This window comes from Butyrivibrio sp. FCS006, from assembly GCF_000424525.1.
In the GTDB taxonomy this organism is placed as follows: Bacteria; Bacillota; Clostridia; order Lachnospirales; family Lachnospiraceae; genus Butyrivibrio.
In genome coordinates this window covers 492,822-535,241 of sequence record NZ_KE384205.1, presented here as the reverse complement: position 1 = coordinate 535,241, position 42,420 = coordinate 492,822, and the positions used below count along the sequence as shown (strand labels likewise).

Annotated in this window: 34 protein-coding genes (1 of these 34 cut by a window edge); 26 read left to right on the top strand and 8 right to left on the bottom strand. The window is 44.6% G+C overall.

Annotated features, from left to right (window positions below; translation table 11 throughout):
- Positions 1 to 860 precede the first annotated feature (860 nt).
- The 14 genes from G633_RS0116825 (at position 861) to G633_RS0116755 (ending at position 16,705) form a co-directional block, all read left to right on the top strand.
- Positions 861 to 2,222, top strand: a complete 1,362-nt coding sequence (locus G633_RS0116825) for an ABC transporter substrate-binding protein (protein WP_026520618.1) — start codon at positions 861 to 863, stop codon at positions 2,220 to 2,222.
- 110 nt (positions 2,223 to 2,332) lie between these two features.
- Positions 2,333 to 3,244: a carbohydrate ABC transporter permease gene (locus tag G633_RS0116820; protein WP_026520617.1), complete on the top strand. Its 912-nt coding sequence runs from the start codon at positions 2,333 to 2,335 to the stop codon at positions 3,242 to 3,244.
- Positions 3,237 to 4,082 (top strand): carbohydrate ABC transporter permease, encoded by an 846-nt coding sequence (locus G633_RS0116815; protein ID WP_035771703.1) that lies wholly within the window; start codon positions 3,237 to 3,239, stop codon positions 4,080 to 4,082. The genes G633_RS0116820 and G633_RS0116815 overlap by 8 nt, the downstream gene beginning before the upstream one ends.
- A 76-nt stretch (positions 4,083 to 4,158) precedes the next feature.
- Complete coding sequence (locus G633_RS0116810; protein WP_026520615.1) at positions 4,159 to 6,045, top strand: cache domain-containing sensor histidine kinase; 1,887 nt, start codon at positions 4,159 to 4,161, stop codon at positions 6,043 to 6,045.
- Entirely contained in the window at positions 6,020 to 7,600 is a 1,581-nt protein-coding gene (locus G633_RS0116805; protein WP_051200336.1) for a response regulator, read from the top strand. Before G633_RS0116810 ends, G633_RS0116805 begins: the two co-directional genes overlap by 26 nt.
- Positions 7,601 to 7,712: 112 nt before the next feature.
- On the top strand, positions 7,713 to 8,780 hold the full coding sequence (locus G633_RS0116800) for a substrate-binding domain-containing protein (RefSeq protein ID WP_026520613.1): 1,068 nt from the start codon (positions 7,713 to 7,715) through the stop codon (positions 8,778 to 8,780).
- Entirely contained in the window at positions 8,777 to 10,276 is a 1,500-nt protein-coding gene (locus tag G633_RS19615; RefSeq protein ID WP_026520612.1) for a sensor domain-containing diguanylate cyclase, read from the top strand. The genes G633_RS0116800 and G633_RS19615 overlap by 4 nt, the downstream gene beginning before the upstream one ends.
- An 86-nt stretch (positions 10,277 to 10,362) precedes the next feature.
- Positions 10,363 to 10,935, top strand: a complete 573-nt coding sequence (locus G633_RS0116790) for a chromate transporter (RefSeq protein ID WP_026520611.1) — start codon at positions 10,363 to 10,365, stop codon at positions 10,933 to 10,935.
- Positions 10,932 to 11,492, top strand: a complete 561-nt coding sequence (locus G633_RS0116785; protein ID WP_026520610.1) for a chromate transporter — start codon at positions 10,932 to 10,934, stop codon at positions 11,490 to 11,492. Before G633_RS0116790 ends, G633_RS0116785 begins: the two co-directional genes overlap by 4 nt.
- Before the next feature lie 24 nt (positions 11,493 to 11,516).
- Positions 11,517 to 12,062: a GNAT family N-acetyltransferase gene (locus G633_RS0116780; protein ID WP_026520609.1), complete on the top strand. Its 546-nt coding sequence runs from the start codon at positions 11,517 to 11,519 to the stop codon at positions 12,060 to 12,062.
- Positions 12,063 to 12,483: 421 nt separating this feature from the next.
- On the top strand, positions 12,484 to 13,131 hold the full coding sequence (locus G633_RS0116770; RefSeq protein ID WP_035771701.1) for an HD domain-containing protein: 648 nt from the start codon (positions 12,484 to 12,486) through the stop codon (positions 13,129 to 13,131).
- A 67-nt stretch (positions 13,132 to 13,198) separates the two neighbouring features.
- Positions 13,199 to 14,980, top strand: coding sequence for an NUDIX domain-containing protein (locus G633_RS19840; protein WP_081664844.1), 1,782 nt, complete (start codon positions 13,199 to 13,201; stop codon positions 14,978 to 14,980).
- A gap of 7 nt (positions 14,981 to 14,987) precedes the next feature.
- Positions 14,988 to 15,506, top strand: coding sequence for a DNA-deoxyinosine glycosylase (locus tag G633_RS0116760; RefSeq protein ID WP_334290996.1), 519 nt, complete (start codon positions 14,988 to 14,990; stop codon positions 15,504 to 15,506).
- Between the two features lie 473 nt (positions 15,507 to 15,979).
- Positions 15,980 to 16,705, top strand: coding sequence for a DUF554 domain-containing protein (locus tag G633_RS0116755; protein ID WP_026520605.1), 726 nt, complete (start codon positions 15,980 to 15,982; stop codon positions 16,703 to 16,705).
- A gap of 33 nt (positions 16,706 to 16,738) precedes the next feature.
- Here the strand turns inward: G633_RS0116755 and G633_RS18905 are convergent, their stop codons facing one another.
- On the bottom strand, positions 16,739 to 18,499 hold the full coding sequence (locus G633_RS18905) for a glycosyl hydrolase family 28-related protein (protein ID WP_051200332.1): 1,761 nt from the start codon (positions 18,497 to 18,499) through the stop codon (positions 16,739 to 16,741).
- A gap of 81 nt (positions 18,500 to 18,580) precedes the next feature.
- Positions 18,581 to 20,302 carry a methyl-accepting chemotaxis protein gene (locus G633_RS0116745; RefSeq protein ID WP_022770618.1) on the bottom strand — a complete coding sequence of 574 codons (1,722 nt, stop codon included), beginning with the start codon at positions 20,300 to 20,302 and terminating at the stop codon, positions 18,581 to 18,583.
- A 228-nt stretch (positions 20,303 to 20,530) separates the two neighbouring features.
- Here G633_RS0116745 and pbp4b point away from each other — a divergent pair, with 228 nt between their 5' ends.
- Positions 20,531 to 22,615 carry a penicillin binding protein PBP4B gene (gene pbp4b / locus G633_RS18900; RefSeq protein ID WP_022770619.1) on the top strand — a complete coding sequence of 695 codons (2,085 nt, stop codon included), beginning with the start codon at positions 20,531 to 20,533 and terminating at the stop codon, positions 22,613 to 22,615.
- A gap of 20 nt (positions 22,616 to 22,635) precedes the next feature.
- On the opposite strand, the gene G633_RS0116735 is transcribed toward pbp4b, so the two are convergent.
- The 4 genes from G633_RS0116735 to G633_RS0116720 are packed head-to-tail and all read right to left on the bottom strand — an operon-like array spanning position 22,636 to position 26,272.
- A complete protein-coding gene (locus G633_RS0116735) occupies positions 22,636 to 24,000 on the bottom strand; it encodes an MATE family efflux transporter (RefSeq protein ID WP_022770621.1) in 1,365 nt (454 codons plus the stop codon).
- 27 nt (positions 24,001 to 24,027) lie between these two features.
- The gene (locus tag G633_RS0116730; protein WP_022770622.1) at positions 24,028 to 24,783 is read right to left on the bottom strand and encodes an amino acid ABC transporter ATP-binding protein; all 756 of its coding nucleotides are present in this window, start codon (positions 24,781 to 24,783) and stop codon (positions 24,028 to 24,030) included.
- Positions 24,784 to 24,812: 29 nt separating this feature from the next.
- Entirely contained in the window at positions 24,813 to 25,469 is a 657-nt protein-coding gene (locus tag G633_RS0116725) for an amino acid ABC transporter permease (protein ID WP_022770624.1), read from the bottom strand.
- A 20-nt stretch (positions 25,470 to 25,489) separates the two neighbouring features.
- The gene (locus G633_RS0116720) at positions 25,490 to 26,272 is read right to left on the bottom strand and encodes a transporter substrate-binding domain-containing protein (protein ID WP_022770625.1); all 783 of its coding nucleotides are present in this window, start codon (positions 26,270 to 26,272) and stop codon (positions 25,490 to 25,492) included.
- Between the two features lie 145 nt (positions 26,273 to 26,417).
- Between G633_RS0116720 and G633_RS18895 the strand changes: the two genes are divergently transcribed.
- The 5 genes from G633_RS18895 (at position 26,418) to buk (ending at position 30,708) form a co-directional block, all read left to right on the top strand.
- Positions 26,418 to 27,089 (top strand): flavin reductase family protein, encoded by a 672-nt coding sequence (locus tag G633_RS18895; protein ID WP_242838890.1) that lies wholly within the window; start codon positions 26,418 to 26,420, stop codon positions 27,087 to 27,089.
- Positions 27,046 to 28,074 (top strand): glycosyltransferase, encoded by a 1,029-nt coding sequence (locus G633_RS19610; RefSeq protein ID WP_051200331.1) that lies wholly within the window; start codon positions 27,046 to 27,048, stop codon positions 28,072 to 28,074. The genes G633_RS18895 and G633_RS19610 overlap by 44 nt, the downstream gene beginning before the upstream one ends.
- Positions 28,075 to 28,117: 43 nt before the next feature.
- Positions 28,118 to 28,624, top strand: coding sequence for an acyl-CoA thioesterase (locus G633_RS0116705; RefSeq protein ID WP_022770629.1), 507 nt, complete (start codon positions 28,118 to 28,120; stop codon positions 28,622 to 28,624).
- 93 nt (positions 28,625 to 28,717) lie between these two features.
- Positions 28,718 to 29,644: a phosphate butyryltransferase gene (gene ptb, locus G633_RS0116700; RefSeq protein WP_022770631.1), complete on the top strand. Its 927-nt coding sequence runs from the start codon at positions 28,718 to 28,720 to the stop codon at positions 29,642 to 29,644.
- Positions 29,644 to 30,708: a butyrate kinase gene (gene buk, locus G633_RS0116695; RefSeq protein ID WP_022770632.1), complete on the top strand. Its 1,065-nt coding sequence runs from the start codon at positions 29,644 to 29,646 to the stop codon at positions 30,706 to 30,708. The genes ptb and buk overlap by 1 nt, the downstream gene beginning before the upstream one ends.
- 82 nt (positions 30,709 to 30,790) lie before the next feature.
- On the opposite strand, the gene G633_RS0116690 is transcribed toward buk, so the two are convergent.
- Complete coding sequence (locus G633_RS0116690) at positions 30,791 to 32,461, bottom strand: LIC_10190 family membrane protein (RefSeq protein ID WP_026520604.1); 1,671 nt, start codon at positions 32,459 to 32,461, stop codon at positions 30,791 to 30,793.
- Between the two features lie 133 nt (positions 32,462 to 32,594).
- Between G633_RS0116690 and secA the strand changes: the two genes are divergently transcribed.
- The 3 genes from secA to G633_RS19605 all read left to right on the top strand — a co-directional run bounded on the left by secA (position 32,595) and on the right by G633_RS19605 (position 37,563).
- Positions 32,595 to 35,159 (top strand): preprotein translocase subunit SecA, encoded by a 2,565-nt coding sequence (gene secA, locus G633_RS0116685; protein WP_022770635.1) that lies wholly within the window; start codon positions 32,595 to 32,597, stop codon positions 35,157 to 35,159.
- 65 nt (positions 35,160 to 35,224) lie between these two features.
- Complete coding sequence (prfB, locus tag G633_RS0116680; RefSeq protein ID WP_022766830.1) at positions 35,225 to 36,367, top strand: peptide chain release factor 2; 1,143 nt, start codon at positions 35,225 to 35,227, stop codon at positions 36,365 to 36,367.
- A gap of 104 nt (positions 36,368 to 36,471) precedes the next feature.
- Positions 36,472 to 37,563 (top strand): GGDEF domain-containing protein, encoded by a 1,092-nt coding sequence (locus G633_RS19605; protein WP_051200329.1) that lies wholly within the window; start codon positions 36,472 to 36,474, stop codon positions 37,561 to 37,563.
- A 10-nt stretch (positions 37,564 to 37,573) separates the two neighbouring features.
- Here G633_RS19605 and G633_RS0116670 read toward each other — a convergent pair whose 3' ends face one another.
- Positions 37,574 to 38,653 (bottom strand): hypothetical protein, encoded by a 1,080-nt coding sequence (locus G633_RS0116670; RefSeq protein ID WP_026520603.1) that lies wholly within the window; start codon positions 38,651 to 38,653, stop codon positions 37,574 to 37,576.
- Between the two features lie 98 nt (positions 38,654 to 38,751).
- Here G633_RS0116670 and G633_RS0116665 point away from each other — a divergent pair, with 98 nt between their 5' ends.
- The 3 genes in view from G633_RS0116665 to G633_RS0116655 are tightly spaced (at most 47 nt apart) and all read left to right on the top strand, a layout consistent with a single transcriptional unit that may run on beyond the window.
- The gene (locus G633_RS0116665; RefSeq protein WP_026520602.1) at positions 38,752 to 39,777 is read left to right on the top strand and encodes a tetratricopeptide repeat-containing glycosyltransferase family 2 protein; all 1,026 of its coding nucleotides are present in this window, start codon (positions 38,752 to 38,754) and stop codon (positions 39,775 to 39,777) included.
- A gap of 47 nt (positions 39,778 to 39,824) precedes the next feature.
- Positions 39,825 to 41,186, top strand: a complete 1,362-nt coding sequence (trkA, locus tag G633_RS0116660; RefSeq protein ID WP_026520601.1) for a Trk system potassium transporter TrkA — start codon at positions 39,825 to 39,827, stop codon at positions 41,184 to 41,186.
- A gap of 1 nt (position 41,187) precedes the next feature.
- A protein-coding gene (locus G633_RS0116655; RefSeq protein WP_026520600.1) for a TrkH family potassium uptake protein crosses the window boundary here: on the top strand, positions 41,188 to 42,420 show its 5' portion. Its footprint extends 213 nt past the window's final position; only the first 1,233 of its 1,446 coding nucleotides appear in the window; it begins with the start codon at positions 41,188 to 41,190; its stop codon lies beyond the right edge, outside the window.

Genomic DNA, 42,420 nt, shown 5'->3' with positions numbered 1-42,420 from the left:
CCGACTTTAACAGGACTGAAAAAAGTCTCCCCAGACGAAGCCCTGCTAAAACCGGCACTCATTGAATACCGTGATAAATAATCACGTAGACTAATAAATCAGCAGACAGATAACCACCCGAAGATCATAAAATCTCTTTTGATGGGTGGAATTTAAATTTTCTCAATCTGCTCCAGCCATCTGTTTGCTATGCAAACAAACAGAATTGGTAAACCGATTTTAGCATGTTTTTGGGGCATGTCAAAGTACCGTTTTTATAAAAAAACTCCTAAAAAAGCCTCACATGCATTTTTTGCAACTATAAACCGGAATTCAGTTTTTCATTTGACCGGTCAGGAAAATCGTTGAAGCAGGAGCTGCTACAAGTGTCCATTATAACGTTGGAAGAGAAGTAAGGTCTGCTATTGAGAAAATAGGTGGTACGATGCCAGAAGACTTACCAACTCCAGAGAAAAGTATTCAGCAGATTGAGCAGGAACAGATGGCAAGGCTCAAGGCAAAAGCAAAAAAGGGGAATATAATGCTGGATGAATGATTTTCAAATAATTATAATTACACCTGCAAGGGCAATTATGAGGATTGATATGCACTTATGATGTATATCCATAACTGGGTTCAAAAGTGGGTTCAGAAATTAAAGTGAAACCGCCAGCCTCCTTTCTATCTATATTTGAAAGGCGCAGGAAAGTTCTATCCCGGTCGCCGGAATTATAATGGTGAGGAATTCGAAATTTACAAAAACAATTTTGAATTCCTCATTTTTTTGCCTTCATAAGATTTCTATAATGAGTACTGTAAATAACAAACGGGTTTCGCCGATGATTTTGAAACCTGATCAAGAGAAGGGAAGGATATATATTATGAAAAAGAGAATACTCAGTACTCTTATGTGTGCTACTGTTGCAGTAACATCTCTTATCGGATGCGGCAGCACAGAGACACAGACAACAACTGATGCACCTGCAGCCACAGAGGCACCTGCAGCTGCAGAAACAAAGACAGAAGAGAAGGCTGCCGAGACAACAGCTGATGCTTCAGGGGATAAGGTTACACTTTCAATCTATACACAGTATGCAGATGATGACACAAAGGTTCCTTATGATTACGCAGTAGAGCAGCTTAAAGAGGCTTATCCAAACGTTGAGCTCAACCTTATCGTACAGGCACAGGATGACGGACAGACACTCAAGACTCTTGCTGCTACAGGTCAGCTTCCTGATATTTATCAGGCAAGTACAGATCTTATCAACACATTCCGTGAGTCAAACCAGATCATGGTACTCAACGATGTTGCAAAGTCAACAGGATTCCTTGATAAGCTCTATGATGCAAATAAGGATCTTGCTTATGCAGAGGATGGCAACATTTATGCATTCCCATTCTCAGGTCAGGAATATGTTCTTTGGTACTACAACAAGGCTCTTTTCGAGGAGAACGGATTATCAGTTCCTGAGACATACGATGATCTTTTAAACTGCATCGAAGTATTCAAGTCAAAGGGAATCACACCTCTTGCACTTTTTGGACAGGAAGGCTGGAACACAGCAGCAGCTTATGACGTAGTTGCTACAAGATATGCTGCAGGCGGAATAAAGGCTCTTGATGAAGGAACTGCAAAGGTTACTGACGAAGGCTATGTAAATGCAGCAAAGAAGCTTGAGGAGCTCGTTGCAGCAGGTCTTTTCCAGGAAGATGCTACAACAACAAACTATGACCAGGCTTCTGAGAAGTTCCTTTCAGGTGAGGCTGCTATGTTCATCAACGGACAGTGGTACATCGAGGATGCAACTAAGGCACTTGGTGAAAATGTTGACTGGATGTTCTATCCTGCAGAGGATGCTGCTTCATACGAAGCCGGTAAGGCTGCATTCTCAGGCGGTGGTTCTGCTTCAGGTTTTGCTGTAAATCCTGATTCAGCCAATGCTGAACTCGCTGCAGAAGTTGCTGAGTTCATCACAGAGAAGTACTGCGAAGCTAAGGTTATGTACAGACACAATCCTCTTGTAGCACTTAATACAGGTAAAGAGCCTGATTCAGAGTATCCTGCAATGATGAAGAAGCTTTCTGATACACTTCCTTCAGTAACATCAACTACAAAGTTCACATGGGGACTTACAAATTCTACATTCAACGATGGCATTCAGTCTGAGTCACAGGGACTTGTTTCCGGACAGTTCACAGCTGACGAATTCATTGAGGATATGAACGACATTATGGAGTGATAAAAAACATAGTCTCTATATGTTAAGCATATAGATTACAGAATGACTGAAAATACGTGGGGCGGGAAAAAGTCCGCCCCATGTTTATGAGAAAAAATGGGAGATACCCAATGAAAAAATACATGGGAAATAAGCTGGCTATCCTTCTTTTTATTTTGCCGGCTCTTGCAATATTTATTACATTCGATTTTATTCCGATCATTCAGGTATTTGCATACAGTTTTACAGACTGGAATGGTCTTACGATGCCGAATTTTACAGGTCTAAAAAACTACTTAGAACTGTTCACAGATAGAGTATTTTACACGTCAAATAGGAACCAGCTGATCTTTGCCATTGTGATCACTGTTTATCAGATGTTTTTTGCTACAGTATTTGCTATTACAATTTCTGATAAAAAGATGAAGGGCAGAAAGTTTCTGAGAGTTGCATATTTCATCCCGGTTATATTGTCTGTTACAGTAGTCTGCCAGCTCTGGAGTGCAATCCTTAGCGGAGAGGGACTTCTTAATAAGCTCTTTGAAGCTGCAGGCTCCGGTTTTTCACAGAACTGGCTTGGAGACAGATATAAAGCCATATATGTAATTGCTTTTGTTAATGCATGGCAATGGATGGGTTATCAGTTTGCGCTTATTGTTGCAGGTATCAAGTCAATCCCTGCTGACTACTATGAGGCTGCAAGAATTGATGGATGTTCAAATGTTCTTGCACACCTTAAGATCACAATTCCGCTTCTTGCAGAAACCTACAAGTTCTGCCTTATCATTTCACTTACAGGAGGTATCAAGGCCTTCACTGAGATGAATATCCTGACAGGCGGCGGCCCGAACAAGTCAACTTTCACACTCACATATATGATGTACAATGCAGCATTTAAGAAATCAGATTATGGATACGGCCTTGCAGCTGCTTCCGTAATGGTAATTGAGTGTATGCTTGTAATGCTGGTGATCAACTTCATTTTCAGAGAAAAGAACCAGAAGAAAGAAGAAGAGAAATCAAGGAGGAGACGAAATGCGTAAAGAAGGCAAAAAATCAGCTTTGCATTATATATTCGTGGTATTCTGCTGGATTTATGCAGCGTTTTCACTTTACCCACTGATATGGATGCTTTTTTATTCATTCAAGACCAATCAGGAAATATTTGTCACTAATCCCTTTGGATTTCCATGGCCTCTTCATTATGAGAACTATATAACAGCATGGACCAAGTATGATGTGCCGCTTTATTTTCTGAACAGCTTGCTTGTTTCAATTGGAACAGTTGCAATAACTATTGTATGTGCGCTTCTTTTCTCATATGCCACAAGCCGTATGGTATGGAAAATGAAGACTTTTACAAGACTTTTCCTGGGACTTGGAATGTTTATTCCGGTTCAGGCCATTATGATCCCTGTTGTTAAGGTTGTACAGAAGTTTAACCTGATGGGAACAAGATGGTCACTGGTCTTCCCTTATATAGCGATCAATCTGGCATTTGCATGTATGGTTTATTACGGATTCTTTAAAGGAATTCCGATTGAGCTTGAAGAAGCTGCATGTATGGACGGAGCAACAATCTACCAGACTTTCTTTAGGATTATCGAGCCGCTTGTTCGTCCTGCAACTGTTACACTTGTAATCTACATATTCCTCAATGCATGGAATGAGTTCATTCTTGCAAACGTAGTAGTAGGAAGTATTCCGGCGCTTAAGACACTTCCTCTGGGAGTTTTGTTCTTCCAGGGAGAGTTCACTACTGATTGGGGCGGAATGGGCGCAACAATGGTTATTGCATCATTCCCGGCAATCTTAGTATACTCAATCTTTTCAGAGCAGGTTGAGAACGCTATGACAATCGGTGGTGCAGTAAAAGGGTGATCAAAATAGACTTTTACAAGACCTTCTATTGGCTAAAAAGCTGATAGAAGGCTCTTTGTATGTTAAAATTAGTTTTATGGAAAATAAGAATCCAAAAGATATGACAATCAGGGACATGGAAGCCTTCAACGCCGGACGTAAGATTTCCGGAAGAGAAAAGGCAAGGAACATGTCCATCAAATATAAAATTGCATCAATGACAATTCTGGTGGCACTGATACCTATGATAGTGCTTACTGTTTTGATGCTTTTTTTCTATAACAGAGCGATAATGCAGAGAGCGGATAATCAGATCAATGAAAATATCCGCATAATGTCTGACAGAATATCTTCAGTTCTTGCTAATGGTGAACTCTGTTCCAACAATCTCACTATTGAATTCAGCGGATATTACAATGACAAATCTATGAAGCAGGTCACAAGAGACAATAAGATCATAAGCCAGCTTTCTCAGTCACTGCTTATTTATAACGGGATTTCTTCTATAGTCTTTTTGGACAAATATGGCAGAATGTATGCGACTGATCCTGCGCTTACAGATTTAAAGATGGATATACTTGATTCGGATTATGTGAAAAAGCTCTCCGGCGAGGGTGGCAAGACCATAATGATGGAACAGGCAAAAAATCCCATGAACCGTGAGGGTAAAGAGATAATAACCATGGGGAAACATGTGATAAATATTGTGACAGGTGTACCTATTGGTTACATTTTTATAAACATGGATAAGAATTACCTCATTGAGTCTTCGCAGAGTGAGATAAGCTATTATTTTCTTTATGATACTGATGGGAATTTTGTTTCGGAAACAGAAAAGAAAGATAAGATTTATGAAGATACAGAGCTGATTGAAAGTCTTTTCAACACCAATCAGTACCTTATCAAGTACAATAACGAGTCCTATCTCATAGCCAGGGATGAGGTAAAGGGATTTACATGGACAATAATAGGTATCACTAATCTCAACAGATTTAATGTTACAGGTAAGGATTTGCAGTTCATTCTTTTGACGACAGGTACAGTGACTGCAATCCTGCTTCTCATATCAGTTCTGTTCTCGACTAATTATGTCACCCATCCGCTAAAAATCCTTCATGACGGTGCTGAGCAGATTGCTGAGGGAGACATGAGCTTCAGATTCAGATTTAAGTACAAGGATGAGATAGGAAGGCTCGGCAGGATTTTTAACTATATGACACAGCGCAATTTAGAACTCTTGCAACAGGTTGATGAGGAGGCCAAAAAGAAGCGTGAATATGAGCTTGCGCTGATACAGGAGCAGGTTAAACCTCATTTTCTCTATAATACCCTGGACATAATAATTATGCTTATAGAGATGAACAGGGCAAAAGAGGCTTCACGCGTCACCAAAAAGCTTGCCAACTATTACAGGAATTCTCTTTCCGGAAGTGAAGAGATAGTGACTATCGAGAGGGAAATTCAGATAATACAGGATTATCTGGACCTTCAGACAATGCGCTACAATGATAAATTCAGCTATGAGATTGATGTTGAGGATGCAATAAAAAATGCAAGTATTCCCAAGATGACACTTCAGCCGCTTGTTGAGAATGCAATATATCATGGTCTGAAAAACAAAGAAGGCTGGGGCAAAATTACTGTGACTGGAAGAGCAGACGGAGAGGTGGCTCTGATAAAGGTTTCCGATGACGGCATTGGAATGAGCGAAGATGAGCGAGATAAACTGGAACAACTCCTTGAAGATGATAAGCTTTTTGATGATGAAAAGAAAAAGCTTCGTCAGGAAGCGGAGATAACCTCTCATGACTCAACAAAAGGCGGTTCTCATTTTGGATTGTATTCAGTAGCTCGAAGAATAAAGCTCTACTTCGGAAGAGAATTTGGCGTATCAATAGAGAGTAAAGAAAACATAGGTACCACAATAATAATACGTGTACCACAGGGAGCGTTGTTGCATGATCAAAATTATGATTGTCGATGATATGCCTATTTTCCTGGAATATCTAAGAGGCTGTATAGATTGGAATTCATACGGCTTTGAGATTTGCTGTGAGGCACGTGATGGAAAAGAGGCGCTTGAGAAAATTGAAGAGTTCTATCCTGATGTGGTTCTGACAGATATAACTATGCCTTATATAAATGGTCTTGAACTTGCTGAACGCATAACTTCAGACTACCCGGACATATCAGTAATACTCATAACAGGAAACAATGAGTTTGAGTATGCCAGAAAAGCTGTTAAGATCGGGGTTTGCGATTACATTGTCAAACCATTTGAAAAAGAAGAACTGATACTTAGCCTTCTCAAACTGCATGATAATATCGGGAAGGCGGTTGAAACTCAGATAATTCAGGATGAAGAAGCAGAAAAAGAACTTGATGAAGAACTAAAGACTGTAATCTACGCCGGTAATAATGACAAGGATGTACTGGCCGGGATTGAGAAGCATCTTTTTCCTAAAAAAGAAATAGGAAGTGCATACCTTCTGGCTTTATTCAGATTTGATACTGCCGGATATTCCAAAGGCAGGACAGATGCAAGAGAAAAACTCATGAACTGGGAAAATCTTATCGCAAAGCTTCTTGGCGATATGCTTGAGCTTGAAGGGTCTTTCAGGATATTCCATGATTTCGAGAACAATATTGTTGTTTTAATGGATTTCGATTCGGATACAGCACTTGATAACTATAAGGGATATGAGTTTTCAGATATCATTCAGGTAGTAAAAAGTCAGCTTGAGATTAGCAGTTCTGTGGCTATAGAGAAGGCAACCGGTTTAGGAGATATTAAAAAAGCCTATGAAAGGTGTCTTAGCTTTTTATCACAAAAGGGCTATGGTCAGCTATGGGACCTTCGTAAGAGTAATGATGAAAAGGGATATGCTTCTCTCGATGCAATCATCAGGCTCAACAAGGACATTGAGACGCTTCAGGCTGACGATGCTGAGCTTGTGATAAGTACGCTATGGACGAGGCTTCATGAAGAGTCTGTGGATGGCAAAGTTTCTATTTCTGATATGAATCTTCTCACAAGCGCCATCAGTATTTTGATGACAAATATAATAAGCTCAGGTTTTTCTATTGAGAGAATTTACGGCGAAGGTTTTTCTCCCGAGAAATTTATGGCTGATGCCAAGTCTTCCGAAGAAATGCGCGATAATGTGATATATCTTTATAAAAAGCGCATCGAGTTTGAAAAGGGGAAAAGAGAGTCAAAGACACATTCAACGGCACAGGCTGCAAAACAGTACATTGAAGAAAATTATGGCAACAATGAGCTTTCAATCTCGGATATCTCGGAAAAACTCTGTGTTAATCAGACATATCTCAGAAAGATGTTCAAGAGCGAGACGGACATGACTCTTACAGAATATATCACACAGCTGCGTATGCAGGAAGCAAAGAGGCTGATAATGAGTACCGACTATAAGCTTACAGAGGTAGCTGAGAGGGTGGGCTATAATGATGTGAGCTATTTTTCAAATGTATTCAAGAAGTTTTATGGTATTTCACCGAGAAGCATGGGTAAAGAGTAATTGAAAAGCTAAATCTTTAATATATATTTAAGAATAAAAATTTGCGAAATATAGTATTATTTATAGTAGGTGATTGTTTTTTGAGATAATTATGTCTTTTAGGAGGAATGTTATGTCCGAGAAGATAAATAATATATTTCGCAAGTTCCTGATTGTAGCATTTTCTATTATGATTGCAGGTACCAGTAGTGGATATTCCAATGATACTGAGATAAAAGCGGACGATACCGAGGACGTTGTAGATTTTGAGCATAGCCTCGATGATTATGTGCCGGCTAAGAATAGATATAATTTCTACTTTACTTACAAGATAGTTCATCCATGGTGGGATGCTGTTGCGCTTGGAATGGAGGATGCTCAGCAAAAATATCTTGAAAAGGGAATAGTCATTACTTATGAGTATATGGCTCCGGATGCAGCTTCTTATGAGGATCAGACAAAGAGATTATTAGAGGCGCAGAAGGATGATTATGATGTGATCGGAGTGGATGTGGCAGATGAGGAGAAGATATCTCCTGTACTGGACGAAATGGTTGCTGCAGGTAACAAGGTCATGACGTTTTCCAGCTCTGATGCAGCTCCTGATTGCAAGAGGATTGCTTACGTCGGAAATACCCATAACTATCAGGACGGAGCAGATTTAACAGAAGCACTTTGCGAAAAGCTTGGCTACAAGGGCAAAGTGGGCATACTGGTAGGAAGTAACGGAGCTCCCTGTCACGAAGACAGAGCAAAGGGAGCAAAAGACACTATTGCCAAATATAAAAATATGGAAATAGTTGCAGTTGAGTATGACCAGGACTCCGTTGATCTGGCATACGATCTGGCTAAGCAGATGCTTGTGGACAATCCTGATATTGCAGGCTTTGTATGCTGCAATATGAGTAATCCTGTTGGAACAGCCAGAGCGGTTACTGAGGTTGGAAGCAGCGCAGTGATCGTGGGAATGGATCATGATCAGGAGGCGCTCCATTATCTCAAAGATGGTGTTATCTATTGCCTTGGTGTACAGGATTGTTATTCAATTGGATTTGATACGTTGCAAGTCGCGGTTAAGATTGCAGATGGAAATTTGCCGGGAGATCTTTTCCCTGACAAGACTGATGAAAGTACAACTATAATTTATCAGGAAGATGCAGAACCAATGCTTGAAGTCTTGTACGGAGATGTAACGCAATGAAGAGCAGGAAGATTACTGAAAAGGCAGTGATTATAACTGCGGCGATAGGTGGTGTTCTTATCTTGATAATGCTGATCGCCAATACTTACTGGGCTTATGAGCAGTCTACAGCGTCCACAAATCAGGCAGTTTCTGCCGTCAGTGCTTTTTATCTCGAATCAATGGCAGACAGACGTGCCAAGACAATTACAAACCTGATCAACAATAATTTTGACTACATGGAAAAGGCTGTAAGCGTAATAGATGATGAGCAGATAGAATCGCAGGAGGATCTTCGTGCGGCTATTGGTAGAATGAAGAACCTTTTGTCTCTTAGCCGTTTTGCGCTGGTAGATGAGGAAGATATAGTTTATACGCAGTACACCACGTATACCGGCCGTAGCAGACATCCTTTCCTTGCGAATAAGACCCTGGATGGCAGAATGATAAGCACTGTTTTTCGTTATGGTTCATCCAAGGATCTGTGTCTGGCAATCCCGATTGATATCAAGATAATGGGCAAGCAGTTTAAAGCATGTTTTGTCCAGATAGATATCAATGACATAGTTGGTCTGCTTGCTTTTGACGATCAGGAAAGTACACATTTTGCGCTGTATTCGGAAAATGGTGGGAATATATCAGAAACAGAGCTTGGTCAATTTATTGGAACAAAAAACATTTTTGATGCCACAAACGGGAATGTATCCGAGGAAGAGTGGAATTCATTTCGCGATGATTTTGCGAATGGTAAAAAAGGAACTCTGACTTTTACCATAAATGATGTAGTAGATACTATATGCTATGAACCTGTGCCTGACACCGGATGGGAGCTGGTTGTAATGATCCGCGAGAGTGTTATTCAGGATCAGTTTCAGGAGATCAGCAAAAAGAGTCTTGCTGATAATCGTAGGCAAATAATATTCATCCTTGTAGTGGCTTCTTTATTCTCGACTTTATTATTCTACATGATGAGGCGTATTGCCAACGATAAACTGAAAGAAGAAAAAGAAAACAGCAAAGCTTTCAAGAGCATGGCAAATACTGATTCACTTACGGGAGTCAGAAATAAACATGCCTATATGGAGACTGAAGCCCAGCTAAACAGCTGGATTCGTGAAGGCGCTGTCGATAAGCTGGCACTTATTGTATGTGATATAAACGGTCTAAAGTATGTCAATGATACGCAGGGACATGCTGCCGGTGACAAACTTATCAAAGATGCATGTTCTCTTATCTGCAATGTTTTCAGCCATGGTTCGGTCTACCGAACCGGTGGTGATGAGTTCGTAGTTCTTTTGTCAGGAAAAGGCTATGATACCAAGGATGAAACGATTGCTGACTTTAACAGGCGGGTGGAAGAGAACATCAAGACAAATGAGCCTGTTGTTTCTATCGGTTATACAACGCTTCAGCCGAATGATGAACAGGTACATGATCTGTTTGAACGAGCGGATCATATGATGTATGACCGAAAAAAAGAATTGAAAAACATGGGAGCAAAAACAAGAGAATCGTAGCAATACGGTTCTCTTTTTTGTTGCCATCCTGTACTATAGAAGAGTATGTAAAAACTGATTGGAAAAAAGATAGAAAGGCTGTAGTCATGCCTATACTTATTGAATTATTTTTGACCTTCGTAAGGATCGGGCTTTTTACCTTCGGCGGAGGTTATGCGATGCTCTCGATCATTGAGAACATCTGCGTGGAAAAGAAAAACTGGATCACTCATGACGAGATGATGAATGTCACGGTTATTGCTGAGTCGACGCCAGGGCCGATAGCGATCAATTGCGCCACATTTGTCGGGTATAAAAAAGGCAAGATACCCGGGGCTGTTCTGGCAACGCTCGGCGTGGTGTTACCTTCTTTTTTCATAATCTTTGCAATATCTATGTTCCTCGAGGACTTTTTGGAGATTACATGGATCGCGCATGCTTTTCAGGGAATCAAGATAGCTGTAGGCATACTGATACTTGATGCTGCTCTTAAGATGATAAAAAAGATGCAGAAGAAGCCCTTGCAAGTGGGGATTCTTATCGTTACCTTTGCTGTGCTCATGCTTGTTAATGTGCTTAAGATACATGTGTCATCCATATTGATCATGCTGGCTGCAGCGCTTGTAAGCCTGACCTTCTTTCAGATTGGTAAGTTCAGGAGAAAGGAGGAACAGGTATGATCTACCTTGATCTTTTGATTGGATTTCTGGAAGTCGGACTGTTCTCCTTTGGCGGCGCATATGCAGCGATTCCTCTTATCAGAGATGTAGTGCTGGCCCACGGCTGGATGGATGATGAGATGATCTCTTACATGATAGCTGTCAGCGAGAGTACGCCGGGCCCCATCATGGTGAACCTTGCAACGTATATCGGAAGCAACAAAGGTGGACTCTTGGGAGCTGTTATCGCAACGACGGCGGTTGTACTTCCTGCGTTCTTTATAATATTGATCATACTGGGGCTTGCGAAGAATCTGTTAAAGAACCCTTACGCACAGGCAATACTGATGGGGCTTAAGTCCTGCGTTATCGGCGTCATTCTGGCGACCGGAGCGTATATGATTGTTGGCAACTGCGGTTTTATGAATGAGAATGGTATCGATGTTACGGCGATCCTTATAACTATAGGTCTTGCGATTGTATATTACGGCATGAGAAAAGTTAGGAAAAACGGCATATCACCAATAGGGCTCATATGCATCGCAGCAGTAGTGGGAGTGGCGGTTTATGGAATTTAATGGCAGACATAGGGAGGAACAACAATGATTTTTGAAGAAGAAAAGTATACTTTGGGGAAAAGAGATATCGTACTGCGCAGCGCTCATGAAGATGAAGCTGACATGCTCATAGATTATCTTAAGACAGTGTGCGGAGAGACAAATTTTCTTCTGGTTAATCCTGATGAAGTTAAGTACACAACAGAAGATGAGATCAAGTTCATTAAGAGCCATAACGAGTCGGATAATGAACTTGTAATGTGTGCTTTTGTAGACGGCGTATATGCAGGGAATTGCTCTTTTACCAGCAGAGGAAGCAGTAGAAGAGCCAGACACAGGGCGGATATCGGGATAGCTCTTTTCCAGAAGTATACTGGTTTCGGCCTTGGCAGACTGATGCTTGAGAGGCTGATCCAAAAGATAAAAGACTGCGGCTATGAGCAGGCAGAGCTTACAGTCGTAAGCGGCAATGACAAGGCATATCATTTGTACGAGAGCCTTGGCTTCAAGGAGTGCGGACGTATGCCTAATGCCAACAAATATGATGACGGCACGTACAGCGATGATATCTATATGGTTTTGCAATTGTGATATCCGATATCTATTGGATTTTATGGGATAAGCTCCACTGTATATGTGTTATTTGCGTAAATGCGGTGAAGAATTTCCAGGGAAATTGAAGATGTGGTCCACTGCAAACCCAATATTTGAAAAAATGCAGTGGAGAATTTTCAGGGAAATTGAAGATGGGGTTCGCTGCAAATTGGATATTTATATAAATGCAGTGGAGAATTTCTAAGGAAATTGAAGATGGGCTCCATTGCAACTTCAATATTTGCAAAAATGCAGTGGAGGAAGGCTTAGAAAAATGCAGAGGAGTTCCACTGCAAATTTAACATTAGTAAAAATGCAGTGGAGGAAGGCCTAGAAAAATGAAAAGGAGTTCCACTGCAAATTCAATATTTGCATAAATGCAGTGGCCTAATCCGAATAAGTGAAAAGGGGATTAAACATGAACACAGAACTTATTACTAAGACCGAGAATTTCCTCAAGCAGAAATTCGATAACGGCGCATATTTCAAGGACCATCCGGATGAGAAGGCCTACAGGCTTGAGCATTCATACAGGGTTGCGAATATAGGAAAAGAAATCGCGGAGAGAGAAGGCTTTGATGTAACTGAGATGGTGATAGCATGTCTTTTACATGATGTGTCTTATTGCGAGGACTTCGATGATGATGGCTGGAGGAATCACGGGAGAAACGCAGCTAAGATAGCTCGCCCATTCCTGCTGGAGCTTGGCCTGCCTGAAGACAGGGTGAATGACATGTGCTACGGAATTGCAATTCATGTTGACGACGAGGCTGACTTTGAGGGTGAGAGAACTCCTTTTGCATTGTCGGTAGGGGATGCTGACAACATCGACAGGTTTGACGCATACCGTATTCACGAAGGCCTTGTCTATGAGAAATTCCTGGAAAAGAGCTTTGAAGAAAAGGTGAATTTCGTAAACACCAGGATCGAGAAACTTCAGAAAGCATTGAAAATGCAACTGGGCACCAAAACAGCAGAAAAAATCTGGGCTGAGCGAATCGCATATTACATAAGTTTCTACGAGAAACTACAGAAACAATTCAGCAACAGTACAGCTATAAATTAAAGTGTTGACTTTGACGTAACGTAAAGGCATAGAATCAGAAAAAACAGGACAAGGAGAGGTATGAAAGATGAGGTATACAGCTGGGGAATTGGCTAAAAAACTTGGTGTTTCTGCGCGTACTGTAAGATTCTATGATGAAAAGAAATTGCTCAGGCCCTGTGAGTACTCCGAAGCCGGATACAGGCTTTATGACGAGGACAGCGTTGTCCGCTTGCAGAAGATCTTGATGCTCAAGTACATGGATTTCTCACTGGAGCAGATATCTGAGATGATGCGAGATGACAGCTCCGACATGCATAAATCCTTGAAGGAACAGGAAGCGCTGCTTCTGGATAAGAAAGAGCACATCACAAGACTGATCGATGCCATCAGGAAAACAAATGATTCCGGGGATGAGGAGTTTTGGGATAATCTCCGCCATGTCATAGAGCTTACAAGAGACAGGGAAGAAGTCATTGAGCAGTACAAGAGCGACACTAACCTGAAAAAGAGAATATCCATTCATGATTACAGCACTGCTGACACCGAGTGGTTTCACTGGCTTTTCGAGAGGGAACAGATAAAGGCCGGAATGAAGATTTTGGACATCGGCTGCGGAGCTGCGACATTTTGGAGCCGTGTGGCAGATCTTCTACCTAATGATCTTGAAATTCATCTGGTGGATTACTCGGATGGAATGCTGGCAAGTGCAAGAAATGTGGCAAAAGAGATCCTGGATAAATATCCTGAAAAGAACCTCCGTTTCGTGATTGAAAAGCGCGATGCTGCAGATTTCTCGTACCCTACATCTGGGTTTGACCTAATCATGGCAAATCATATGCTCTATCATGTGGCGCGCGAGAGCAGGCTGGAATTATACAAAAAGATTAGGAGCCTTCTGGCAAAAGGCGGAAGGTTCTCCTGCACGCTGATCGGGCAGCAGCACATGCGCGAGCTCCATGATTTTATAAATGAGTATTATCCAAGCGTGAAATATCCTTCAAGCGGATTTGACATTTGGCTTGAGACTGCGAAGGAAGAGCTTGCCCCTTATTTTAATGTAAAGTCTGTTGAAGAACAGAAAAATGATCTTTATGTTCCGGACGAAGAGCTGATTCTTAATTATGTTGCTTCTTATTCAGAGGAAGCCAGTAAACTGGTAAATAGCGACAAAGAGTCTTTCTACAAACGCGTTCAGTCGAAAATGGATGAAGATGGATATTTCTTCATTCATAAATCAACAGGCGTAGTAATGTGTACAGCTGAAGAGTCAGATGAAGGCAATAAGAATGCGGCTTCAGAGACTGAGCAGACAGCACCGGATGATGAGAACGTGGTGCTCCCTGAAAGGCTAGAGCGTACGACAATATATGAAAGTGATTATGTATGTCTTTATACAGACAAGGTGAAGCTCCCAAGCGGAAATGTTATTGATAAGTATCATCAGATCCACTATCCGCACGAGGCGGTCAGTATCGTCATATTCAATGAGAAGAATGAGATACTGATGATTCGTGAAAAGAGATATACTGTTCATAGACTTGAGTGGGAGATCCCTGCAGGTCGAATTGAGGACGGCGAGACAAAAGAGGAAGCGGCCAGAAGAGAAGCTATGGAAGAAACCGGATGTACTCTGAAAGACCTGAAATTCCTGGGTTCGCAGAACCCAACTAACGGAATGTCAGACTGCACAGCGCATGTATTTGCTGCCAAGGTCGACTCTGAGAGCAGCATTAAGGATGTGGACGAAGTCGCCTACAAGCAGTGGATGCCTGTCTCAGAGGTTAAAGAGCTTTTGAAGGAAAACAAGACCAAGGACGGCATTTCAATTCTGGCGATCCTGTTCGCGCTTGAATTCTATGAATATTGACGTGGGGATGATGAATATGGTAGTTCACCCAATTGAACCAGTATACGACAAGGATTCCAAGATACTGATCCTAGGAAGTTTTCCTTCTGTGAAATCCAGGGAGGAAGGCTTCTTTTATGGGCATAAGCAGAACAGATTCTGGAAAGTGATATCTGCGGTTTTTAGCGAAGAAGAGCCGAAGAGTATCGAGGAGAAGAAAGATCTTTTGCTAAGAAATCATATTGCGCTGTGGGATGTGATAAAGTCCTGCGACATCGTTGGATCATCGGACTCCAGCATCAGTAACGTTGTTACAAACGACCTTTCGGTTATCCTTGACGTGGCAGACATCAGAGCAATATACGTCAATGGCAAGACGGCGCTTAAGTATTACGAGAAGTATATTGAGCCAGTCATCAAAAGACCTGCCATCTGCCTTCCGTCAACCAGTCCTGCAAACGCAGCCTGGAATATGAATAGGTTGTTGGAAGCATGGAGCGTTACTGTCCTAGAGCAAAAATGTCAAAAAGACCGTAATAGAAAATGAAGAGATTCATAGAGGACTACTGTCCTAGAGCAAAAATGTCAAAAAGACCGTAATAGAAAATGAAGAGATTCATTAAGGACTACTGTCCTAGAGCAAAAACTTCAAAAAGACCGTAATAAAAAATGAAGTGATTCATTGAGGACTACTGTCCTAGAACAAAAATGCTCAAAAGACAGTAGCAAAGGCGAGATGGGTGTCTAAGTGATTACTGTCCCAAAAGAAAAACTCTTAAAATACCGTAACAAAGCATGGATAAGTGCCCAGAGCGTCACTCTTCAAGCTGGAATTTGTGGCAGAATGGTAGGATTTCGTGGCCGGGACATGAGAAAAGCGAGCACAAGGAGTTACTCCAAGCTGAAAAATGTGGCAAAAGGGCAGGTTTCAGCACTCGGGACATGATAGAAGCCTCCAAATGAAAGAAAACCCCCAAATGACAGAAAACCAAAAAACCTAAGAGAGGACTATAACACCAAATGATAGGACTTGGAACAATTATAAATACTGTGGCTGTAATTGCCGGAGGCCTGATAGGGCATTTCGCGGGAGGCTTGTTCAAGAAAGAACAGCAGGAGGCGCTTAACAGAGTATGCGGAGTGAGCGTACTGTTCATAGCAATCGCTGGGGCAATGGAAGGAATGCTCACCGTAGAAGGAGCCACCATAACAAGTGGAAAAGCCATGCTTGTGGTGCTGTGCCTGACAATTGGTGCGCTGATCGGCGAGCTGGCAGGAATAGAGAATTGGTTTGAGAAATTTGGAGAATGGCTCAAGATAAAGACCGGAAACGCCTCAGATACAAGATTTGTTGACGCATTCGTTACTACATCACTCACCATCTGCATAGGCGCTATGGCCATCGTCGGAGCAATCCAGGACGGCGTTCTCGGCGACTATACGACGCTTGCCATCAAGTCAGTCTTGGACTTCATCATAGTAGTTATGATGACATCCTCCATGGGAAAGGGAAGTGCCTTTTCCGCAATTCCCATATTCCTCTTCGAAGGAACAATAACAATTCTTGCAAAACTCATTTCGCCCATTATGACTGACCTGGCGATAAATTACCTCTCGCTGATTGGTTCAATCCTGATCTTCTGTGTAGGAATCAACCTCGTATGGGGCAAGAAACTCAGAGTAGCGAATATGCTCCCGGCAGTAGTGCTTGCAGTCATCGCCGCCTACCTACCCTGGCAGCTCTGACATATATAAGCAATCAAAAAAGGACAGCGGAGCTTACCTCCACTGACCGTTTTCATAATCCAGCACCTTCGCCGTCTGCCCGGGACTTAATATCGAGTCGCCGGCTTCATTTATGACACACTTCATGCCCGGGAATCCGTTAAGATATGCGGTAATTGCATTGTGCACGTGCACGCCCTCTACGTCGGGAACCTCCATGGCGCAGTACATCGGAATTGTATTATCTCTGTTGTACAAATATATTCCAAGTCCTGTTGCGTTAAAAGAGCTGACATCTTCCGCAACTTTAAACGAAGCATATCCGAATCTCTTGCCGTCGGGATTGATCCACTGTCCTCTGTCCGGCACATCGTAAGGAACCTCGCTCTGATACATGATACAGGTTCCGTCATTGCCGTTCCACATGGTCTGATAACCGTTAAAGTGCTCCACCATCAGCGCATACATCGTGACATTATCGCCATTTATAATGATGCCATTCTCGCAGGTATTCATATCCCACCCAACGTTATCACCGTGGTCGGCTCTCCAAACCCAGAGGTTATCGCCAACTACATTATCAAGATCAATTGTGATGCAGGCCTTTGTCTTGCAAGGCTCATCTGATGCTATTCCGCCGACCCTGAAATACACATCTGCGATCAGAGAAGGCTTAGCCCCCTCCTTAGCCCCGAGGCGAACAAGATTCTCAGACTCTGCAGTTCCGGCATCAAACAACAGTCCCGCCAGAATCAGATCATCAGCATTTTCTGAAACGACACATTCATTCCCGGCAGCAGAGCGTAGCGTTGCAAGTCCCATTCCTAAGAGAATTGTTCCTGACTTTTTCACAGAAAGTGCCTCATCAAGATTGTAAATTCCCGGTGTAAAAAGAACATTCTTTCCATCCGCCAGCGCCTGGTTAATACTTGAAGCTGTATCCACGTTCTCTTTTGCCACATAGAAATCGTTAAGAGGCAGGACTTTCCCTTCCGGAGCGTCACCTTCCCAGGCAAAAGACATACTTTCTTCTTTCCACTCCGGAACATAAACTCCAAGTCCTTCCTTCTCGTCATATACAAGAAATGGCTTTTCTCGAATTATAGGCGTCTGTGAAACAGCAGTATAGGAAGCTTCTGGCCAGGTCTTATCCGGAACGCCGGAAGGCTCATCGCCCAGCATCACGATGTTCCAGTTCTGGCCGGTCCAGGCGCTGTAGCTGTTGTTCCTTGAAAGCCACTGCTGCTGGGTTCCGGAATCCACAAGGCCTGTAACCTTGGAGTCTGCAAGAAAGCCTCCGCTTGCCCAGCCGTAATCATCATGAAGAGTGAGATTTCCATCAACCTGAACCCTTCTCATATCTGTGGCCTGAGACACAGCCCACACTGTATTCGACTCCATTTCGATATTCTCAATACTTCGCCAGAAGTTACAGGTAGCATTGTGCAGACCCTGAGGGTTTGACAGCCACCTTGCATAGGTGTTAGCTACAGCAATCTTAGTGTCTGTAGGCAGAACTCCAAGCCCGGCCAGCTGAGTATAAAAGCCGACATCAGCGGAAACATTGTAAGTCCCCGGCATGAAGTACACTGCATACCTGTTATCATCAAACTGAGCTGTTTCCTGCAAACTATAAATCCTATCAAGTGTTTCCTGTATCTTGGTCTGTTCATCTTCAGGAGTAAAGATATAAACATTCTCTCCCAAAATATCAGTGTGATAATCTTTGATCTCCATATTATTCTTCCCGCATCCCACAAAAAGTCCTGTAAGTGCAACAAGCCCCAATAAAACTAAATATTTCTTTTTAAACATAATAAAAAAGTCCCCTTCTTATACAAGAATAGTGAAAACAACTCTTGCATAATAGGGGACATTTTATATTAAGGTGTCATTTTATAATTTGTATTTCTTAACGATCTCATCAAGCTCTCCGGACTGAGAGTTGATATCTGAGGATCCGTTTGAAATGACGTTGACGAGTGCAAGGACTTCCTGGATTGAGGCGTTTGTCTCCTCGGTGGCAGCAGCATTGGTCTGTGCTGCTTCTGACAGGCGCTCCATAGCTGTTCCGACCTTCTCACAGCTGTCGGTCATGGATCTGCTCACTTCGCCAAGGCTCTTAACTTCTTTTTCGATGATCTCCAGGTTGTCGGAAATATCCTGATATTTTGTTCTGGCATCATCAACACCCTGTACCTGACGATTAACAGCTTCTTTTACGCTGTCGCTCTGCTGGTTGGCATTGTCAACATTAGCCTGCAGCTCTTTTAACATCTGAGTGATCTCGTTGGCGCTGTTTGCGGAATTCTCTGCAAGCTGTCTGATCTCATCAGCAACAACCGCAAAGCCTTTTCCCATCTCTCCGGCTCTTGCTGCCTCGATGGAAGCGTTGAGTGAAAGGAGATTGGTCTGTGAGGCAATGCTCTGGATCATCTCGGAAGACTGTCCGATCTTGGTGGTACTCTCGTTGATGCTGTTAATACTGTCAAATATCTCTGAGAAGGATTTCTCGCTCTCTTTTGTTATGTCATAAAGATCGTTCATTACGAGGGTTCCGGCCTTACTTGCTTCACCGATCTCGCTGCTGGCCTTGGATAGATTCTCGGATGTAGTCTCGTTTTGCCTGATGATGTCTCTGAGGTTATCAATCTCTTTCATGGAGTCGTTGATATCCTGTACCTGTTCACCTGCAGTTTCAGCGACGTTGTTTACCGCTCCGGTGATCTCGTTTACGTTCTTAACGATCGTGTCGGAGTTCTTGCTCATCTCATCAGACATTCCACCGAGCTTGTCGGTAGATGTTGAAAGATCTCCCATGATCTCACGGGTGGATTCAAGAAGGGTATTGTATGCTTCAGAGAGTTCACCGATCTCATCGTTCTGGCTGATGTCAATCTTATCGGAAGTCAGATCTCTCTGCGACAGAGTTGAGATTGCGCTGCTGACTTTAAGAATAGGCTTAAGAACCTGCCTTATTACAACAACTGCGATCCATATAGCAAGAAGGATATTGATAATGGAGAGAATTACATTTGTTGTAACCATGGAGATTTGGGCCTTGTTTATGGCTGCAACTTCGCTCTTTACATCGTTCTCCATTTCTTCAACCATGGAATCTACCTTTTCGGAGAAAGCTTCAGTAGCGCCATCCACTTCTTCCATAACTATATTACCTGCATCAATACCTACATCAATATACTCATCTGCCATATGCGAGCAGAGGGAATACAAAGCATCATATGAGGTTTTGAGCTCGTTCATAGTCGCAGCAGTCTCTGGCTTGACACTCTTCATCTGATCAAAGCAGGAATAGATGCTGTCTCTTACTTCTTCAACTTCCGCAAGTACCTCGCGGTCGTGAGTTGCGGACATATCTGTAAAGAGTTCACAGGTATTAAGGCCATAGTATCTGATATCCTCAGCGATCTCCATGGCTATGATTGTCTGATTCTGAAGTACTCCAAGGTCATTCTTGATCTTGATGGTACGTATCTGGGTAGAAACAAGGGTGATGATCAGAAAAACGATGATAAGTATGATTGGCCCCAGAAGCTTAGGGGTCAGACCGGTAAAAAAGTTCCTTGTTGATTTGGATTTCGAATTTGTTTTTGCCATGATTTTGCCCTCATAAATATACAAAAATTACATGGTTACACATACAGTATATGAAACGAAATAGTGAATGTCTATGTTTGGCATTATGTTTAATGGAATATTTATAAATGAAAAAATCTCAATATATAAGCAGAATGATTCCTACACACGATGAATACACCCCGGCTTGCATATCAGGACGGGGTGTATTTATAATTAATATTTAGTAAATTACGGAGGCATAGCTGAATGAAATACAGACAACTTGTTGCTCTCACAACCGCTACAGTGCTGGTTCTCTCTACTGCAGCCTGTGGGGCAAAAGACATAGAGGACGCCCCGGCAGGTATCCAAATAGAAACGCTTCAGCCGGAGGCAGAGGTGCAAGATAGCGTTGACCAGCGACAGCAGCAGGCTCAGGAAGCCCAGGCTCCGGCTGAGCAAAAAGAATCAGAGAAAACCGAAGAAACAAAAGCGCCGCAAGGCCCGCTTAAACCGGAGCTTGTAGCCGGCTCTGCACCGAAGCTCCCCATAAGGGTCAGCTTCCCCGACTGGAAGGGCTACACCGACAATACCCTTGCCATGAACAGCATGTACAGTTTCAAAGGTTACCACGGCCAGGGAGAGCTCTTTTTAACCATATCGGGCAAAGTTGAGAGCTTTGATATGTTTGTAAACGGAATGCCGGTAGACACCAGCGAAATTACCTCGCTTGGCGATTGGAAGATAGACATCTCATCCGTAACCAAGAATGGCGAGAACACGGTGCAGGTATCAAACATTGTTCCTTCAAGTGAGAAAGAGGCTGTGATCGTTGGCATTCCTTACCCGGAAGTCATAGCCGGAACCCCTGAGGAAGAAGGCATTCACCCTGAGGCTTTGAAGCTCATTTCAGATCTTATAGAGACTGACATCGAGAACGGCTTTACCAGCGCTCAGCTCGCCGTTGTAAGAAACGGAAGATTGGTCTATGAAAACGCCTGGGGCAAAACCAACACTTACCAGCCAAACGGACTTCCGAATACAGATAGTCCAAACGTCACAACGGATACTCTATATGACCTTGCTTCCGTCACCAAGATGTTTTCCGTAAACTATGCGATACAGAAACTCGTCACGGATGGCGAAGTGGACCTTGATGATAAAATCACGAAGTTCTTGGGTGATGAGTTTGTTACAGAAACCATCCAGGTAACCACCGATTCCAAGGGAGACCCCAAGGACCCTGCGAGCCTCATCGACCTTGATACGCTCAAAAAGTGGAAGTCAGAGCTTACCATAAGAGAGCTTTTAAAGCACCAGGGAGGATTCCCGGCAGACCCTAAATACTGCGCGCCCAAGCTCTACAAGGATGGCCTAAAACCCGGAGAGGACTATCCCGAAAATCCGCTCTTTGCAGGAAACGTGCCCTCTGAAGAGACCAAGCAGGCGACCGTTGAAATGATCTGCAAGACGCCTCTTGACTACGAGCCGGGAACCAAGACGGTTTATTCCGATGCAGACTACATGATACTTGGACTTGTGGTTGAGAAGGTGACAGGACAAGACCTTGATACTTATCTTAAAAAGACCTTTTACGAGCCCATGGGTCTTACCCATATAACCTACAATCCGCTAAGAAATGGCTTTTCGAAGGATGACTGCGCTGCAACGGAGTTAAACGGAAATACCAGGGACGGACTCCTTAACTTTGAGGGCTACAGGACAAAGACTATTCAGGGAGAAGTCCATGATGAAAAAGCCTTTTACAGCATGGACGGAATTAGTGGCCACGCAGGACTTTTCTCCAACGCCACAGACCTTGCAAAGCTTGCATCTGTAATGCTTACAGGAGGCTACGGCGAGCTAAGTTTCTTTTCCCCGAATATCATTGACATGTTCACTTCACCAAAAGAAGAGGACGCAGCAAACTGGGGACTTGGCTGGTGGAGACAGGGCGAGGATCAGAGAGTCTGGTACTTCGGAACACAGTCGGAATCAGGGACATTTGGCCATCAGGGCTGGACGGGAACCATTGTCATGATAGACCCAGAGAGAGATCTTGTTATCGCATACCTGACCAACAAGAAAAACTCCCGTGTGACCAACGTTAAAAAGGATGCCAACAAGTTCGACGGCGACTGGTATACCTCCGCAACACTGGGCTTTGTGCCTGAAATCCTGTCCATAGGAATGGATGCGGACGTAGACATCACGCAGCAGCTAAAGAGTCTTACAAAAGACATGGCGGTTTCAGCCAAAAAGATCCTTCCCAAGGGAGTGTCCATTGACAGCTCTCACCCTGCGGCAAAAAGCGCACGGAGCAAGCAGCAGCTGGCAGAAAAATATGAATAAATAACAAAAGACACCGGTCATTACGACGGTGTCTTTTTTGGCATAAGCTTATATTTGATCAAATAGTAAGTGACTTCCACAAGGCAGCAGCTCATCCATCCCACAGGGTATCCAAAGCCCACGAGTTTCGGCGTGTTTGCTATGTAGTGCGTCAGGATATAAAGGTAAGTCTGCCGAAGTGCAACAAAAGTTGACAGCATTATCACCATCGGCCCCGTGGAATCTCCGCGTCCCCTGAGGCTGCTGGCCAGCGTATGGTTTACGCAGTTGAACATCAGGAAAAAGACATTTGTATGAATGAACAGTGCTCCATAGTCAATAACTGCCTGTTCGGCGGAGAACATTCTGATGGCGGGCCTTGCGAATATGTAGAGAAGCATGGCAATAACGCCGGTGGTCAGAACTCCCATTATTATTACAGTCCTGGTTCCTTCTTCAGCTCTTTTCACCTTACCTGCTCCGATGTTCTGGCTGACAAAAGTCGTGGCGGCCATAGCCATACTCTGAAGAGGCAGCATTATGAAGGAGTCGAGCTTGTTATAGCTACTCCATCCGGCCATGCAGTCTGAGCCGAAGTAGTTGATATAGGACTGGACAAAGACATTGGAAAAGGCCGTGATGACGGACTGAATACCTGTGGGAAGACCTATCAGGACTATCAGCTTCATTATCTCCGGATTTATCCTGAGGTCCTTAAGCGTCAGCTTGTAGATATCATCGGTGCGAAGGAGCAGCCACATGATAAGCGCAGCGGAGATGAACTGGGAGATAATGGTTGCGTAGGCAACGCCCTCGATACCGAAGTGAAAGACCTTTACGAAGGTGAGGTCCAATATGATATTCATTACGCTGGTGAGGATTAAGAGAAAGAGCGGCCTTATGGTATCGCCCACGGCACGCAATATTCCGCTTCCCATGTTGTAGATTAAAAGCCCAGTGATTCCCAGGAAATAGATGGTGAGATATTTGGAAGCATCTGCAAAAACGTCATCGGGAGTCGCCATGAACCTGAGCATCGGTCCTACGCCCTTGATTCCGATAATGGTAAAGGCAATGCAGAATATAAAGGTCGCAGCCATGGTGGTCTCGATGGCCGTATGGAGACGGTCAATCTCTTTTGCCCCAAAAAAGCGCGAGATAACAACGCTGGCGCCGACAGAGAATCCGTTGAAGAAGAACACCAGCATATTTATTATCATTGTCGTGGATCCCACGGCAGCCAGGGCCTGGGTGGACACATAATTGCCCACCACAATGGAATCCACGGTGTTGTACAGCATCTGGAATATGTTCCCGAACATAAGGGGAAGTGAAAAAAGAAGTATCTGTTTTATTATTGAACCGCCGGTCATATCCCTGGCGGTTGAACTTTTTGCTCCGGGCATGATGGATAAACCTCAAGTGATTTCGGGTTACCTGCTGCTTAAGCTTGAGAGGAACTGTTTGGTTCGCTCCTCTTTAGGGTTGTTGATCAGCTCTTTTGCAGAACCCTTTTCCAAGATTATACCATCATCCATGAAGATTGCGATATCTGCCACATCTCTGGCAAAAGCCATCTCGTGAGTGACGATGATCATGGTGGTGTGACGGCTCGCAAGCTCCCTGATCACGCGGAGAACTTCTCCTGTAAGCTCGGGATCAAGAGCAGAGGTCGGCTCGTCAAAGCACAGAATGTCAGGCTCCATGGCAAGTGCTCTTGCAATAGCCACACGCTGCTGCTGACCGCCGGAGAGCTGATGAGGATAGTTACCCATCCTGTCCGCAAGACCCATTTCTGCCAAAAGAGCTTTTCCCTTTTCTATGATCTCATCCTTCATTGAAGGATCCGAGTGAAGAAGGGGAGCAAGCGTGACGTTCTCAAGAGCTGTGTACTGAGGAAACAGATTAAACTGCTGAAAGACAAGGCCAAAGTGCTTCCTGTTCTCTCGCAGCTGCCTTTGGTCTGTTATGGGATTAGCCCCGTCAAGAAGGAGCTTGCCACGGACAGTTATTGTACCCTCATCAGGAGTCTCAAGGAAATTCAGGCAGCGAAGAAGTGTTGTCTTACCGCTTCCCGAGGACCCGATGATGGACAGGGTCTGTCCCTCTTCAAGGTCAAAGCTGATATCCTTTAAAACCTCTGTATTTTCAAAATTCTTTTTTATATTCTTAACTTCTAAGATAGGCATATTTATATTTCCAGTCTAAGCAAAACTTTTTATCTGAAATAATCCAGTCTCTTTTCAATCCTTACAAAGAGGACCGATAACAGTCCGCTGAAGATCAGGTAGAAGGCACCGGTGTAGAACAGTGGCCAGATAATTCCGCTGCTCTTTATGAATGACTGACCGTTCCAGATGATCTCGTATACTGCAATAACCCTGGCCAGCGAAGTGTCTTTTACCAGAGTGATGATCTCGTTGGAGATGGGAGGAACGATCCTCTTTATCAGCTGAAGCATGGTGATCTTAAAGAAGATCTGGCTCCTGCTCATACCAAGAACCTTGCCGGCTTCCCTCTGGCCCACAGGGATGGACTGAATTCCGCCCCTGTAGATCTCGGAAAAGTAGCAGGCATAGTTGATGACAAAAGCAATCAGCGCCGCAAGAAAACGTCCTCTGTTATCAGTTCCCCAGACGTTGATCCCAAGAAAGATTCCGGGGCCGTAATAGATTACAAGGAGCTGAAGCATGAGCGGAGTTCCTCTGATGACCCAAATTATCAGTCTGATGGGAAGTTTGATTAGTTTGACCTTGCTCCTTGAGCAGAGGCATATAGCCAGTCCCAGAGGCAGGGAGAACACGAGAGTCAGGCAAAAGAGCTTTAGCGTTCCCCAAAAGCCTTCCAAAAGGGACAAAGTAACAGTCCAAAACATCAGTAGTTTAAACTCCTTTATTATGGTGCGATAACAGCATCCTGTACGCCGTAGGTTGTGGCGATGGCTGTTGTTGTTCCGTCTTTGTAGTACTTATCAAGCTGGTCGTTGATGTATGCAGCAAGGTCAGATCCCTTACGGCAGCCGATTCCGTACTCCTCGCTTGTGAGCTCTGCAGTGTGTGCAAGATCAGGATAGCTGGTGCCTTCACCGATCATGGCACCTGCCATGAGAAGGTCGATAATGCAGGCATCCGATGTTCCAGCGTCAACTTCCATAACTGCGTCAGCCTGTGACTGGAGGGAAGTGTAGTTAAATCCGTTCTCCTCGGCAGCAGCTTCTCCTGCTGAACCTGCCTCTACAGCAAAGCTGAGGGCCTTGGCTGACTCTGCATCCTGATACTGGCCTGCTACGTCTGCCTTAACAACCACTACCTGAGCGTTGTTAAGGTATGGATTGGTACACTCCATTGAGTTCTTAACTTCATCGGTAAGTGTCATTCCGTTCCATACAACGTCGATAGATTTATTGTTGAGTTCAAGGATCTTGTTATCCCAGTCGATCTCTACAAATTCAACATTTACTCCAAGTGACTCACCGACTTTATTGGCGAGGTCGGCATCAAAACCGATCCAGTTTCCGCTCTCGTCCTTGTAATCCATTGGAGCAAAATCCGTGATACCAACGATGAGTGTTCCCTTGTTCTTAATGTAGTCAAGGTCGCTCTCTGTAGCCTTTGCTCCGCAGGCTGTCAGTGAGAGCATGGCAGTCACAAGTAAAGTTGCAAAAATTTTCTTTTTCATACGATCTCTCCTCAAAATTTAATTGATGTTTTTTAAGCATATTCACTACTTTATCACACTACCACACTAAATTGCAAGGCTATTTATAATAAGTCACAGATGTTTTATTATATAAGTATCAATATGTAAAGGGATTACTGAGCTAATGAGTGATAACACAGGAAAAGAGATTTGGAAACCCGGGAATATGCTCTATCCGATCCCAGCTGTCATGGTGAGCTGCGGCCGTGATGGAGAAAAACCCAACATCATAACCGTTGCCTGGGCAGGAAATGTCTGCAGTTCTCCGGCTATGCTCTCCATATCCGTGCGCAAGGAGCGCTACTCCTACGACATCCTAAAAGAGAGCGGAGAGTTCGTGGTCAACCTCACAAACAGAGAGCTAATGAAGGCCACAGACTGGTGTGGAGTAAGGTCGGGCAGGGACTATGACAAGTTTAAGGAGATGGGTCTTACGCCACAGAAGTCACAGATGGTCAAGGCACCCGGAATCCTTGAGAGCCCTGTCAACATCGAGTGCAGGACCAAACAGATATTGGAGCTCGGAAGCCATGACATGTTTGTGGCTGAAGTTCTCTGTGTTACGGTAGATAATAAGTACATGGATGAGAAAAAGAGATTTGACCTTCGTGCAGCAGATCTCATCGCCTATTCTCACGGTGAGTATTTTACTCTGGGAGAGAAGATCGGAAAGTTTGGAATCAGCGTAGCGAAGAAACCTCTAAACAGCAACAATAACAGTGATAAAAAACCCAGAAAGGGCGGAAAGAATCATGGCAAAAATCAGCGTAATAGTTCCCGTATACAACACAGCTGAATACCTGGAGAAGTGCATGGAATCCGTGCTTGCCCAGACCTTTAGAGATTTCGAGGTAATGCTGGTGGACGATGGCTCCACCGACGGCGTAAGTCCCGCTATGTGCGATACCTACGGTAAGCGCGACACCAGAGTAAGGGTCATGCACAAACAAAACGGCGGTCTTCAGTCCGCATGGATAGCAGGCCTTGTGGAGTCTAGGGCTGACTACATTGCTTTTCTAGACAGCGATGACTGGATCGATGCTGATATGCTTGAGAAGATGTATGCACAGACCGACAGCTCTTTTGCCGAAAAAGAGGTGATCTCGGCCAACTACATCGTGGAGAAGGCGGGAGAGCGCAGAAAAGAGGCTCAGGGCCTTGCACCGGGAGTATATTCCGGCTCTTCACTTGATGAGATCAAAAGGAATCTCCTTGGCAACGAGGTAAGACCCATAACCATGTCAAGGTGCATGAAGCTCATCTCGAGAAAGCTTCTCTTGGACAACATTAAATACTGCGACCCGACCATCATAATGGGCGAGGACGTGAACATAATGCTGCCGGTTTTCTGCGACTGCAAGAGGCTGGTGATCATGAAGGACTCCTACTTCTACCACTACAGGCTGGTGTGGGATTCCATGAGCCATGACTACAATCCGAAGCTGCTTAAAAATCTTGAGCTCACCGACAAGACCTTCAGGAACATCCTCTGGGACAAGAACGTCCTTAACGCTGATGCTCAGATGGACAGGGAGTTTGTGGTAATGCTGCTTGTGGTCATGAGAAATGTACTTCGCGCAGACAGGAAGGATACGGTTTCTTTGGTAAAAGAGATTTTCCTTCGCCCGGATATCAGAAAGAAAATCGAGAACACCAGGATAGGCGTGGGACAAAGGGCCAACAAGCTCTTGTATTTCACGATGAAGCACCCCAACGCCCTCAATGTTTCAGTGTCCAAGGCTCTCATAAATTACTATGACAAAAAGACTAATCAGCTCTGAAATATGGTAGAATTGATATATTAAATCCTTAGGAGGAATGCTTATGGGAAAGGTTTTTCATGTTGATCACCAGATAGCCAACAAGAACGTGGAGGATTCCATAACTGAATGCACCAAGGTGGTCAAGTACTCGGACATCAACAGCGAGAACAGACTCTTTGGAGGGCAGCTCATGTCCTGGATAGATGAGGTGGCAGGAGTAGTTGCAGTAAGGCATTCAGGCAATCCCGTTGCCACAGCGGCTGTCGACAACATGCAGTTTAAGCAGGGAGCCAAGCTCGATGACATCATCGTTATCATCGGTAAGCTCACCTACGTCGGCAAGACTTCCATGGAAGTAAGAGTTGACACTTATGTTGAGGACCGCAGAAACGGAATGAGACACATCATGAACAGAGCATACTTCACCGAAGTGTGCATCGATGAGGACGATACTCCCGTACTGGTTCCTTACGGACTTAACGTGCGCACCGAGAGTGAGAAGGCAGAGTGGGAGGGCGCTTTGAAGAGACGTGAACTCAGGCGCCAGCGCAGGATGGAAGGATTCTAAAACTTTATAATAGTTCGTTGCATTTATTAATTGATAGTGTTAAAATTTTGTCAGTCGGCGTTTTCAATTTAATAGTTTGGAGGTTATTCCGCAATGAGTAAGAATTTTGATGACATTTTAGCTAAGCTTAAGACAGCTGAAACCAAGAAGATGTCTGTAGCTGTAGCTCAGGACACTCACGTCCTGGAGGCAGTTAAGGTAGCCAAGGAGAGAGGAATCGTTGATCCCATTCTTGTAGGTGACCTTGACAAGATCAAGGAGAAGGCAGCAGAAGTTGGCATGAGCCTTGACGGATACGAGATCATCGATGTTAAGGATGATATCGAGGCTGCACGTTGTGCCGTATCACTGGTTCACGATGGCAAGGCTGACATCTACATGAAGGGTGCTCTCGAGTCCAAGGACTTCCTTAAGAGCGTTCTTGATAAGGAAGTAGGTCTTCGTACAGGACGTCCTCTTTCACATGTATGTGTGTTTGAGATCCCCGGTATCGACCGTCTTCTTTTCCTTACAGACGTTGCTTTCATGCCATATCCTACACTTGAGGATAAAAAGGTCATCATTGAATATACTGTAGAAGTAGCAAGAGCATGTGGCGTTGAGTGCCCTAAGGTAGCTCCTCTTGCTGCAGTAGAAGTTGTTAACCCCAAGATGCCTGTAACCGTTGAGGCAGCTGAGCTCACCAGAATGTGCGAAGAGGGTGAGATCAAGAACTGCATCGTTGACGGACCTCTTTCAATGGATCTTGCAATCGATCCTGAGGCAGCTAAGCACAAGGCAGGCGCTCTTGACCGTAAGATCGTAGGTGATGCGGACATCCTTCTTTTCCCTGATATCCACGCAGGAAACCTTACATACAAGACAATCGTAAGACTTGCAACTGTTAAGAACGGTAACATCCTTACAGGAACCAAGGCACCTGTAATCCTTACATCAAGATCTGATTCTGTTGATGTTAAGGTTAATTCAATCGCACTCGCAGCTGTAGTTGCTGAGGATAAGAAGAAGGGAGTTTTATAATGATAAAGAGTTTGATCATCAATCCCGGTTCAACATCAACCAAGGTCGGCATCTTTGAGGATGAGACCCTCGTTAAGGAAGAGACTCTCCGTCACAGCACAGAGGAGATCGAATCCTATGCATCAATCATTGACCAGAAGGACTTTCGTAAGAATATCATTCTTGATTTCCTTAAGAAGGAGAGCATTGATATTAAGAGCTTTAACGTAATCGTAGGAAGAGGCGGACTTCTTCGTCCCATTCCCGGCGGTACATACGAGTGCACAGATGCACTTTTAGAGGACCTTCGCAAGGGCGTTCAGGGTCAGCACGCTTCTAACCTCGGCGGAATCCTTGCAAGAGAGATCGGTGACGAGATCGGTGTTCCTTCATACATCGTTGACCCTGTAGTAGTTGACGAGATGGAGCCCGTTGCAAGAATCTCAGGTGTTCCTGAGATCGAGCGTGTATCAATCGATCACCCTCTTAACCAGAAGGCAGTTGCCAGAAGATATGCCAAAGAGATCGGCAAGAAATATGACGAGATCAGCGTTATCGTAGTTCACATGGGTGGCGGTACATCAACAGGTGTTCACAAGAACGGCAAGATGATCGATGTTTACGCAGCTCTCAACGGAGACGGTGCATTCTCACCTGAAAGAGCTAACGGCATTCCTGCTAAGGCACTTGTAGATATGTGCTTCTCCGGAAAATATACCTATGATGAGATGAAGAAGAAGATCGTCGGTTACGGCGGACTTAATGCTTATCTTGGAACCAACGACATGAGAGAAGTTAACAAGATGTGTGAAGATGGCAACGAGAAGGCAATTCTTGTTCGTGACGCTTTCATCTACCAGATCTGCAAGAACATCGGCGCATGCGCTACAGTTCTTAAGGGCAAGGTTGACCAGATCATCCTTACCGGCGGAATCGCTTATGGCCAGGTTATCACCGACGCCATCAAGGACAGAGTAGACTGGATCGCTCCTGTAACCGTTTATCCCGGTGAGGACGAGCTCCTGGCTCTGGCTCAGGGCGCTATCCGCGTGCTTAACGGCGAAGAGAAGGCTCAGACCTACTAATTTCATAGAATTTTAAAGGAGTCAAAGGGGACGGTTCTCTTTGACTCCTTTTTTTGAGTCACCGGGGACGTTTCAGATTGACTCACTTTGCTTTAAATCCTTCTTCAATCGTACTTCCGATAAGTTCCGTCCTATCGGCCATTCCTGAATAGCTTGTGGAAGGATAGACGTAGTAGCTGTTGATCTCATCATTATCAGCGTGATAAACAGTAACTCCGTTCATATCCATGGCTATCATATTACCCTTATCAAAAGGCACCGGAGTAATGTAATAACCGGCTGTCACATTCTGCTTTGCAAATACCATATCGTCAGTAAAATAGTTATCTATCCAGCTGCAGAAGTTTATCAGGATAAGTCCCGAAAGTGCGATCAGGATAAGGTTCTTTTTCCTGAAGATAAGATCCAGAGCATCTCCAAGTGCGCACAACGGCAGAAGGAGCAGGAATGCCAGGGCATATCTGATAAAAGGCGCTGTCATGAACCAGACGGCGATGTTTACAAGAATAGTCAGGTAAAAGACAAGTACGGCAGGCCTAAAGCTCTTTTCCCTAATCCGGAAAAATGCCACGGCGCCAACTAACATAAGGCCTACAGCCTGTGAGTAGATCAGCATCTCCTCGTAGTGCTCCTTGGCTTCCCACCACAGAGGGAGCCAGCTCGATACCGGCTCGTCCACTCTTGTTACGTCGAAAAGACATCTTCCCCAGACCTTTATCTGGTCTGAATCATGTTTCATATATTCTGCAGGAATCTTCCAGATCACATCAAACAGATCAATTGATGCCACCGGGTAAAAGAGCCATCCCGATAGGATCACGTTTCTGACAAGGAACGGCAAAAAGCTCAAGAACCCGATCAAAAGGTAAGATATAAGCTCCTTCCACATTTTCTTTTTCACAAGCATGATAAACGGTAAGATGGCCAGAACCACCAAAAATGCTGCCGAGAGCTTCATGCTGACGGTAAATATAGAGAGGACTGAAAGGTATCCGTAGGTGTTTATGTCACACATTTCATCGCCGGACTTTTCTTCTGCATAGCAGATCCACTCACTCAGGATAAAGAGCACCATGAACATGGTTCCGTAGTCCGTGGCAGGCGACTGAAGCCCCGATAAATTGGTCATGGCATAGATCAAAATCGCAATCCTTGAAAAATCGCCTCCGTGGCGCTCGTGCTTTTTGAACTCATAGAGACCGTAAACAGCGTGAGCGCAAAAGAGCACCATGAAAAATCCGGTCATAGTATGAAGCGGACTGTTTAGCATAAATCCAAAGGTGAAAAGCGCGCACAGCGGAAGATATGAACTGTTATAAGCGAAGTGAAGCTGCAGATTGCCAAGGCCTTTAAGCACGCCGTACTCCTCAAGCAGGCGGATCGCCTGGGCGTGATAGATGCCGGTATCGGTGTGGAAGGTTCCGCGGGAAGTGCAGAAAGCTCCGATCAGAACTATTACGGCAAGGATGATGAGCCTCTTTTGGGAAAAGAAATCACGAAGTTTTGAAAAGAGCTGCCCCCTTAAAAGGAAGATGCACAGCCCTGTGCCAATGAGCATTATCAAATGGCAGATGAGCCCGATTTTGTAAAATATACTGAAGGTCTCCGCATAGACTGTAAGGGTGACAAGTCCTGTTACGCAGTTCCTTGCTATTGATGTATTGTCTGTGTCAAACAGCCATTTATCGACTGCCATTCCGATGGCAAAGGCTATTATGAATATATATACCCAACTTAAGATGACAACTAACACGGCTTTTTCTCCTATTTGTACTATGTTTCGATTATACCCCAAACCTTGAATAGTTGCTATAAATCTGCTACAATGTCCTTTAGACTTTGTCTAGTATAAAGGGATTAGTATGCCCTTTTTTAGGAGATAAAATATGAGTATTCTTGACAAGATTATTGGAACACATTCACAGAGGGAACTTCGCAGGATCAACCCAATCATTGATTCTATCGAAGCCTTGAGACCTACCATGCAGGCTCTTTCGGACGAGGAGCTGCGTGCTAAGACAGACGAGTTTAAAAAGAGACTGTCAGAGGGCGAGACTCTTGATGACATCATGCCCGAGGCTTATGCGGTTGTACGTGAAGCCAGCAAGCGAGTTCTTGGTATGGAGCACTTCAGGGTTCAGCTCATAGGCGGAGTCATTCTTCACCAGGGCAGAATTGCCGAGATGAGAACCGGTGAAGGTAAGACCCTTGTGGCTACACTTCCTTCATATCTTGAGGCTCTTACAGGTAAGGGCGTTAACGTTGTTACAGTAAACGACTATCTTGCTAAGCGTGATGCCGATCAGATGGGTCAGGTACACAGGTTCCTGGGACTCACTGTTGGCTGCGTTCTTAACAGCATGACCAGTGAGGAGAGAAAGGCAGCTTATAACTGCGACATCACATATATTACCAACAACGAACTTGGATTTGACTACCTTCGTGATAACATGGCTATCTACAAGGAACAGTGCGTTCAGAGAGGCCTTAACTACTGTATCATCGACGAGGTAGACTCAATCCTTATCGATGAAGCGCGTACTCCTCTTATTATTTCCGGTCAGTCCGATAAGTCCACCAAGCTCTATGAGGCCTGCGACATTCTGGCCAAGCAGATGACCCGTGGTGAGGACATGGAAGAGCTCTCCAAGATGGATGCCATCATGGGAGTTGAGAGAGAAGAGACCGGTGATTTCATCGTCAACGAGAAGGACAAGATAGTAAACCTGACAGCGCAAGGCGTTGCTAAGGTTGAGAGATTCTTCCGTATAGAGAACCTTGCTGATCCAGAGAACCTTGAGATCCAGCACAACATTATCCTTGCTCTTCGTGCCAATAACCTTATGTTCAAGGATCACGACTACATTGTTAAGGATGACGAGGTACTTATCGTAGATGAGTTCACAGGTCGTGTTATGCCGGGACGTCGTTATTCAGACGGTCTCCATCAGGCTATCGAGGCCAAAGAGCACGTTAAGGTTAAGAGAGAGTCCAAGACTCTTGCAACCATCACCTTCCAGAACTTCTTTAACAAGTTTGACAAGAAGTGCGGAATGACCGGTACTGCCCTTACAGAGGAGCAGGAGTTCCGTGATATCTACGGAATGGACGTTATCGAGATTCCTACCAACAAGCCAGTTCAGAGAATTGACCATCAGGATGCGGTTTATAAAACCAAGAAAGAAAAGCTTAACGCAATCTGCGACGCAGTAGCAGCATCTCATGCCAAGGGACAGCCTGTACTGGTTGGTACCATTACCATTGAATCTTCCGAAGAGCTTTCGAGAATGCTCAAGAGAAGAGGCATCCAGCACAACGTCTTAAATGCCAAGTTCCATGAACTGGAGGCTGAGATCGTAGCTGATGCAGGTAAGCACGGCGCTGTTACCATCGCCACCAACATGGCCGGCCGTGGTACTGATATCAAGCTTGATGACGAAGCAAGGGCAGCAGGCGGACTTAAGATCATCGGTACTGAGAGACACGAGAGTAGACGTATCGATAATCAGCTGCGTGGTCGTTCCGGTCGTCAGGGAGATCCCGGTGAGTCCAAGTTCTACCTTTCACTTGAAGATAACCTCATGAGACTCTTTGGTTCAGACAGACTTATTTCAATGTTCAATGCACTGAAGATCCCTGAGGGACAGGAGATTGAGCACTCATCTCTTTCAAAGGCTATCGAATCAGCCCAGAAGAAGATCGAGTCCAACAACTATGCAATTCGTAAGAATTTGCTTGAGTATGACCAGGTCAACAACGAGCAGAGAGAGATCATCTATGCAGAGCGTAAGAAGGTTCTGGATGGAGTATCCATGCGTGATTCCATCTACAAGATGATCACAGATATTGTTGAGTCCTCAGTTGAGACAGTTGTGGGAGAGGAGAACGATCCCGATAACTGGAACATCGCAGAGCTCAATGAACTTCTTCTTCCTACTGTTCCTCTTAAGAAGATCACCAGGGGAAGAATTGATAACCTCACCAAGGCAGGTCTTTTGCAGCAGCTCAAGGAAGAAGCAGTTAAGCTTTACGAGTCCAAGGAAGCAGAGTTCCCTGAGCCTGAGACCATCCGTGAGATCGAGCGTGTAATCCTTCTTAAGGTCATCGACAGAAAGTGGATGGACCACATCGATGATATGGATCAGCTTCGTCAGGGTATCGGACTTCAGTCATATGCCCAGAGAGATCCTAAGCTTGAGTACAAGCTTGCAGGTTATGAGATGTTCGACGACATGACAAGGAACATTGAGGAGGATACAGTAAGACTCCTGTTCCATGTCCACATTGAAGAGAGAGTAGAGCGTGAGCAGGTAGCCAAGGTTACCGGCACCAACAAGGATGATTCTGCGCCCAAGGCTCCTATCAAGAGAGCTGAGGCCAAGATTTATCCCAACGATCCATGCCCATGTGGAAGTGGCAAGAAGTACAAGAACTGTCACGGTAGGGCGTGAGCGATATAAGGAATGAGTATATGCAATCCTGGATATCGCGAATCTAAATATTTAAGGAGATAATAATGGTAGTTTTAGATCAGATGAAGGTTGAGATCCAGAACCTTCAGGATACATTAAAAGAAGTAACGGCTTCACTGGACCTTGATACTAAGAAGAAGATCATCGAGGAGCTTTCCCGTGAGATGGAGGAGCCGGGCTTTTGGGACAACGCAGAGAAGGCCAACAAGAAGACAAAAGACCTAAAGAACATGCAGGACCTTGTTGAAAACATTGAGCACCTCAACACACAGTACGGCGATATCATCGATCTTATCGATATGCAGAACGCTGAGGGTGTAGATGATGAGGACATGGCTGCAGAGATAAGAGCTGAGCTTGATGACTTTGAGAAGACTCTTGAAGACATCCGTATCAGCAATCTTCTCAACGGACCTTATGATAAATATGACGTAATCCTGCGTCTCAACGCCGGAGCCGGCGGAACAGAGGCCTGCGACTGGGCAAGCATGCTCTATCGTATGTACACAAGATGGGCAGAGAGAAAGGGCTTTACCATTGAGACTCTCGACCTTCTTGACGGTGACGAGGCAGGAATCAAGTCAGTTACTTTCCAGATTTCAGGAACCAACGCTTACGGACTTCTTAAGTCAGAGCACGGTGTTCACAGACTTGTCCGTATCAGTCCTTTCAACGCACAGGCTAAGAGACAGACATCCTTCGTATCCTGCGATGTAATGCCTGATATCGAAGAAGACCTTGATATCGACATCAATCCTGATGATCTTCGTATCGATACATACAGATCAAGTGGTGCCGGCGGACAGCACATCAACAAGACATCATCTGCCGTACGTATCACACATATCCCTACAGGTGTTGTAGTTGCCTGCCAGAATGAGCGTTCACAGTTCCAGAACAAGGATAAGGCTATGCAGATGCTCAAGGCCAAGCTCTTTGTCATGAAGCAGGAAGAACAGGCAGCCAAGCTCGCCGGAATCCGTGGCGATGTCATGGACAATGCATGGGGCAGCCAGATCAGATCTTACGTACTTCAGCCATACACCATGGTTAACGATACACGTACAGGTTACAAGGCATCCAATGCCGACGGCGTACTTGACGGAGACCTTGATCAGTTCATAAATGCATATCTCAAGTGGCTTGCAACAGGTGGTAAGCCTGTTGGAGAGACAGAAGAAGCTTAATCGATTTAGACAAAATGCAGTCCGTAAGGGCTGCATTTTTTTATGACCTTTTTATTCACCTATGATTTATTTTTTGATACAATTACATTTAAGGAGTATCAATTATGAGAACAATTAAAGCCGCCAAAACGATAATGAGCCTTGTCAGCGACTTAAAGTCAATGAGCCGTGAAGAGAAGGCTGATTTCTACCAGTCCAAGTGCGACTACTATCAGGGTATAGTAGAGCTTGGTCTTGTTGTGTCTGCGGTTACAACTATTTTCTTTATCTATTCGGATTATATGATCAACGGATCAGCCCTTCCTACGCTGATTCCCAGACTTTCAATCCTTATTTATGTGGCAATATTCTTTTTGGTTACACATTACTTTCCAAACAATCACCGCGTAACTGTCATCATGGACTTTTTCCTTGGTCACGGTATGGTCATCGCAGCCAGCTGGACGGCGTATAACCTGATTGACAGGAGTAATTCCATCGAAGGAATCATCATAGTCAACCTGATCTGGCTTGTGGTGGGATTTGCTGCAACTACGCGCGATACCATCATCAACGGTATCATATTTATCATAGAGATTGTAATCACCAATACTTTCAACCACTACACGAACTATAGCCTTATCATGGCGCTGGAGATTCCAATTATTATCGGAATCATGTTCGTCCACTATGTAATGACCGCTTACTATCTGGATCACTACAGAGTAACTCAGAAGCTCGAGCTGGCCATGGTAACCGATCCTCTGACTCAGGTTTACAACAGGCATCTTTTGGAGAAGATCATCTCCGAGAACACTATAAATGATGTTAAGCCGGGAGAGCATATAGCTGTAGCTCTTATCGACATTGACGACTTTAAGAAAATCAACGATGAGAACGGCCACTACACCGGTGACCTTACTCTTTTATACATGGGACAGAAACTCTCCAAGGAGACCCATGATAACGACTATGTAATCCGCTACGGCGGCGAGGAATTCGTTCTCATTTTAAGAAACTGTGACGTCAACAATGCCTGCGCACGCATGGAGCAGTTCAGGCAGGACATTGCAAATGCAAAAGACACACCGGTACCATTTACAATTTCGGTAGGTGTGTCATGCTATACAGGTGATTATTCAAAGACTCTTCAGAACGTGGACAATGCTCTTTACAAGGCCAAGAATACCGGCAAGAACAAAGTCGTTGTCATGTAATGAAGTCGCATCAGTAGAGCGCAGTAACATCGGTTATTTCGCCGCTCTCCACCTTGAAGCTCCAAATGGAATGCCCCTGGAGCCTGTGCTCTGTTAAGAAGTACGTATCATCCACCTTGGAGATGTTATAGGGTGTGCCGCCGCCCACGAAGTACTGTGCGTAAATATCTTCATAATCCCCGCTTTTCAGCTTATTAAGGGATGAAGTGCGGATAAGTGTGGCGTAGTCCTGATTGCCCGTAATATCCGTGGAAACAGTGATATAAAACATATTGTCAATGGGAGTTATCTGTACCATTCCGGCAAGCTCGTCCGGGACCGGATAGCTCTTTTTTATATTTAAGGTCTTGAGGTCGCACTGAAGTATCTGTGGCGCAGCGCCTGTGGCTGATACTCCCGATACGAAGTAAATGTCGTCTCCGACGATGGTAAAAGACCTGACGTAGAGGCCGGAGAGTTGATCGATCTTTCGCACTTCAGTCAGATACATTCTGGTTGAATCCGGTGTATGCCTGAAACAGTAGAGCTCACCTGTGCTGGAACTCCATACATAGAAGGTGTCGGAAGTCTCGTCATAGACAGTAAAGTGAGGTCTGTTGCCAATTTCATAAAAGCTTTGAGTGTTGATGAATTTGTTATCTCTTTTCTCAAAGATCAGGACCCTGTTGTTCTCGGTGTCTTCCACCATGTAGACAACTCCGTCGCTGGCCATGGTGTGAGGCTGTGTTGCCTGATCACACATGATCTTCCACTCATTTAAAGGAACCCCAAGGCTATCGGTGTAGATGATCCGGTTGTGATAGCAGTCAACGATAAACCAAAGGTCATCAGTCTTGGTGACATAGGTAGGGACACTAAGAGCCGAGTCGTAGTTATTTATGACAGTATAAGAATCAAAGGCACTGTCAGGATCTTCGCCGGCTGCTGTCAGCTCTGATTCGCGGAGGTACTCTTTTCCGTCATAGGGAGCAGCCTTTTCGGGCGCAGAAGGCTCTTTTGCACATCCCGTAAGAACTGCGCACAGCAAAAGACCTGTCGCAACCAGGGGAGAAATTATATTTAATTGAAATGTCTTTTTCCTTGTAAGCATATGATTATTCTAGCACAACTAAAGTGCACAAAACATAACAAGTTCATGGTATGATTAATGTAGCGGGTATAGGTTGTTAGCCAAACAGGAGGGTGTATATGGTTACGATCAGTCTTTGCATGATAGTCAAAAACGAGGAGAGTTGTCTGGAGAAGTGCCTTAAGAGTTTGGAGGGCATTGTTGACGAGATGATCGTGGTGGACACAGGCTCTACGGACAGGACCAAGGACATTGCCAAAGCGTGCGGTGCCAAGGTGCTTGATTTTACCTGGACGGGGGACTTCAGTGATGCCAGGAACTTCGCCTTTGCTCAGGCAAACTGTGACTATATATACTCCGCAGATGCAGACGAGGAGCTGGATGAGGAAAACAGGCAGCGATTTATGGAATTGAAGGCCGATCTCTCCGAGCTTGATATAGATATCGTGCAGATGTACTACTGCAATCAGCTTCAGTACCGCACGGTTTACAACTTTGACAGAGAACTTCGCCCTAAGCTCTTTAAGAGAGTAAGGCATTTCGTTTGGGAAGATCCAATCCACGAGCAGGTGATCGTAGATCCCGTTATCTGCAACAGTGAGATTGAGATCATCCATCGTCCCAAGGAGAACCACGCAGGGCGCGACCTCGAGACCTTCAGACGCACCATCGCAGGCGGAAGACGCCTTTCTAAGAGACTCCACGGAATGTATGCAAGGGAGCTCTTTATGGCCGGAACCGACGAAGATTTCCTTAAGGCAAAAGAGTTTTTTACTGCGTCCGCGCTTGATACCACAAGAGGACTTGATGAGATCAAGGAAGCCAGCTGCGTCCTTGCCCACATCGCTGTTATCGAGGATGACCTGGCTGCGCTTCTTAAGTATACATTGAAGGACGCCATCACCGAGATGAGCAGCGAGATGTGCTACGAGCTCGGGGATTACTATTTTGGCAAAAAAGATATCGATGAAGCCATAGTCTGGTACTACAATGCAGCCTATGAATGCAGCAGCATTCTTGATATAAAAAAGAGCGGAAGTCTTCCACGTCTTGCGCTTGCAAAGTGCTACCACGAACTTGGGAACGAGGAGCAGGCAAGGGATTACGAGAGAGAAGCTTCTGAAGTTGAAGAAAACACTGATTGAGCCTATAATGATATTCGTATTATTATGTTTATCAGCGGAGGCATGTTATGCAGATTATAATTGTGGGCTGCGGAAACGTAGGACTTACACTTACACAGCAGCTTAGCAAGGAAGGCCACAACATCACTATCATTGAGGAAAAGAGTAGTGTTGTACAGGCAGTAGTAAACAACCTGGACGTCTTGGGTATCGTTGGAAATGGCGCCAGTTATTCCATAATGAAGGATGCGGGCATCGAGACAGCAGACCTTATGATCGCGGTTACAGATTCAGATGAGCTGAATCTTCTTTGTTGTCTTATAGCCAAGAAAGCCGGTAACTGCCATACTATTGCCAGAGTCCGCAATCCCGTCTATAACAACGAAATCAATTTCATCAAGGAGGAGCTTGGACTTTCCATGGTCATCAACCCTGAGGAAGCAGCAGCTTCTGAGGCAGGCAGACTCCTTAAACTTCCATCAGCAACTAAAATCGAGACCTTTGCCAGAGGTAGAGCAGAGCTTGTGCGCCTTGTGATCGACGAGAACTCAAGGCTCTGTGACATTGCGCTTAAAGATATACCGTCTGACCTTAAGAAACAGGTAATCATCGCTGTTGTTACCAGAGGCGGAGAAGTTCACATCCCTGATGGTAACTTCATCTTAAGAGCAGGAGATGAGATTACAATCTTCGGCTCCAGCAAGAATACCGTAAGCTTCTTTAAAAAGCTGGGTCTTCCTTCAGCCAAGGTACATTCAACCATCATCATCGGCGGTGGAGAGACAGCTTATTACCTTGCCATGCAGCTTATTGCACTCGGTATTAAGGTAACCATCTTCGACAAGGACCCTGTAAGATGTAAGGAACTGACGGATATTTTGCCTCAGGCGCTTATCATCAACGGAGACGGAACCGACAAGGATATGCTTCTTGAGGAAGGCGTAACAAGAACTGATTCCTTTGTATCCCTCACAAACCTTGATGAGGAGAACATCATGCTCTCTATGTATGTAAAGAGCATCAACCCCAAGGCCAAGCTCATTACCAAGGTTCACAGGGTTACCTACGGTGATATCATCGGTTCTCTTAATATCGGAAGTATCATTTATCCCAAGAACATCACAGCTGACAGGATTGTTCAGTTTGTTCGTGGTATGTCAGCATCCAAGGACAGCAACATTGAGACTCTTTACAAGCTCAATGACGACAAGGTTGAGGCCCTTGAGTTCATCGTAAGAAACGGAAGCCCAGTTATTGGCAAGCCACTTTCTCAGATGAAGATCAAGAAGGGCGTTCTTATCGCGTGCATCAACCATTACGGCGAGATCATTTCACCTTCCGGTGACAGCGTTATAAGGGACAGAGATTCTGTCATCGTTGTAACCACACTGGCAGGATTAAAAGATATAAGCGACATATTGGAGAATTGACATGAATTACTCGATGATCAGATTTGTGCTCTTTAGATTGTTCAGAGTCTTCGGAGCTCTTTTGGTACTGCCTTTTTTGGTGGCGCTGATTTATAAGGAATATGACAGCGCAGAGGCGTTTTTTGTGCTGATACTTATCAGCATTCTCATTGGATATTTAGGATCGTTCAAAAAGCCGGCAAATACAGTTATCTATGCTAAGGAGGGCTTTACCATTACAGCTCTTGCCTGGATAGTAGTGAGTATGCTTGGCGCCATCCCTTTTGTTGTAACTGGAACAATTCCCAACTATATTGATGCCTGCTTTGAGACAGTATCTGGTTTTACCACAACCGGAGGCAGTATCCTTACCTCTGTCGAGCAGATAGAGAAGAGCGTTCAGTTCTGGAGAACCTTCACTCACTGGATTGGCGGAATGGGTGTTCTTGTCTTCCTTCTTGCAGTTGTTCCCATGGCGGACGGCTACAGCATGCATCTTATGAGGGCAGAGAGCCCGGGACCTGTTGTAGGTAAGATCGTTCCCAAGGTAAAAGATACTGCGAAGATCCTCTATCTTATTTACTTTGGCATTACTGTGCTGGAGATTATATGTTTAAAGATTTCCGGTTTATCACTTTACGAGGCTGCAACCATCACCTTCTCTACTGTAGGTACCGGAGGATTTGCTGTAACAAATGCAGGAATCGGTGGTTATTCAACGGTTTCGCAGGCAGTGATCATCTTATTCATGGCTTTATGCGGAGTTAACTTTACTGTTTATTATTTCCTCATCAACAGAAAGCCCAAGGAGGCTTTTGCCATAGATGAGGTCAAGTACTACTTCGGAACCATGGCTGTGGCAGCATGTCTTATATCCATTAACATCTACAGGGCAGGAGTTTTGGATTCAGCAGGAATGTGTTTCCACCACGCACTGTTTGCAGTTACATCAATCATGACTACTACAGGATTCGGAACTTTGGACTTTGATAAATGGCCGGAGTTTTCAAGAGTTCTTTTGATGGGACTGGCTCTTGTCGGTGCCTGTGCAGGATCTACCGGCGGCGGATTTAAGTTCTCAAGAGCCCTGATTGTCATCAGAAATGCGAGAAATGAGCTGAACTTCCTGGTACACCCCAAGGCAGTAAAGAGGGTGTTCATGGACGGTCATGCTGTTGAAGGAACCACAGTTAAATCTGTTTCAGCTTATTTAGGTCTGTATGTTATCACTTTGGTGGTTTCTATTTTCCTTGTT

Excerpts from the sequence above, each read along its gene's own strand:
- G633_RS0116825 (WP_026520618.1), top strand. The coding sequence starts at position 861 with ATGAAAAAGAGAATACTCAGTACTCTTATGTGTGCTACTGTTGCAGTA.
- G633_RS0116820 (WP_026520617.1), top strand. The coding sequence starts at position 2,333 with ATGAAAAAATACATGGGAAATAAGCTGGCTATCCTTCTTTTTATTTTG.
- G633_RS0116815 (WP_035771703.1), top strand. The coding sequence starts at position 3,237 with ATGCGTAAAGAAGGCAAAAAATCAGCTTTGCATTATATATTCGTGGTA.
- G633_RS0116810 (WP_026520615.1), top strand. The coding sequence starts at position 4,159 with ATGGAAAATAAGAATCCAAAAGATATGACAATCAGGGACATGGAAGCC.
- G633_RS0116805 (WP_051200336.1), top strand. The coding sequence starts at position 6,020 with ATGATCAAAATTATGATTGTCGATGATATGCCTATTTTCCTGGAATAT.
- G633_RS0116800 (WP_026520613.1), top strand. The coding sequence starts at position 7,713 with ATGTCCGAGAAGATAAATAATATATTTCGCAAGTTCCTGATTGTAGCA.
- G633_RS19615 (WP_026520612.1), top strand. The coding sequence starts at position 8,777 with ATGAAGAGCAGGAAGATTACTGAAAAGGCAGTGATTATAACTGCGGCG.
- G633_RS0116790 (WP_026520611.1), top strand. The coding sequence starts at position 10,363 with ATGCCTATACTTATTGAATTATTTTTGACCTTCGTAAGGATCGGGCTT.
- G633_RS0116785 (WP_026520610.1), top strand. The coding sequence starts at position 10,932 with ATGATCTACCTTGATCTTTTGATTGGATTTCTGGAAGTCGGACTGTTC.
- G633_RS0116780 (WP_026520609.1), top strand. The coding sequence starts at position 11,517 with ATGATTTTTGAAGAAGAAAAGTATACTTTGGGGAAAAGAGATATCGTA.
- G633_RS0116770 (WP_035771701.1), top strand. The coding sequence starts at position 12,484 with ATGAACACAGAACTTATTACTAAGACCGAGAATTTCCTCAAGCAGAAA.
- G633_RS19840 (WP_081664844.1), top strand. The coding sequence starts at position 13,199 with ATGAGGTATACAGCTGGGGAATTGGCTAAAAAACTTGGTGTTTCTGCG.
- G633_RS0116760 (WP_334290996.1), top strand. The coding sequence starts at position 14,988 with ATGATGAATATGGTAGTTCACCCAATTGAACCAGTATACGACAAGGAT.
- G633_RS0116755 (WP_026520605.1), top strand. The coding sequence starts at position 15,980 with ATGATAGGACTTGGAACAATTATAAATACTGTGGCTGTAATTGCCGGA.
- G633_RS18905 (WP_051200332.1), bottom strand. The coding sequence starts at position 18,499 with ATGTTTAAAAAGAAATATTTAGTTTTATTGGGGCTTGTTGCACTTACA.
- G633_RS0116745 (WP_022770618.1), bottom strand. The coding sequence starts at position 20,302 with ATGGCAAAAACAAATTCGAAATCCAAATCAACAAGGAACTTTTTTACC.
- pbp4b (WP_022770619.1), top strand. The coding sequence starts at position 20,531 with ATGAAATACAGACAACTTGTTGCTCTCACAACCGCTACAGTGCTGGTT.
- G633_RS0116735 (WP_022770621.1), bottom strand. The coding sequence starts at position 24,000 with ATGCCCGGAGCAAAAAGTTCAACCGCCAGGGATATGACCGGCGGTTCA.
- G633_RS0116730 (WP_022770622.1), bottom strand. The coding sequence starts at position 24,783 with ATGCCTATCTTAGAAGTTAAGAATATAAAAAAGAATTTTGAAAATACA.
- G633_RS0116725 (WP_022770624.1), bottom strand. The coding sequence starts at position 25,469 with ATGTTTTGGACTGTTACTTTGTCCCTTTTGGAAGGCTTTTGGGGAACG.
- G633_RS0116720 (WP_022770625.1), bottom strand. The coding sequence starts at position 26,272 with ATGAAAAAGAAAATTTTTGCAACTTTACTTGTGACTGCCATGCTCTCA.
- G633_RS18895 (WP_242838890.1), top strand. The coding sequence starts at position 26,418 with ATGAGTGATAACACAGGAAAAGAGATTTGGAAACCCGGGAATATGCTC.
- G633_RS19610 (WP_051200331.1), top strand. The coding sequence starts at position 27,046 with ATGGCAAAAATCAGCGTAATAGTTCCCGTATACAACACAGCTGAATAC.
- G633_RS0116705 (WP_022770629.1), top strand. The coding sequence starts at position 28,118 with ATGGGAAAGGTTTTTCATGTTGATCACCAGATAGCCAACAAGAACGTG.
- ptb (WP_022770631.1), top strand. The coding sequence starts at position 28,718 with ATGAGTAAGAATTTTGATGACATTTTAGCTAAGCTTAAGACAGCTGAA.
- buk (WP_022770632.1), top strand. The coding sequence starts at position 29,644 with ATGATAAAGAGTTTGATCATCAATCCCGGTTCAACATCAACCAAGGTC.
- secA (WP_022770635.1), top strand. The coding sequence starts at position 32,595 with ATGAGTATTCTTGACAAGATTATTGGAACACATTCACAGAGGGAACTT.
- prfB (WP_022766830.1), top strand. The coding sequence starts at position 35,225 with ATGGTAGTTTTAGATCAGATGAAGGTTGAGATCCAGAACCTTCAGGAT.
- G633_RS19605 (WP_051200329.1), top strand. The coding sequence starts at position 36,472 with ATGAGAACAATTAAAGCCGCCAAAACGATAATGAGCCTTGTCAGCGAC.
- G633_RS0116670 (WP_026520603.1), bottom strand. The coding sequence starts at position 38,653 with ATGCTTACAAGGAAAAAGACATTTCAATTAAATATAATTTCTCCCCTG.
- G633_RS0116665 (WP_026520602.1), top strand. The coding sequence starts at position 38,752 with ATGGTTACGATCAGTCTTTGCATGATAGTCAAAAACGAGGAGAGTTGT.
- trkA (WP_026520601.1), top strand. The coding sequence starts at position 39,825 with ATGCAGATTATAATTGTGGGCTGCGGAAACGTAGGACTTACACTTACA.